A 54,731-nucleotide genomic window follows, 5' to 3' on the forward strand; every position below is an offset into this window, starting at 1 on the left:
GTTGCGTCTTGCGGCGTAGGGGCACCAGAACCGGCGTTATGCGGATGCCCGAGTGGCGGGCCGTAGACTTCGGCATGGCCGATTCCTCCAGGTAGTAGCTGGGGGTTTTGTGTCGGGGGGTCGGGCGGCGCGCGCGCCCCGTGGATGCCAGTCCGCGGGAGCTGCTGCCCGGCCCTCGCTTCGTCTGCAAATGCAGGATGCGTGCGGATTGCATAAAAGGGGCTCTGAGCTGCGTGGAGGGCACGTCCAGGCGCTTTTCGCCGTCGGAGTCAGCCTTTGCCGTCTGCGAGGCTGACGGGCATGAGTATTGGCACTGCGCCGGAGACCATGATCGAGGCGGAGGCTCAGCGGTTGTTGAGTGACCCGCGTGTCCAGCAGCTCTTGGACGGTCTTATGGACGTCACAGTGGGTGTTCTGGAGGAACTGGTGGGGGCAACTGACGTCAAGAGCAGCCCCGAGGCTCGCTGGGTCAGCTACACGGCAATTTCGCGTGTTTTGACGCAGCGTACGTGGGAAGCGTGGGAGGCTTTTTACGAGATTCAGAGCCAGAGCTGAGTGGTGTCACCGACCTGGTGAGTCTGCGGCTCGAATTCTTCGTCCTTGTACCAGACCCATGCGCCATGGCATTTTGGGTCGGCGTCGAGCGCGGACAGAACGGCGCACATGTCGACGTAGTTGAGGCCGATCCAGAAGAGGTGTCCGCTGGGAACCTTGCCGCTGGCCACTTCATCGGAGATGGGGAAGTAGCCGTCGTCAGAGGCATTCTCACGGTCCGGGTAGCGACTCTTCTCGCTGGCGCGGTACAGGACGCGTCCGAAATATTCAGCGTCGTCTGTGCTCCAACCCGAAGGGCAGACGATGACGGTACTGGTAACAACGCTCATTTTCCGTCCGTTTCTTCAAAACTCACGCGTTCTACCACGGCGTAGAGAGTTTCGGCTCCGACGATGCGGTACACGGCCGTTGCGTTGGTGCAGCGGAGTGTGATGTCGCCGTCCGCGATTGTCAGGTTGGGCGACGGCATGGCCGTGACGTTGTCGAAGAACTTCCATGTGATGCGGGCTTGTTCCGGCGCCTCGACCAATTCGACGCCGTCCGGTGTCTTTCTGAAGGTGATGTCCTGCTGCGGGACCTGCACTCAATCGTCCTCGTCGTCCTCGTCGTCTTCAGGGTTCCACAGGGCTAGGGGGTCGCGGTCTGTGGTTGCCCAGATGTATGTGGGACACGGGTCGGTGTATCCGCATTCGGCGCAGATTCCGTCGGTCAGCCCTGCGATGCCGACGTACCGGGTATGTGCCTCGGCAATACGTGCCAGGCGGAGTTCTGCACTCATTCGTATGAGAGTACGGAGCCGTGGTTCCTGCGGTACCGCCAGCTGTGCGAACCTGTTGAAATGGCAGACATGAGCGAATATCTCACCGACGTGCTGGCCAATCGGCTTGGGACCTTCGAGGTCGAACGGGACGGGGAGACAGGTCTCCTGGTGTATGTCGGGGACCGGGAGTATCGCGTCACGGTCGCGAGGACGCCGCCGACTGCGGCCGGGGTGACTCGGCATCCGTGGGTGCGGGTGGGTGACCGGCTGCACGGCTTCTGCGAGGGGGCTTTCGGCCGGGATGCTTCCGCGTGCAAGGTCGTCCTGGGCGTCGGCCTGGACGGGACGTGGGTGGTCGCGCGGGGTGTCGACGGCTGGCAGGCGCGGGGGCGGTTCATGGCCACCGGTCCTGCTGTCGCCGAGGAGCTACGGCAGTACCTGGGGCGCGAGGACGGTGGCGTGGGTGTGTGCTGCGACCCGAGTGACGTCCTTTGAGGTTCCTTTGGGGGAGGTCTTGCAGTGCAGGGCGGTCTCAAAGGCTCTTTGCCCATTCGGTGAGCGTCGCGAAGTCCGCGTCGGTGAGGCCGGTGTGCGGCGGTACCCAGTGCAAGAGCGCTGGTGTCTGGCGGTGCTCTCGTACCCAGCGGTTGTCCAGCGGAGTGATCTCGTCATCGACCCATGCGAAGGGACGGCCCGCCGCGTAGGCGGTGAGAGTGGCGGTCTTGTAGCTGATCCACAGGCGGTCGGCGCGGACGGTCCTTCCGAGCGACGGCGGGAACGAGACAACGGGCAGTTCCGGGAGGTCGAGGTGCGGTCCGATCCAGGTATTGGCGTCGGCGCCCCAACTGGTGGCCCACACGAGGTCGTACGGGAGGGCCTGGAGCAGCGCGCCGTGGGCGCGATTGAGTCTGACGTGGAGCGGCTTGTCGTGCTTGCCGTCGTACCCGGCTGGGCGCATGTGGTGGATCGTGTAGCCGTCGGGCGGGCCGGGCGGATCGGGGTTGAGTACGCCGTCCACGTCGAGAAACAGCAGGGGTCTCATAGGGGGCTGAGCGTAGCCTTCGGGTGTGTCGTTTGTTCGGCAGTTTTCCGGCGGGATGTCAACTGCCGTTGGTAGATTGGGCGGTTGCCGTCGAGGAGCTAGGGGTGCTGTGTGAGTGCGAAATTGCCAGATTATCTGGTGACTGCGGTTCGTGAGCAGCTGCCGAATGCGGATCAGGTGCTGGCTGCGCTGGAGGGGCTTGCTGATTCCACCGCCGAGGTGGTGGGGCGGGTGATGGATTCCCTGGAGGAGGCGGGTGCTTTCGCTGTTTCGCTGGCGGCTCCGGCGATTGTGCTCGCCGCTGTGGAGTCATTTTGCCAGGAGGCGGTGCAGCGGCGCGCCGCTGCCGGTGGTGGTGGTGTGTCCGCATGAGGGCGCGCGTCTGGTCCGTTCTGGCCGCCGTCTTGGTGCTGGCCGGGTGTTCGGGGTCGTCTGGGGGTGCCGGGGCGCCGCGTGCGGCTGTCAGTGGGGATACGCAGGCGGCCGTGGCTTACAGCGGGGGTTACAGCAGTGCGACGAACGCGCTGTCGCTCGGGCTCACGAGCTACGTGCTGACGGGCGACAGCGGGGCTGCCGCGCGGTCCTGTGAGGGCATCGTCGGGACCTTCTACAAGGGCGGCACGCTGCCGCCCGGTTTCACAAAGGGCCAGAAGGAGAACTGGTACACCGGCTGTTCGGACGCTTTGCAGCAACAGCCACGCGATACGGGCCGTGCGACGCATACGCCGTCGACCGGCTGACACGGGACATGCGGGCGCCCCCCACCGAATTCGGTGGGGGGCGTTTCTTTTGCGTCGGTGAGTTCTGCTGGGTCAGAGGACGTTGATCTCGATGGTCGCGTTGATGGCGCGGGCGTACTGCAAGATGAAGTCCAGGGTAATGCCGTCCCCGGCACCGGATTCTTCGAACTTTTCGATTACGCGCACGTTTACGCCGAGCTTCGCTGCGAGGTTCCATTTCGTGACGACAGTCCCGTCGCGGTGCTGTGCGAGTGCGTTACCTAGGCCGCGCCGGATGGCAGCGTCCTGTGCGGCCTCGGCGGCTTCCTGCGCGGCGGCCTGCGCGAGGGTCTCGGCCGGGGGCAGTCCGGTGTGGGTCAGGTAGCCCGCTCGCTTTTCCCCGTCGTCCCAGGAGGTCCAGGTCGTCGTGCTGACGATGCGGTGCCCCGGCCTGTGCAGCGCAGCCTGCCAGGCCCGCTGGTAGTCCAGGTAGTGGACCTCCTGGAACGTGTCAGGCGGGGCGTCCTTGGCGCCCAGGAATGTGCGCATGGGCCTGCCCTTGGCGTCTCGCCGGACGTCGAAATCTGAGTCTGTCACGGGGCCGCCCCTAACTGCTCGTCAGCCATGGATCGCATCATGCCCTACGACAGCGACTTGCGCGCGCAGTGCGCGCGCAATGTACCCTCCGTAGCGCTCCGGTCACCCGCCGTCGGCTCGGGCCGGAGCTGCTGACGCAGGACGATCGAGGAGGTTGGCATGACGGGCATCCCTGTCCCTGTACGAGTCGCTTACGACGTGTGCTTGCGCGTTCGCGACGGTGATATTGCGTGCGGAGGTCACGTCACGGCCGCTGAACTGGCTACTACGTATCTTATTTCGCGCCGCGAAATTCAGAAGGTCGGGCAAGTTCTAAAGGATTGGCAGTTCGCCGAGAGGGCCGGGGTCTGGGGATTTATCGTTCCTTCTGGGGACCCGGAAGGGGAACCGCCCCTTGCGCCGCTGGAAGTAAAGGAGGAATACTTTGAGGCATTCCTGAGCGCGCGTATTGCCGCTGAGCTTTTCAATGAGGGTGAGATGCTCCCTCCGGAAGCGGAAGTGGAAGAAGTTTTCGGATTACGGAAATACCCTAGGTCTGTGCTGCACCGTCTGGTGCGTGCAGGCGTCTTAGATCCCGTGTATGACGGCGCCACTAACGACGAGGTGCGCTGGCTGGTGCGCAGAGGCGCCAAGGCGGTTGCGGCATCGAAGTTGCAGTGGGCGCATCGTCCTGTGCCCGATACGGTGCCGGGCTGGAGTGCCCTGCCGTCGGGCTCCGCCGTCACCTCGCTGCTTGCGTTCGAAGAGATGCGGAATTTCCTGGTGGAGCACTGGGGTTGGGAGGCCGAGCAATCTGGGCCCCCGTTTACGAGGCAGCCTGGGCAGCAGATTTACACGGTGCACCAGAACTTGGTTGCCGAGTTCAACCGGAGGCGCGAGGAGCGCGCGGAGGTGGCCGTGCAAATTTTTCTGGAGGAGATTCCGTCTCCCACTCTTTTTGAGATCACGAAGCGCCTCGGCACATCTTCCATTTTTATCCGTGCAGCTCTGGCCAAACGCGGGATCGCCGACCCGGTCACATACGTGCGCAGGGGCGTGTTCCTGAGGTGGCCGGATATCCCGGCTGAGGCGCTTGACGACGAAGAGCAGCGCAAATCCCTCGGCGTCGCCCTGTGGAACGCGGTCATTCGTGACTCCCGGCTAAGGCTGCGGCACATTGTAGCCGCCGTGGGCTGGCCGGAACCCGTAGTCCGCCAGCTCTTCTACAGAGAGGCCATTTTCCGGTACTCCGGTGAGCCGGTTCCACGGACGTGGCGTGAGTTGCCGCGTCCGGTATACACAGCGATGTTCCGCGTGCGGTACGAGGAGACGTTTCTGTCCGCTAGGGCGCTGGCAGAGGAATCGGGCTCCGCCTCTATGAGTGCTGTGCTCGGCTACATCCATGAAGCAGGCGGTTTGGCTGACGGTGAGCGCCGCTATCGCTTCGGCAGCGATCCGGGGTAGAAATGGTGTATGGGTATTCCGGCTACGCGTGTATCGCGGCGGCTGCGTATTGTGCAGCGCCTTCCGGCTGCTGTGATCGCCGAGCCGTTTGAGATCGCGCTTCTTTTCATGTGTCTCCTGTCCGGATTCATCACGCTGCTGGTGTCTCCGGACAACGCGGTGAGGCGCGCTACGCCTGGGCCGTTTCTGTATGTGTGGGGCGCATTTTTGTGCGCGGCGTCCGCGACGGGTATCTCTGGTTGGGTGGTGATCAGCCGGTCATTGACCGTACAGCGGGTGAATTACGGGCGCCAGATGGAACGCCTTTCTATGATTATGTTTATGTGGGCGTCTTTTGTGTGGTGCGGGGCTCTGGTGAGTCTTGGGTGGAATGCCGTTCCGACGGCCACACTTACCGCCGCTTTCGGTCTTGCGTGCGGGGTTCGGGCTTATGTCATCCGTGCGCTGATCCAGGTTCATGAGTTGAGCCGGATGGAGGCGGTGCGCCTGATCCGGCGTGGTGCGCCGTGAATTTTGAGGTGCTGCTCACGGCGTTGGGGGGCGCCAGTGTGCCGAGCGTTTTGCTGGAGGTGGCGCGGACGCTGCGGGCGCGTAGCCGGGAGATGCGGGACGGCGAGGCCGACCAGCGGCGTGCCCCGCTGGTCGACGCCGCCTTCGTGGTGACGGCGGCCAGGGACGCCACGACGGTGCAGCAGGCGGTGCTGGCGCAGCTCCTGGCGCAGCTCTCTGCGGTGCAGGCGGAGAACGTGCGGCTGCACGCGGAGAACGACCGTCTGCGGATGGGGGGGCCGCCGCACGTCGAGGAGGCGCGTGCGGTTCATCCGGACGACACGCCGGTGTGAGTGCCCAGCGTGACGAGACGTCACGTATGGTGACTGGTGCGACGAGCGGCCCGATGAGGCGCGCGGTCAGCACCCCCAGACTGGAAGGACCGACGTGACTCTCACGGCTGCGCCTGATGCGACGGCGCTCTCAGAAATGATCCGGCGGGAAATGGACCTCGCGGCCGAGGCCGGTGACCCCTGGCAGACCCGTAGTGCCGATGTGCAGGCCGCCTACGGCGTGGGTGAACACGTCGCGGCCGACGCCCTCCACATTCTGCGGATGGACGGAACCATCTTTTTGCGCGGACAGGACTATTTCGCGGTCGGTGCGGACTAGCCCGATTCCATGAGCGAGAGCCGTTTCAAATGGCGATGCTCCGCGTGCACGGCGTGGCTGACACAGGGCGGTCTCGACTCCCCCGAACGGGCCGCCGGTTTCCCGACGGCGCACGCGGCTCGCCACCACGCGGAGCTGCTGGGCTGGTGGGTGAACGGCTCTCTCGCCTTCTGTAGGCCGTGCCAGCTCAGGGCGCGTCAATGTGCGTGGGTCGACCGGCACGTGATGAGCCTGACGCACCCGTCCGGCGGGCCGCAGGGCTGGGCCGAGGCCGTGGTGTGCCCGCTGTGCCACGCCTGGGTGATGTGGCAGGCGCTGGATCAGGGGGCCTGATGCCGCATCCGGCGGACCGGTGCCGCAACTGCGGTCGGGCGTGGCATGCGCACTGCCCGTGTCTGGACGGCGGCAGGTGCCTCGGGCCTGGCTACTGCCACACGTGGGCGTACTGGGCCGACCGGCCCGGCGGCCGGTGCGCGGTACCGGATCACGGGGACCGGTGGGTGGACGAGTGTGACGGATGCGTGCGCCACGGTCGGTGCAGGTGGATGTGCGGGCACGCATCCGGCGGCCCGTGCTACGGAATGGTGGAGGGCGGAAATGGCGCACGACCCCCGCTGGTGCCATGAGCACGGGGTGCAGGTATTCGAATTCCGCGACCCCTATAGCGGGAAACGGCAGACGATTCCGGTGACTGAGGTTCTCGTGCGGCTAGCCGATCCTCTTCGTCTCCTGCGGCACCTTACTGCGGAGGCGCGCAGAGAATACCCGCACGCGGAATTCAAGCGGCACCTGGAATCTCGCAGAACTGAAACGGGTGAGTACGTATGGCGCGAAGTCGCGCAGCCGGAATGAAGCGCTGCCCTGGTGAGAAACCGCGAGTGAGGTGCGCGCACGGGAAAATCACGACGCCTTTGCTTATCAGCTGGGGCGCGATCGAGGTCCCCTTGGGTAAAACTGCGGTGCTGAAGGCGTGGGAGGGCGGTGAGTACGAGGACTGGGCGCGGAGGGTGCTGCTGCTGCCGGGGGGCTACGAGTGGGCCTCGGACCAGATTCTGTGGCACGTCGGTGAGGAGGCCCGGAGCGACCCGGAGCGCGGGCGCCTGTACGTGGTGGTGATCTCACGGGCCGTCAGACCCGAGTGCCGCAGGGAGGGTTCGTGAGGGCGGCGGTTGCCGGGCGCTCGGGGGTACGTCCCTTGTGAAGCCGGTGGCAATGTCACCCACAAGTGTGAAATCCAGATGGTGGGTTGACGTTTGCGATCATACTTTTCGACTGAGGCCGGTCGGTGCGGAGCTGATTTTCAGGTCATTTACTTAGCTGTGGCTAAGGGGTACCTACCAGCAAGGTTCTGGCCAACAGCCTTACTGACAAGCAGCTTTGGCTGGGCCGCGCACCGGGGCACGGGGGGCGCTGAGGCGCACCGGTGGGGGGTTTGAACGGCGCACGGGGGGTTGTCTCCCCGCACCAAAGTATGGCTAAGGTAAACAAACGCGATCCGGAACACGGGCACCTCGTGTTTTCTTGTGCTGATCGCGTGCAGACCGCGTGTTGATCGTTTCGGGCAAGTGCCCGGAGGAGGGCGGTAGTTGTGCGCCAGGCGGACCTTCTAACACCACCTGCCGCTGTTCCGAGCGAAATTGGGCGGACAACGGCGCAGCCTCCGCACAACCGTGCGGTAGTTGCGGGTGCGACACGTGCTGTTTACCGTCACAGGCATGACGCAGCCAGAACCCGCCGCACGCACTCCCCTCGCCCGCATGCTCCAAACGGAGAAGTACCACAAGGAAGCCGCGATCAGCTGTGCCGTCGCGGCCAACGAGCAGTTCCAGAACGCCACATCCCTGGAGGGCGAGCGAGCCGCCTTCGCTCCTTCGGAAGCGCCCGAGAGCGAGCACCTCCCACCCGAGAACACGCGCGTCCAGACCGTCGCGGCCCATCTCATCAGGGACTGCGCGAACGCATGGGAAGAATTCTTCAATACAGTCGCCACGAAGGAGTGGGGAAATTGTGAGCCGCACGCCCGCGCGAACGTGGTGGCTCCGGACGGCACCGTCATTATCGAGGATGCCCCGCTACCATTCCTGATCCGGATCGAGAAGCTCCTCGATGATGTGCGCAGGCTCGTGGAGAAAATTCCTGTCCTTCCGGCATCGGAAGAATGGGTGGCGGAAAGTGGCGGCATCTGGTCCACCGCCGCAACGGAGACCACGTTCACGCAGAAAATTCCACGGGCCGTTGTCGGGCTCCCAGCCACACCTGAACACCCGGCCGAGGTCAGGTGGTACGACCGAGAGATCCTCCTCGGTATCTGGTCGACTGTACGTTTCCACGGCGGAATTCCCGCCGGTCGGAAGCAGGAGTTTCTTGACAGGATCGACGCGCTGCGGAACGCAGCAAGAGACGCTATCTACTACGCCAACAACGTCGACGTGGAGAAGCGGACCGTCGGAAAAGACATCATCGCCTACATTTTTCAATGAGGGCCCCACATCTCCCGCCCCCAGGGGCGGGAAGCGCGCACCAGCGCGCGCCGGTGACCGAACCGGTCGTGGCGCATGCACCGTCAGTGCAGGTTCGATTCCTGCTCCCGGCACGCACAGCGGTATGCCGTCTACGCGGCACCGAAGTGTCCTTGCACCCTGCCGGGATAGCCCAATAGGAAGAGGCAGGGCATTTACGCGGTCCACGTCCGGCTAGGCGCTGGAAGTCACCCACGCTGAAACGGCTGCCTGGGACAGAAAAACTCAGAATGATCCCAGTCCTCACGTATTCAGTGCTCTGAGGTGGCGGAGACGTGGGAGCGCACCTGTGCGCCCGCGTGGGGGCCGGACCTTCGTCGGGCCCGGCCCCCATTCTATTCCCGCGTCCTCACCTCACCCGGTAAGGATGCCGATGGCACACATCAAAAATCTGGCCGCAGCGGTCAACGCCCTGCGCGCAGCCGCAGACACGGTAGAACACGCCGCGCGGGCGTCCTCACCGCACGGGCTGATGGGTTTTCGTACGGAGGCGTGCGAGGACGCGAGCAGGGGCTACTGCCGCTGCGTCGTGGCATACGCACCCGGACCGCACCGAGCGGTCACCGCGACTCCCCCCGTGGCCACTACCCAGACGGCCGCCCTTGCGGCCTACCTCGCCCTGTGGGGCCCGATTACGGGACTCACCGTCGCGTTCATGCTGCGCCAAACGGCTACCGAGATCGAACTGACCCACACCTACGCCGCCGAGGGCCTCCCGCCCGAGCTGCTCCGGTCCCTGGAAAAACGCCGTGTATGGGCGGACGAGCTGGCGGAGCATTTCATGAGGAGCACGAAATGACCACCGCACACGGCGCGATGATCTTGGCGCCCTTCACAGCCGAGCAGGTCGTACACCTCAACGGCTACCAACTCAGCTCCGAGATGCACCCCTTCACCTGCCCGACCGAGCACCCCGACGGGCACCGAGTGCTCGTGGCGACCCTGCACGGCTGGGTGTGCCCGGACTGCGCATACGACCAGAGCTGGGCGCATATCTTCATGGCCGATTGGCCTCACGGCCCCAGCAATTGCGTCTCCGCGCTGCGGGAGGCCCGCCGTGGCTAGCGGCTCTCACGGCGGTGAACTGCGTTCCTGGAGCCGCCGACGCGTCCTGACCGGCTACCGGCCGGGCGAGTCCGACTCCTGGGAAGAGGCGTGGGAGGACATCCGCAACGGGTGGTCGGAGTCCGACTTTCAGGCACTGCTCGCCGAGCTGGACGCGGACGGCATCCACCAGCCGATTCTGCTCACCCACGACGGAGTGGTCCTGGACGGCCACGTCGCTCTGTGGTGGGCCGTGAGAAAGGATGTTGAGATCGTGCCGGTGGAAATCCTGCCGCCGCCCCCGGAACCCGCGTGAACCGGCCCGATGACCCCTACCGGGTCGACCTGGTCCGCGCGGACGCGTCCATCCGCACGCAGCGCTGGCGGATCTGCCAACCGACGTACAGAAAGGGCTCGGAGCCAGACAATGAGGTACATGACGACCTACATACCCGACGGCGCCGAGATCCTCGCGGACGATGCGTGGCTACAGCGCCGAACGCACGGCGGTCACACCGTCGTCACCATCGGCGGGGAAATCGACGTGTACAGCGCTCCCTCCTTTCGCGACCGGATGCGGGAAATCATCGACGCCGGTGACGCTGACATCGTCCTCGACGTGGGCGCTGTTGATTTTTTCGACTCAACGGCGCTCGGGGTGCTCGTCGGCTGCCTCAAGCACCTCCGCAAATCACCGGGCAGGTACATCCGCGTTGCGTCGCCCCCCGAGGGGACAGTCCGGCACACGTTCCATGTATGCGGCCTTGACAGGGTCATCGCCTGCTACCCGGACACGGCCTCCGCACTCGCCGGAGCAGACGACGAGCAGCGGATCTGAAGCCGACGTCCCCGGCTCCTTCCGCCTAAAGGGCCGGGGACGTCTCAACCGCGGTACAAGCGAGCACCGTGACACCGGGTGAGCACGTACGCGCCGAATCGGCATCAGACGGACGGTCCGATACCGGACAACTTAGACAACCCCACCGGCGGGCACGTACACAGAGAGTGAGATCTTGTGATCAGGTATTACGGTGCAGACGGCCAGCCGCTCGCACCGGACGACGTCGAGGCATTTCTGAACGACCTGGCCGCCCGCCGGATCGGGCTGGACAACGTCACCGCCCCGGACGGCGCCCGCTGGGAGATCAGCACCATTCATACCGTGGTGGACTACCAGGCCGTCCCCGGCGGACCGCCGGTCACACGGGAGACCATGGTCACCTACGCTCCGGCCGCAGGACCCGACTGGAGATGCATCCAGCGCCATTCGGGTCAGGAGACCGCAGTCGCGGTGCACGCCCTGGCCCTCGACGCCGCGAACGCCCACGTCCGGGAACGGCGCGAGTTCCAGCGGCGCATGTCGCTGGACCCCAGCGCCGGGCAGGAATGCGTACTCGATCTGAACGGTGTGCCCGTCCCGTACGTCTACGGGCTGGACGGAAAGCCGACCGACCTCATGACAGGCGCCAGCCTCTTCGAGGACATCGAGAAACGCACCCTGCGATCCGACACCGTGCAGACAGCCGAAGGCCCCTGCCAGGTCCGCACCGTCTTTTTCGTCTACGACGACGCCGCCGCCGTCTGCCAGCCGGACCCGCTCGGCCCGAAACTGTGGGGGACGGCGCTCGTCATCGCGAACAACGTTCTGCGGCCCATCGCGGAGTACCGGAGCCCGCAGGCCGCCGACAGCGGCCACGCCCAGGCGGTCGCGCGGCTGCGCGGCGGCGAACTCCCGTCCCACCTACGACTGCTGAAAGGCGCCCGCCGTGCCCTCTGTCCGTGAGTCCCTCATCGACGCCTACGCGCTGTATGTCACCGCCTACCCGCGCGAAATGCCGCGCCTGAGGACGCTGACCTCCACTCTCCTGTACAGCCAGGAGGACCCCACGGACCCCGCTGTGGAACCCGCGCACGTCACCGCCAGCGCGGTCCTCCTTGGCCCCGACAACCGGGTGCTCCTCGCGGCCGACCTCGGCCGGTGGGTACTCCCGGGCGGCCACGCCGACCCCGAGGACGGCACGCTCCTCGACACCGCGCGCCGACACCTCGCCGAGGTGACAGGACTGCCTGAACACAGCTTCGTCACCGCGCACCTCCACGGCTCCGTCCCCCTCCACTACCACGAGATGGACGTGAGAGCACCGGACGGAGACCACCTCCACCGCGCCTTCGTGTACCTTTTCCGGCTGAGTGCGATGTTCGGCCAGGCGAGCGGGCGCAGGATCGACGGGCGTCCGGAGGATTTCCGGTGGTCCGACCCTGTGATCTTCCGCGACGACGAAATCCTCTACACCAAGCTTGCCGAGGTGGCCGCCGCATGACCGCGTATTTCGGTGAGCCCTGGGATTCAGAACTCTGCGACAGCGGGCTGCACGTCGCCACTCCCCTAGGAACCCAGTGCGCCAACTGCGACCTCCCTGTCCAGATGGGCGATCAAGGCGTCCTCATTTCCGGCTACGACGGAACCGGTGTGATCACGACGGCATGGCATCTCGACTGCCACCTCCGGTCCATCATGGGGTGCCCGGCGCACATTCGCGGCGAGGGTACATGCGCGGACGGTCACGGAGGAGCCGTAAGTGCGCCCCGCACACCGGAAGAGAAACGGGCCGAGGCATTGCAGGTCTGGGATCTCCTGCACGCCCGTTAGTCGTCTGTCGGCCCGCCGTCCTCACGCGGCCGGGCCCAGCGCCATTCCTCCCCGTCGAACAGCAGGTCGTTCACGGGGCTCCTGTGGTGCGGGCAGGCGAGCCTAGTGCCCGCTGTTTTCTGGCCGGGGTGCAGTGCCTCCCAACTGACGATCGCGCCCGTGCAGCAGCGCATCAGATCTCCCTGGCGGATGCTCGGGACGTACTCGGGGTCGCCCAGGACGACAGCGGTGTAGGCGTAGCAAGTGTCGCAATAGCCGAATTCGGCGTAGTGCGGCGTGCTGAACGGGTTTTTGCAGTCCGGGCATACGGCACCGGACTCCTGCGTCTGATCCATTGCGGAATAGTAAGGCATCTTTCACCCGCGCCAAGCCGGTGCGATAAAACGATGAGAGATGGCTATGTACACCGTACGGCCTAACGACTCACCGTTTCGAGTGACATGAATCAGCCCGACTCAGCTACAGGGCCTACACTCCCCGCCATGCCTCAGAAGAACAAGCCGCGCACGACGCGCCCGTCACCCCCACTGCCGCCCCAGCCGCCCCTGATTGACCGGGTAGTCAATTGCCTTCACGAATCCGGAGTGGCGGCGCTCGCACTTCGCGATATCGCCCGCATCCTGAACGTTCGTATTACGGCGGTCGACAAAGCAGTTCTCGAACTCAGGAAAAGCCGCATCGTCAACGGAACGCTGGATGCCCTGTACCTCACCAAGCACGGCGAGGCGTACGCACAGCGCAACCGGGGCAGCATCACCGGACTCCGCACGTGAGCGACTGCGTCGCGACCGGCACTGAGCAGCTCCTGGCCGACGTCCTGGCCGCACTCATCACCCACCAGCACCAGCTCCCGCCCGACATCGTCGGACGCGTTTTCCTTGCCGCAGGGCCCGGCCTGCTCCACCGCGTGCCGCCCGGCCGCGTCGACACGCCCCTGCTGCACGGCGGCCCCACCGCCGCCACCGCGCAGACGCACGTGTGGTGGGACGGTCCCGCCCCCTACGCCGGAACCGGCGTCCGCCGCGACCTCGTGGAGGGCGTCCGCGCAGGATGGCGCAGGATATGGCCGGAGGCCAGCCCTCGCTACGCCAGCGTCGCGGCCTGGGTCGCCGCATGCGATGTCGCCAAAATCCTCGACGCCGAAAAATGACCGGCATTATCGGCGTGGCCGGATCATAGGGAAGGAGGAGGTTCTCATGCCCCTGGTACAGCCGCGCCGGACCGGCGGGTGGACGGACGCCCGCCATACGCCCACGCCCACGCCCACGCATGCGCACACCACACTCGACCGCGCGTGGCCGACCGAGCTGCCGTCCGCCGACCAGCTTCCACGCCGACAGCCGGACGCCCCCGGCACGCAGCCGGTACGCGGTTGGCCCACGCGCGGCGCTCTCGGTCTCAGCGCGGCCGTCACCGGCAATCCCGCCAACGCCGACGGCAGAGCCTCGGTCTACGGCATCCCCGGCTGACCGCAGTCAGGACGAAGGGCCCGGCCTCCGGGAGAGGTCGGGCTCTTCGCCGTTGCGCCTAGACGCTCTTCTGCCCCGCGAATTCGGCGAACGCCGTCCAGGCGTCCGCCGAGAACCGCAGCACCGGTCCCTGTGGGTCCTTGGAGTCACGCACTGCCATACCGGCGGTGTGCCCGTCGGCAACGAGCGGCGTCACCTCTACACATGCCTGCTGGGCGTCCTGGCTGGCGCTGGCCTTGAACCAAGCCGCGTCAGTCAGGTCAATGGTTTCGAGTCTCATGTCACAGTCCCTTACGAATTTCTTCTAGAAGTGCCAGCGAGTCGTCGCTGTCCAGAGCCGCTCCGGAAAGAGCCGAGAAACGGCGCTGTCCTAGCGCGACTTCCTCTCTCTTCTCCTCGAAGGAGATAGCGTCGCCAACGTCGGAGTGCAGAACCGTCGGCCGCGTGTCTCCAAATTCGAGGATTGAGAAATCACCGCACAGCGCGGTGGCTGCCCCCGCCGAGAAGGGCAGGATCTGAAATGTCACGTCCTTCCGGAGAGCTGCCCAGCGTAGATGCGCGAGCTGGCCCTGCATCGCCTGGGTACCGCCCACCACTGTACGCAGGACACCTTCCGTGATCAGGACGTGGACGCCGAGTAGCGCGGGCTGGCTGAACAGCTCTTCCCCTCTGCGCTGTCGAACCTCGATCAGCGCAGAGGTACGGTCGGTGCCCCGCTCCTCCACGCGGAACGCGAAGAGCGCCTCCGTGTAGGCACGCGTCTGCAACCAGCCGGGCACTGCGCTGCTAGACGCGGTGCAGATGTGTTCGACCATGCTTTCGTAGTCGATGAGCTGCTCCAGGCTCCTCGACATGTACGCCAGATACGAGTCCCACCAAGCGCCACCGGCCCGTTTCCCGTCAGCGATCAATTGACGAAACGCGTCGCGATTCTCCGCAGCCACCGTGTAGAGGTCGAGCATCGCTGTAAGTTCGTCGTCGGACGGCCATCCCCGGCCGCGTTCCAGGTACGACAGTCGGTGCCGCCCGGTAAATCCCAGCCGCTCGGCTGCGGTCGGTTGGTCGAGACCTGTCGCAGCACGCAGTTGCTTGAGCAGAACAGCGAAGGCGCTCATCGCCCGCACCTCAGCGGTCTTGACGGGCATGACTCTCCCTGGGCGGCTGGCAGATTGGCATATGTAGCAGGGTAGCTTGCCGCACTGGAGTCAACAGCGCGGCAGGTCTGATCAACGGCCCGGCGTAGCACAGGTCTTGAGACGCTGTCACTCGTGCGGGGCCTCTTGACCGGAACATTTCGCGTTGGGGTTGCGCGCGCAGTGCGCGCGCACTCACACTAGCCGGTACGCGACTCTGCGCGTCGGGCACGTGACGAATTGCTAGATGTGCCGTGGGGCGCGCTCTGCACAGGAGGTCAGATCCGTGATCAGCGCCACCACTGAGTCACCCCCACCCACAGAGGCCCCTCGCCCGTGCGGCCCGCTCTACGCCGCGTGCGGTTTCCCCCCGGAGCTGGCGTCGGTCCCCCACTGCCGCGTCTGGTTGGCCAAGCGTTTATCCGAGCTGCGGGTCGTGGGGGAGCCGGTCGATGTGCTCCTCCTCATCGCGGACGAGCTTGCGGCGAACGCCGTCCGCCACGGTTGTGGGGAGTTCGAGATCCTGTGCTATCAGCCGTACGGCGGGTGTGTGCGCATCGCGGTCCGTGACTGGGAGCCCAGGCAACCGAAGCTCCGTGAGGCGACGGAGGACGCGGAGACCGGCCGGGGCCTGCACCTGGTAGCCGCATTGTCGGAGTGGTGGGGTTTTCAGCCGCTTCCGACCGGCAAGGTCGTGATGGCCGACGCGCGGGCGACCGACGTGCGAGTGGCCTGATGTCCCCGCACCCCGTAAGCGAGCGCGTGGCGTTCCGGATTCTCGAAATCCGCGACGGCGACGACGAGTACGACGTGCAGGTGCGCGGCACCCACCTGGCCGAGCTGGCTCTCCAGGTACTCCCCCATCTGACGACTCGTGAGCTGGCGGTCCTTGGCATCGCGGTCCTGCGAAGGACACGTGGTGCCGATCCGGGGGCCGCCGACCTGCTGACGTACCTCTCGGGCATATCGGCTATGCCCGACGTGCCCGCCGCGCACCCGAGCGTCTCCCCCTTTGACGCTCGGGCCGCGCTGGCGGCAACGACTCCCGCGCTGGCGGCTGCGGCTCAGCCCGCCGGTGCGGAAGGTCTGGCGGCGGCTGCGTCATCTGCCCCAGACGCTCCGGTGCCAACGCCGGAGTAACCGGACCTCCCCGGCCGTCCCTTCAGGAGACGGGCGTGGCCGGGGAGGTCCCGGTCCCCGAATACGGCTTTCCCTAACGCCCTAGCGAGGAATGCTGGCCTGAAGCGCCTGTGACTGCACACTGAGCACGGTTACCGGATTGGCTTTTACCATTTCAGCCAGTCCGGAAATTCTCATGCCTCCAAGAATAACGGCACGCATTGAATTGAGCCAATAACTGCGGCAGCCTTCCAATTTGTCTTCCAGCGGGTCTAGCCTCGTTTTCAGCGGCCCGCACGGTCGCTGAACGAGTCTCCCAGAAGGGCGTTTCTATGAGCACGAACAACAACCACACCGCGAGGGTCCTGTCCGAATTCACCGTCGAGGGGTTCGACGGCGTGACGTGGGTCAAGTCATCCGCGTCGACCCCCGGCACCCTGGACGACTCCGTGGCACTGGCCAAGCTGCCCGACGGTGACATCGCGCTGGCCGACACCAAGACCGGCGCCGCGCTGACGTTCAACCCCGGCGAGCTGGCTGCGTGGATCGAGGGCGCCAAGAACGGCGAGTTCGACCACCTGATCTGACCGAGCAGCACCACCCCGCAGACCGGCGGCCTCCCCGGAAACCCCGTGGGGAGGCCGCCGCCGCATTCCCCCGTACGAACGGAGACATTCGTGTCAGCCATTTCCGAACTCACCGGCCACGGCGGCACCTTCGCCGACGGCTGGCCCGCTACGCCGCAGGTCTACACCGCCTCCATGGACCTGTCGAGCCTGTTCTCCCCTGAGGCGGCCCGAACCGTCCTCACCGACCCGCAGTACCGGCCCAAGTCGATGGGCATGGTCCGCGACGGCGCCCTGACCGGCGAGCCGAGCGACGCCGAGCACGACAAGAGCACCCTCGGGCTCAACGGCATGCACGTGGCGTGGCCGCCGATCGCCGAGTTCGCCAGCCGCTTGTCGGTGGAGCTGGGGCACCCGATGACCGGCAACGTCTACCGGACGCCCCCGAACAGCCGGGGGTACGGCCCTCACTGGGACACCCATCATGTCTTCCTCGCCCAGGTGACCGGGCTGAAGCACTGGCACCTGTTCGAGCCCGTGTTCCCGACCCCCGGCGAGGAGCACAACTGGGTGTCGGTCGGCATCACCGACGAGCAGCGTAAGCACTTCCTCAACGACAGCCCGGACATCTCGGTCGGCCTCCGCGCCGGGCAGGTGCTGTACATACCGCGCGGCTGGATTCACTTCGGGGACACCAGCGACGAGCAGAGCCTGCACGTCACCCTGGGCGCGCACCTCACCGACCGCTCTTGGCTGCTCGGGCAATTGCTGGACGCGGCCCGCGTCGACCCTTCGATCCGCGTCGAGCTGCCGCCGCTGCTCGGCGAGAGCGACTTCGAAGATCACGTGGGCGACGCGGCCTCCGCGTTCCTGGAGTGGCTCGGCACTCCGGCCGGGGCCGAGGCCGTCCGCTCGCTGGCACAGCGCAGCAGTGACCGGGCTCGGACGACGCAGTGACGGAGAAGCCCGGCTAGGCTGGACCCCATCGGAGGCAGGACGGCGTGCCTATGGATCGAGACGGCAGCGAGGCCATGGCGGGACGACATCGGCGTGACACCCGGCAGCGGTGCAACTTCTGCGGCGCGATTGAGGGTGATCCGCTGCCTCGTCATCAGACGGAATTCCCCATTCCTAACGCTAGATCTTGGTTTCCGGACATGGTCACGCTGATCCAGGATCTGGAGGAATACGCTGATCGCGATCGTATTTTCCAGGGTGAACGGGGCCCGAACAACCCGCTGAATAATTTCCTTGTCTGGTGTCTTTCCTGCGCGATAGCAATGGACGAGGCCGGGGACGGGATCGTTAGTTTCAGGGAATTCGGCTGGGAGCAGAGTCCCGACGAGGGCCCCTACTCTCGTTACCTCGCGGGAAAGCAGACGGTGAAGAAGCCGCCGCCGTGATATTGAGTCAGATCTTCCGCGCGGACGACGACCGGTTGCTGCGCTGGTCTAGTTCTTCGAGGATGGCCACGAGGCTGACAATATCGGTACGGGCCTCGGAAAGCGCCAGGATGTCCTGGGTCCTCTCGTACGCCTCCCGCATCCGCTGGGAGGCGTAGAGCGTGGTTTCCCACCAGGCGAGCAGGTCGGCCTCAGGGAGGCGCTGTACGCGCTTCTGGGCCTTCGTCCAGGCCATGTGTTCGGCCAGCCGTTGACGGACGTTAGGGAGCATCCGGGCCCCTCCGGAAGTGCGGCAGTAGCGCCCCGTCGTCGCCGAGGGCGCTACTGCCGCCGTTGCGCGTCAGCCCGAGCGCAAAGCGAATCGCGGTCGTCTCGTCGGAAACTGTGCCCGTCCACCGGCCGATGACGATGCCGTGCCGGTGGAGTCGGATCACGAGCGCGCGGTCGCATTGGCGGTAGGGGGGTTCCACTTCCTGGTGGTAGGTCGTGTAGAGGCGGGGCCAGCCGCGCAGGCAGCGGGTCGTGGTCAGCAGGGGCATTGTCACCAGCTCGCCGGGGTGTAGTTCTTGCTGTTGAGGACAGCGTTGATGTATTTGCCGGGTGACGGGCCGTCGCGGACCGTGCGCCATTCGGAGCGGGTCACGCCGTAATACTCGTAGCCGATGCCGTCTTCGTATTGTCCGGGTGCGATTTTCTGTCCCCGGAATCGAATGAAGAGCGTTTTCGACTGCGAATCCCAGCCCGCTGCCAGGGTTCGGGGCCTCGGCGGGTTGGAGGTGTTCGTCGGCCGGGTGGTCAGCAGGAGTGAGTCGTCTCCGGCGAATGCGCGGCGCAGGGCCTCTGCCTTGCCCTGGGACATCCGCTGTGTGGCCCGGTCGATCGCGCTGTCCAGCTCCTGCCGGTCGGCAGGGTTGGAGTGCACGGTCGGCGGGGCGGGCTCCGGAATCAGGTGCCCGAACATCGCGCGCTCGTAGCGGCTCAGTCCGCCTGCGCCGGTGTTCTCCTGGCGGCCGGAGTGGGGCTGCTCGGGCGGCTGTGCGCCGCCGCCGGGGCCGAGCGGGCGCCTGTGGTGGGGTGGCATGGAAAGGCCCTCCGTTTCTCTCGCCGATGTCTCACGGTAGGAGCGGAGGGTCTGTTCCTGATATTGACTCAGCCCTTGATGGTTTCCCCTTGGGTTGACCAGTCGATTCCGAGCGGGTTTGTGGCGCCACGTGGCAGGCGCTTGGCGCGGTTGGCGTATCCCAGGGTCGTGTTTGTGTTGCGGTGCCCGTAGTAGTCGCTGACCTGGTGGTCCTTGGCGTCGGGGTGCCGGAGGGAGTAGATAATGGACGTGTATCGCAGAAGGTGCGGGTGCAGTTTTTCGCCCCGTACACCGGATACGACTCCGAGTTCCTTCACAATGGTGCGGAGTGTGACGGAGCTGACCCCGCCGCGCTCCAGTTCGCCGGTCTCCGGGTTTCTCCGCTGGCGCCCGTCGCTGACGATGAGCGGACCAGTTTTCCGGTCGCCGATGTATGCGAGGAGTACCGGTGCTACCGCGTAGGGGACGTCGATGGTGGTCCAACGCCAATTCTTTCGCTGGAAGCGCAGCCGCATCTGATTTTTGTCGTGCCAGCGGAGATTTTCGACGCGTGCTTTCTCCAGCTCTTCGCAACGCAGTCCCATTCCCACAAATATGGCGAAGACCGCCAAGCTTCGCTGAGTGGGAACGGTGAGGCGTACTTCTCCTGTGGCTCCGCCTTTGGCGATTCTGCGGATGGCTTCGATCTCGTGCGGCAGCAGGGTCTCCTTGATGACCTCTTCGCCCTCGTCTCCTGAGGGCTGCCGTCCGCGCCTCCTAGTGACAGGGTTGTGCCGTACAGGGCAGCCGGGGCGTTCGACGCAGTAGGAGTAAAAGGACGATATCGCAGCCCTTTTGACTGCGATCGTTTTTGCCTTGTAAGGAAGCGTCCCGGACTTGCACTCCAATACGCAGCTTCCGGGGTGTCCGTCCCAGTGTTTCGAGGACAGGTACACCTCGTACTCGCGGAAATCCTCCGGCGCCACGTCGAGAAGATCGACCTCCGGATAATATCTGCGCATCCACACCATGAACTGTCCGATGTTCACGCGGTAGTCGTGCTGGGTGTCGCCTTTGTATTCGGCGAGGAAATCAGCGAGCCAGTCGGCGGCGTCTTTATCCGAGTTGCGAGGGCGGCTCCGCCGGGCCCAGGAGGGGGCGGTGCTTGTGGAGGTCTCATCCATAGCCGGACCCTAGCACCTTACTTGCGAAAAAACCGAGATTGCCGAAAGTCAAGCGGCCCATACGTCATTATCTGTCCCATTTTGTTCCGCTTTAGCCTGCGCAGATGCAGACACCAGCAGCAGCGGACATCAGCATCGGCACGGCTCCGGCCGCCGACGCCACCCCCCTGCGCCGTGTCGCCCAGGTCGCCGACATCATCGAAAAGATTCTGCTCGTCATCGATGAGCTGTCGGGGCACCCTCTGCGGCCCTACCAGAAGCCGCTGGCATACAGGATTCTGGAAAGCCTCATCATCGAGGACAACAGCAAAATCACGGCGCTGTGGTCCCGGCAGAGCGGAAAATCCGAGACGGTTGCAGACACCGTCGCCGGTGCCGCCATCATGCTCCCCATCCTCGCGAAAATGTTTCCCGACTTGCTGGGGAAATTCAAAGAGGGGCTCTGGGTCGGCGTATTCGCTCCTACGGATGACATGAGTGACACGCTTTTCTCCCGCATCGTCTACCGGATGACATCGGAGCGCGCGCAGGAGATCCTCAACGACCCGGAGATCGATGAGCGCCTGGACGGGCGCGGAAAGCTGATCCGCCTCAAAAAATCCGGCAGTCTGATCCGCAAGCAGACCGCCCACCCCAAGGCGAAAATTGAGGGCCAGACGTACCACCTGGTCGTCATTGACGAGTCACAGGACGCGGACGACCGCGTGGTGAACAAGTCCATCGCGCCCATGCTCGCCGCGACGGCCGGAACGCTGGTGATGACGGGCACCCCCTCGTACACCAAAAGTGGCTTCTACTCCCAGATCCAGATCAACAAGCGCGCAGGCACCAAGCGCGGCGCGGCGCGGAATCACTTCGAGGTGGACTGGAAGACGGTCGCCAAGTATTTCCCGCAATACGGTAAGTCCGTGCGCGGCGAAATGGAGCGCCTAGGCGAGGACTCGGACGAATTCAAATTGTCCTACCGCCTGATCTGGCTCCTCGACAGGGGCATGCTCATCACCGCCGACCGTTTCGATTCCCTCGGCGACACCACCATGCAGACGATCCCCGACTGGTACCGCACGCCCGTCGTGGTCGGCATCGACCCGGCACGCAAAAAGGACTCCACCATCGTCACGGCTTGCTGGGTCAACTGGGATTATCCGAATCGCCATGGGCAGTACGAACACCGCGTACTCAACTGGCTCGATCTCCAGGGCCAGGAATGGGAGTCCCAGTATTACCGCATCGTGGACTTCCTCTCCCACTACAACGTCCTCGCCGTCGGCATCGACGTCGGCGGCCTCGGCGATGTTGTCGCATCCCGACTGAAGGTACTCATGCCGGAAACGAACATCGTGGAACTCAAGAGCGACCGCACGAATCAGACGAAGCGCTGGAGCCACATGATGGACCTGCTCAACAAACAACTCGTCGTGTGGCCCGCCCACGCCCGCACCCGCAGTCGGAAAACGTGGCAGCGCTTCCGCGCACAGATGGAGGACGCGGAACTGACGTACCAGGGCCCGCATATTCTCGTCGCCGCGCCCGACACGGAGGCGGCACACGACGATTACGTGGACTCACTGGCCAACGCCCTGTACCTCACGGCGGACCTGCAACTGCCGGAGGCCGAAATGGTCAACACGCCATGGTGATCCCCTACCCGATGTGCGACTGGTGCGGGGAATGCATTTGCTGCCCCGCTCACACCTGCGCCGACTGTCAGGCGGAAACCGGACCCCTGGAGCGGGCAATTATCACCCCTGAAAATGAGCGGCTTAGCGTCGTGGCTGAGACGTCTCACCTTTCAGGAGGCCGCCATGGCGACCAGCCCGCTCGCGCCCGATCCGGAATTCTCGGAGACCGCTGACCGCGCCTACGAACAGCGCACCGCTCCGAACACAGCCCGAAAAGGCCCGCTGCGCTTTCAGGAAGGTATCGTCACCGACACCGACGTGCCCAACGAATTCTCTCGCGGCGTGACGCAGGGATACGTGACACCTCCGGGACGCCCGAACCAAAATTCGAATGTCTTCGAAAAGCCCGCCGAAGAGACCACCCGCGAGCGCGCCCACATGGGAAGCGCCTCGTGGGTCGAGGCCCCCACCTACCTCGGAGCATTCGCCGGGGGCGCCGGTCCCGAGGCCGAGCAGAGGTTCATCCGTGACACACGCAACGGCGGCCGGTACGAACGCCGCAACTACGCGCGGATCGACTGACGTGGGCAGCACGAGCTACGCGGGAATCCCGTACCCGGAACTGCCGAACACCCCCAACGTGCCCGCAGACATGCAGGCCCTGGCCGCGAGGCTCGACACGGTCCTGTCCAGCCTCATCGGCGGCGGCACGCTGCCCGGCACCCCGCTGAACCTGGGCCAGGTGCCGGGGCAGATCAGCACTCTCAATGCCCGGCCGGTCGTCCAGCAGGCATTCGTGGCCCGTCGCAGCGACGCCTACACAATCACCAGCAACCAGAACCAGACCGAGCGAACCCTTCAGACGCTCACGATTGCGTCGCAGCCGTACCTGCGAATGATGCTCGTCTACGCGGCAAGCAGTTTCGACTATCTCACCGCCACCACGGACTATCTGAGCAGCCGCATCCTGATCGGGGGCCAGGAAGGCGCATCGGCCGCGATGTCCGGGCGTACCGCCGCTTTCAGCAGTTTCTGCATGCAGACACTCGCGTCCGGTACAGGCGTGACTCTCTCGCAGACGGTCCAGGCGGATGCGACCACCGCCACCAATCACACGGCAACGCTGGAAAAGCCCGCAGTTCTGTACGCGCTCCTTTTGCCGTGGTTCGGCACGGCATTCGCTGGCTAATCCCTCTCGTGCCTTCGAGAGGAGGTGACGCCCCATGTCCGTCAATTTCGTGTCACCGTCGATGCGTGCCGCTGCCAGCGATCTGACGATCTCCGTCAGCCCGCTCGGCCTGGTAGAGCTTGCCGACGAGGAATTCGAGGTCCACGGACCACGCCTGACCCGGTATGCCAACGCGTTCGCTTTCTATTTGGGGCATCACTGGGCGTACAAGCGGGAGGCCGGAGAGCCCGCCGTCACGATCAATTACGTTGGCGCGCTCTCCCGGTACCTGAACAATTTCTGTTTCGGACGTGGGGTCCAGTTCGCCGTCGAGGAGAAGTACGAGCACATCACGCCCTCGCTGCTCGACCGCATCTGGAACACCGACAATGACAAACAGACCGTTCTCTGGCAGATGGCGGAGAACGGCGGCGTCACCGGTGACAGCTTCGTGAAGGTTGCGTACGAAGGGCCGTGGGTGGATTCCATCAACGTCTACCACCCAGGACGTGTACGCATCCTGCCGCTGAACTCGGCCCAGGTGTTTCCCGAGTATCACCCCCATGACCGCGACCGGTTGCTTCGCGTGAAGATCCGCTACAAGTTCTGGGGAACCAGTCTTGAGGGCACGCGGCAGGTTTACACCTACACGGAGATCATCACGGATTCCTGGATCGAGGAATACGTCAACGATGAACTCCTCGACGCCCGCGAGAATCCGGCCGGTGAGATCCCGGTCGTTCACATCCCGAATGTCAGCGTCTCGGGGTCGCCGTGGGGCCTGTCCGACATCACCGACCTGATCCCGCTCAACCGCGAGTTCAACGAGCAGGCCACGAACATCTCCGACATCATCTCGTACCACGCTGCCCCGGTCACCATCATCACGGGCGCCAAGGCATCGAACCTGGAGAAGGGGCCCCGGAAGATCTGGGGAGGACTGCCCAAGGACAGTCAGGTATTCAATTTGGAGAATGGCGTTGATCTCCAGTGGCCGATCGAGTACCTGAACTTTCTCAAGCGGTCCATGCACGAGATCTCCGGCGTCCCGGAGAGTGCCCTCGGCCAGATGCAGCCGATCTCCAACACTTCGGGGGTTGCCCTGGCCATCATGTATCTGCCGGTGGTCCAAAAGAGCAAGGTCAAACACCAGCAGTACGGCAAGGGCCTACGCAAGATCAACGAGCTGGCTCTCAAAACGCTTTTCATCTACGAGCCGCTGGCCATGCTGTACAACCCCGACTCCGAGGGAATCGTCACCGACCCGGAGACGCAGCCCCTGGTCCTGGATTTCGCCGACCCCGCCGTCTACCAGGTGTCCTGCGAATGGCCCCAGCCACTGCCGGTCGACGTCCTGGTCAAGTTGAATGAACTGCAAGCCAAAATGGCACTCGGCCTTGAGTCCCGTCGCGGGGCTCTGCGAGAGCTGGGTGTGGAGTTCGTGGACGAGAAGATGCAGGAGATCTTTGACGAGCGTCTGCTCGAAGCACGCGAGGACGCGGCCCTGCAATTTATTAAGGCCAAATTCAACTCTGTTATCTTGCAGTCGACGGGAATCCTGCCTGAGGGCAGCGAAGCGGCCCCGCCTTCACCGAATGCCGGTTCTGATCCGGATGGCGCGAGCACAGCCGGTCCTCTCCCTGGTCTTCCTGGGATGGGAACGGCGGACAGCAACTCGGTCCTGAGTGAACTCGTGACTCTCTCCGCAGGCACCAAATTGGCGCAGCGGAGAAATCCGGACAAAGACTCGAACGACTAGCACGAGGTAAAGGCGCATGACAATTCCGGTAGTGACTCCCGCCGGTCCGGCAGACCCGACAACGACGACGCCGGGCCAGGCCCCGGTCGGAGAAAGCGTCCGCGTCCAGGAACCGGCCGCTGAGCCCGCCAAGCCCGGCCCGGCCACCGGCGAGCCCCAGTTCACCGCCGAGCAGATCGAGGCCGCCCGCCGCCAGGAGAAGGACAAGCTCAACCGCCTGGAACAGGGGGACACGGAGCGCAAGGCCCTCCTGGAGGAGCTGTCCACACTGCGTGCGGAGCGCGAGGAGCGCGCCGCCGCAGAAGCCAAGCGGGAGGCCGAGGCCGAGGATGCGGCCAAGGCGAAGCGCGAGGCGGACATGTCCGCCAAGAGCCTGCTGGAGCAGCGCACCCAGGAGTGGGAGGAACGTTTCGCCACCATGGAGCGCGAGCGCGCGACGGAGCGGGAAACCCTTGCGAAAGAGGCGGAATACAACCGGCTCCGCGCCTATGCCCAGGAGCGCGTCTCCGCTGAGCGGGACAGCATCGCGCCGGAGCTGCACGACCTCATCAACGGCAATACGCAGGAGGAGATCGACGCCAGCGTAGAGCTGATGAAGTCCAAAACTCAGGCGATTCTGGATTCGGTCCAGCAGGCACAGACGGCCGCGCGCTCCCAGATGCGCGGAGTGTCGGCGACCGGGTTCACCTCTCAGGGCCCCCTGGACAGCGACGGGGGTTATCGGAATCTCTCGGCCGAGGACATCAAGAACATGCCCATGGCGGAGTACCAGAAATATCGTTCACAGCTACTCGGAGCTGCGTCAGAGCAACACCGCCAGCGCGGGATCTTCGGCTGACGCCGACCGCCGCGATAAGACTCCGAGAGGCTCACCATGGCATCCGGTATCACCGGCACTCCCGTACTGAGTGCCACCCCCACGGCGTATGACAACGCCTCCTCGTCCCGGCTGACTCCGGCAATCCAGACCATCTGGTCGAAGGAGGTGCTATTCCAGGCCATGCCTGTTCTCCGGTCGTGGGCCGCCTGACAGAGCAATCTGTCAGTGAAAAACCCGAGAATTGCTGGGATCTCCCGCTAGACCGCAGCACCACAACGTGGGGCGAAAGCCCGAGCGTGATGGTTCGAAAAGCTGAGGGTAGGGACAATCAGCAGCCGAGCCCGCCTGGCGCAAGTCGACGGGAAGGTTCACAGACTATGTACGGGTTGCCCCACGCGGGCAAAGATATAGTCGGGTCTCACGTGAGAGCGTGAGAGCCAGGCAGAAATGACCTGGCCCCGCAGCCAGCGGGTAACATAAACGTCGAGCAGTTCATGGTGAAGAAAACCGAATTGGGTACCGCGCCCGGTCTCGCCGTGAATTTCATGAGGTATCGCAGCCTCGAAGGCGCGCGCCAGCTCGTTGAGGGCGTCCGCATGGAAACCCACGCCCTCAGTGCCGAGATGATCACCATCACCGTAGCTGAGCACGGATTCGCCATTTCCGTCACCGAATTGCTCCTGAACGCGAGCTTCGATGACGTCATGGCGTCTGGTGCGCGGCTTCTCGGCCGCAATATGGCGCTGTACCTGGACGGGCAGTGCCGCGACGTTCTCATGCAGGCCCCGAGCGTTATCTACGGCTACGACAAGCTGTCGAACTGGGCCGCCGGAAACGCCCGCACTCCGATCTCTCCGTACGACCGTGGAATGCATGCGGACAACGAGACGACGATGTCCACCAACGGCGGTTTCTTCTACACGTCCGCGCTGGTCAAGGACGCTGTGGAGACCCTCGCGACCAAGAACGTCCCGCGTCTCGGGGAAACGTACGTGTCTTTCGTACACCCGCATCAGAGCCGTCGGCTGCGCGATGATAGTGAATTCATCGAAGTCACAAAGTATGCGGCTCCCGGCAACTTCATGCTGGGTGAAATCGGTCGTCTGAACGACGTCGTCTTCATCGAGACGACGCAGGTGTATCAGGGCGCTGCGGGCACCGTGCAGCAGTCCTCGACCATTCCCACGGGGACGAACCAGGGATGGGACGGGCAGGCTGCCCGTGCTTCCTCGGGCACGACTCCGGCAATCGGCGCGGTGACTCCGAGCCCGGTAGTTCCCGCGACTCCCGGCCCGTACCAGCTCTACCGTGGTTTGGTAATCGGTGACAACGCGGCGGGTCACGCCATTTCCCTTCCCGTCGAACTGAGGGATGGCGGCGTGCTCGATTTCGGCCGCGAACACGCCCTTTGTTGGTATGGGGTGTGGGGCTTGGGCTTGATTACGGATTATGCCGTGGTCCAGACCATCACCAACTGAGTGGTACCTGAAACTGCCGAGGCGGTTCCCTTCTCTGCCGCCTCGGCCACCCCCTTCCAATTTCCACTGGAGACACGCATGCCTGCACCTCGGACGAAGACCAATCCGCGTGACTACACCGGCCGTCAGAAGCAGCTACTGGCCGAGAAGGCGGCGGCCGAGCGGGAAAAGCGCCAGGACGAGATCACCATGATCGACTCCCAGGTGCGGGCGGCGAAGAACGTCCCGATCGAACTCGACTCCAGCGGCCGGGAAATGCCTCGCGCGGCGGAGATCACCGAGCAGGAGCCGGTGCCCGTCCAGGTCGCCCCAGAATTCGCCACCATCAGGGTCAATTGCGACCTGGAGAAGGTGACGATCGGGCAGGACAACCATTTCGATTTCGCCGAGGGCCAGGTGTACCGGGTGCCGTATCACGTCGCCCTGCATCTGGAATCCCTGGGCTACATCTGGCAGTGGCTCTAGGCGGGCAGTGGCCGTGACCGAGGACGGGAATTCGAATGGAAACGCTGAGGGCGTGGATTTTGCGGCTGTGGAACCGGTGGCTGAGCCGGTACCGGAATCAGCCGCCCAGTGGCCCGCCCACTGGTACCGCCTGACCGTCGATTTCGGCGAGGGCGTCGGAATGATCCCCGAGGGCACGTGCGTCCGCGTCCTGGACGTGTACGCGCCGGGCACACCGGGCATCGGCGCCGACGTCGAGGACAGCCCGGTCGTGCAGTGGCTGGCGCGGGCGCCTTCGGGCCGGTGGGTGCCGCGCAATGTGCATTTCGCGGCGGAGGCGTTCCGGCGACTTTTCGTGGTGGCCGAGGAGCCGCCGCAGTGGCAGGAGTGGTTGGACCAGCAGGGCGGGGGCTGAGGCAGTGGCCGGGTATGTGGCGTCGAGCGCCGCTGTGAGCATGCTGGATTTCGTCGTCGGCCATTCCACGGCCATGGCGACGGAGTGGGCGCGGAAATCGGCGGCGGGTGACGCCAATCCTCTGGCCACGTATCTGATGCTGCTGAATCAGACGATCACCGATGCGCAGACCTCCATGGGCACCGTCGCCGCGATGGAGGTTTCCGGTACCGGATATGCGCGGCAGCAGGTGCTGTGGTCGGCCGCCTCAACCCGTGCCATCGCGAATTCTGATGCCCTGTCGTTCGGTCCATTCGCGGACGCGAGTGGCCTTTCCGCTCCGGTGGTGAGTGCCTGTCTGGTGACGACGCTGACGGGGAATCTCGGTCTGGTCCTGATGAACTGGACGCTGACGTCTCCGATTACGACGGTGCAGAATCAGGCTCTGCAAATCGCGGCGGGCTCGCTGTCGATGTCGCTGGGGGTTTCCTGATGGCGGAGCTGGCGGGGATCATCGCGCGTGTTCGGTCGGAGATCGGCGATTTCGGTTCGCCATTCCGGGACGATTTCACGGGCGGCTCTGAGCTGTCGGTTTTCGATCTGTCCGAGACGAATGTGGATGCGTCCTCGCTGTCGGTGCTGCTGGTGGTGGTCGACGGGGACGTCACGGAGCTGGTGGCGGGCGTCGACTACCGGGTGGACACCCGTGAGGGGCGTCTGGTGCTGCTTGGCGTGCGCGGGCCGCTGGCGCACGGCCAGGCCCTCGTCGTGTCCGGCACCGGTCAGGGAATGTTCAGTGACGAGGAGCTGGCCCAGTACGTGGGTGACGCGCTGAGCCAGCACGGGTACGGCCGCACGGTGCAGATGAGGTACCGGGACAGTCTGGGTTTCATCCGGTACACGGACGACGCAATCACGTTGTCGAACCTGCCACCGGTCGAGGACCCGTTGCTGGCGTACCTGGCGGTCACGAACGTGTTGTGGACGCTGGCGACGGACGCCGCGAGCGACGCGAGTATCTCCACGGCCGAGGGCACGAATGTGGATCGGGCGGGACGCTACCGGCAGTTGATGGAGCACATCGACACCGTTCAGAGCCGGTATAACGCGCTGGCGCAGCAGCTCAATGTGGGCCTGGGGCGTATTGAGCAGCTCACGCTGCGGCGGGTCAGCCGGACCACGAACCGCCTGGTGCCGATTTATAAGGAACGCGAATTCGATGACGCCGCGTACCCGCAGCGGCTGATTCCGCGTATTGATGAGCCGGACCCTGACGAGTCGGGTATTCCGTCGCCGTTCTATCCCGGTGTCTGGGGCTGACATGTGGTCGCGCCTGGACTGGAAACGGGGTCGTTTCAATGTGAACGCCGAGACGACGCTGATTCACCGTGCTCTGCGCGGATATCAGCGTCAGGTCGGCGACAGCATGACGTACTGGCGTTTCGCCTACAACGAGTCCGAAATGGACGATGTGTACGACGAGGCGGCCGGTACGGGCCGGGCGTACTACGGGCCGTGGCAGATTCCGGTGATTCACGTCAATCACGGGGAGGCCGGTGACACCAACCCTCGGGACAGTGGCCTGTACGTACGGGACACGCTCTTCATAATCGCGGAGTTCAATCAGATCTCCCGCGCCGGTCTCACCGACGCGGATATCAAGCACGCCACTTATCAGCGGGACCGGGTGGCGTACAACAATTCGCTCTTCGCCGTGACGCACATGGATATTCAGGGGCAGATCCGTCGGCGCGACATCATCGTTTCGTTGACCTGCGAACAGCTCCGTGACGACGAACTGGTGGACGACCCTCAGTTCGAGGCGTATGTGACGACGGATTACACGCGGCTTCAGCAGGGGTTCTCGCCCCGCAGAGACGGCGAGTGACATGCCTGATATTCCTGAGGGTATTCCTACGACGGTTTTGAGGGGCCGGTTGCTGCACCCGGACGGTACTCCGGGAATCGGGTCGATCACATTTGTCGGTCCGCGCACCGTGGTGCTGTCCGATGCCCACACCATCGTCGTCGGCGCGGCTTCGGCGGCCCTCGACGCGGACGGCGTCTTCTCAGTGCTGCTGGTGGCCACCGACACCGCGCACATGAGTCCGACCGGGTGGACATACACCGTGGTGGAGCGGCTGCGTGCTGTCGCGGCACGGACCTATTCCATATTTCTGCCGTACTCCCCGTCTCCGGTCGACCTGGCTGACCTGGCGCCCGCGACGGAGACCAGCGGGACCTACCTGCCGGTTGTAGGGCCTGCGGGGCCGCCGGGGGCGCCCGGAGAGCAGGGGCCTGCCGGAGTCGACGGCGCACCTGGCGCGGACGGCGCTCCCGGCCCTGCGGGAGCTGACGGCGCGGACGGTGGGCAAGGGCCAGCCGGAGTCGACGGCGCACCCGGAGCTGCGGGCACGGACGGTGCGCCTGGCGTCGCGGGTGAGCGGGGCCCGCAGGGCGACCCGACGACAGTCAACGGGAAAATGGGCGCGTCCATCACCCTGACGGCCGCCGACGTGCACGCGGACCCGGAGGGCTCGGCCGCCGACGTGCAGACATACGCGGAGGCCGGGCTGGCCGACGAGGCCGCCCGCGCGGAGGCCGCGTACCTGCCGAAAACCGACCCGGCGGTCACCGACAGCAGGCCGCCTCGCGGGACCGCAGGGGGTGCCCTGTCCGGCACCTACCCCAGCCCCACGCTGTCGGCAGGGACGGTCGCCGCGTTCGATCCGGCAGGAGCGGCCACCAGCGCCCAGAACGGGGCGCAGGCATACACGGACAGCGCTGTGGCCGCTGAGGCCGTTCGGGCGGACGGCGCCTATCTGCCGGTGGATGACCCGGCGGTGACCGACTCCCGTGTGCCGCGTGGCGCGGCCGGTGGCGTGCTGGCGGGCAGCTACCCGGACCCCACGCTGTCGGCCGGGACGGTGGCGTCTTTCGATCCGGCGGGAGCGGCGGACGCGGCGCAGGTGGCCGCCGCCGGGGATGCCACGGTGAAGGTGACCGCGCACACCGGCGCCGTCGACCCGCATGGTGACCGGGCCAGCGCCGCAGACCTGTACGCCCGCCGGGATGCCAATCTGTCCGACCTGGTCGACGCGGAGGCCGCACGGGCCGCGCTGGGGCTCGGTGACTCCGCTACACGCGCGGTGGGCATCAGCGCCGGGACAGTGGCCGCAGGCGATGATGTGCGGCTGTCGGATCTCAGAATTCCTACCGCGCACGCGGCCACGCACGCGGCTGGGCAGAGCGATCAGCTCACCCCCTTTGCCATCGGCGCTTACACGCAGAGCGCGGGTGACGCGGTGACCGCGCGGGTGCTGAGCGTCGAGGGTGTCACGTCCGACCTGAATGTCCTGGTGACGGACGCGGAGACGCGGGTGGCGGGTGTCGAGACCCGTACGGCGGCGCTGGAGACGGCCAGCGCGACGTACGCCCGGAGGGCCGACGTGCAGGTTTTCACCGCGAGCGGGACGTGGACCCAGCCGACCGGCGCCGTCCTGGTCCACGTGCATCTCCTCGGCGGCGGCGGTGGTGGCGGCTCGGGCCGCCGGGGCGCTGCGGGCACCGTGCGCTGCGGAGGCGGGGCCGGGGCGGGCGGCAGCGTCTACCAGGCGACGCTCCAGGCATCGGCGCTCCCCGGCACGGTGGCGGTCTCGGTCGGGGCGGGCGGTCAGGGCGGGGCGTCCAGGACCACGGACGACACCGACGGCGCGGCGGGCGCGGCGGGCGGTGCCACCTCGTTCGACGCGGTGGGCCGGGTCGGCACGGCCGGAGCGGGCGCGGGAGGCAGCGCGACGGCGGGCGCCGGGGGCAGCGCGGGAACCGGAACGGTCGCCGGAGGCGGGGGCGGCGCGGCGAGCGGGATCGGCGGCCCCGGAAACGCGGGCGGTGCGGGCGTGCTGGCAGGTCCGGGTGGTGGCAGCGGTGGCGGCATCACCTCGGGGAATGTCAGCGCTGCGGGCACCGGCGGGGGCAGTAACGGCGGCCTGGTCTCCGGCTCGGGCGGGCCGGTGGGCGGGGCCGCACCGGTGCCCGCAGCGGACTCCCCTACCGGGTCGGGGCTGTCCGGCGGAGGCGGAGGCGGGGGCGCGGCCAGCACGATGACGGCCGCGCAAGCGGGAGCGGCGGGTGCCCTGTACGGGGCGGGAGGCGGCGGGGGCGGGGCCAGCGTCAACGGCAACTCTTCCGGCGCGGGCGGTAACGGCTCACCGGGCATTGCCGTGATCATCACCTATTTCTAGGCGGTTCCTTCAGCGGAGGCAGTTATGGGCAGCCCGGTATTTCCGGACGGGGTAAAGACCGTCACACTCACCGGCCGGTACATCCACGCGGACGGATCGGCTTTTACGGGCTGGCTGGACATTGTTACGCCCACGCTGCTCACGATGCCGTCGGCCTACACGATCGTGGGCGGAAAGATCAAGGTTCCACTCACGCCGCAGGGCCGTTTCTCCGTGGTGCTCGTTGCGACCGACAACACGAATACGAATCCGGTCACCTGGACGTACCAGGTGGCGGAGAGGTTCCAGGACGTCCCGATCCGCAGCTACTCCGTCGCGCTGCCGTACACGCCTGACCCTGTCGACATCGCCGCTATCCCGCATTTGCTCCCCTGACGCGGAGAATTATCGGACGGAAAATGTGCCGTGCGATTGTGGGTGTGCGCTGGACATTCGCCCATATCGGAGGACACCGTGCCGTTCCTCAGGAACGAAGATGCGGCCCTGAAGCAAAAGCTGACGGGCCTCGTTGTGCACGACGCCACTTCCGGTACGGGCGGACGCAGGGTCGCAGCGCGTTTCCGGTCCCCCGAGTACGAGTTGGCCGATGCAACGTATCCGCTGGCCATTATCGAGCACACGCGGGTCGCCCGCGATCCCGAGCGGGAAATGCGCGGCCACATCAAGGTCGGGTACTCGCCGGAAGGCTACCCGGCGTGGGTGGACTACGCGGACCGGGCCGCTTCACCGTACTACTCCGAGTCGCCGATTCCGCTGAACATCGACTACGAGGTGAATTTCTACACCCGTAAGTCCCAGCACCTGATCGAGCTGACTGCCGCTCTGATGGGATTCGACCGGCTCTCCGAGCGATTCGGCTATCTGGAGATCCCGCAGGATTCCACCGTGCGCCGCCTGGACGTGCTCGGCGGCCCTGATTTCTCCGAATCGCAGGACGAACTCGGCAAGCGCCTGTTCGCGGCCACGTACGTGCTGCGGATCTCTTCCGAATATTTCTGGGACGACATCCTCACCGCGCCTTACACCGTGCGGGAGGTTTTCGTTGATGTGCTCCCGCCCTTTTACGACCAGCGCCCCATGCAGGCCCAGGAGACATTGTGACGACTCCCGCCACCGCCCCGTATAAGCGCCCCGGCGTCTACGTGCGCGAAACTTTGAATCCGCTGCCGACGCCTACGGTGACGCCGGGTGTGTCGCTCGCGGCGTTCGTCGGGCCGCACAGCGCCGGTCCGACGCGCCCGCAGATCATCAGTTCCTGGACCGAATTTCAGACGCTCTACCGTGGATTCGGCAACGGCACGAGCTATCTGCCTTTCGCTGCGTATCAGTATTTCGCCAATGGCGGGCGCCAGGCGGCGATTGTCCGGGCCGTTCCCTCGGATTCGGTCGCGGCCACCCTCACCGTGAAAAACCGGCCGATCCTGCCCGCGCAGCTCCTGGTGCCGACCGTCTCCACGGCGCTGGGCACCGGCGGTGTGGCGCCAACGGTCGCCGTGGCCAATATCCGGGCCGGGACCGGTGCGGGCGTAGAGGAGACAGGCATCACCGTGCTCTGGGACGCGCCCACCAGCGTCCCGGACTTCTACCAGCTCACGTGGGTCGTCCAGGGCCAGACCACCCCGGTGGGCGGCCCCGTCAATGTCGCCGCGCCCGCCACCCAGGCCGTCATCACCGGCCTGACCCCCGGCACCGCCTACGCGGTGACCGTGGCCCAGGTCAAGGGCGCCGCCGTCCAGACCGCCAATCTGGGCACCGGAACCGTGACCACGAAGTCCGGCCCGGCGGCGGTCGACGCGCTCAAGGTCACGGCACTCGGCGCGGGCGCGTACGGGAATTCGATCTACGTCGACATCACGCCGTCGTGGGATTCCGCCACGAACCGATTCCACCTTTTCGTCAAGGACGGCACTGCGGCGGCCGGTTCCATTGTCGAGCGCTGGCAGGACGTCTCGCTCGACCCGGCGGATTCCCGTTACGCGATCGGCCTCGTCAATTCGCCGAACGCCGGGTCGAAGTACATTTCGCTGACGAATCTGCTTCCGCCGGGGAGTCCTGTCAGCGGTACCGGACAGACCCCGGACGCCTCGTGGTACCCGGTGCCCACCACGGCCGCCCCGCTGATCAACGGCGCCGACGGTGTGGCGACGATCAGCATCCCGGACGCGGTCGCCACCCTCGACAGCCTCGACGCGATGCTCGTCCTCAACGCGCCCGCCGTCAGTGACGCGACCGTCGTCAACGCCCTGCTGGCGTGGGCCGAGGCCAGGGGCAACGCGTTCGTGATGGTCGATCCCCCGGCCACCACCGCCTCGGACCCGGCCACGGCCGTCGCCTCGTACCTGGCGCTCATGCCCGCCTCCACCGTCACCGGCCCCACCCCGTACGCGGCCAGCAGCTACGGCGCGGTCTACGGCCCGTGGCTCCAGGCCAGTGACCCGGCCGGTACATCCGTCTCCGCCACGCGGCTGCTGCCCCCCGGCGGAGCGATGGCCGGACGGTACGCCGCCGCCGACCTGGCTGAGGGCCCGCACGTACCGGCCGCCGGGGTGGACTACCCGCTCATCGGCGTCCTGGGTGTGGAGCACCTGCTAACCGCGACCCAGCTCGATGATCTCAACGAGGCCGGATTCAATGTCGTCCGGCCGCTCCCGCAGGCCGGAATCTGCGCCATGGGAGTCCGCACACCGCGTCCCGGTATGCCGGACCGCTACATTCCCGTTCGCCGGACGCTCATCCACGTCAAGAGCCTCTTGGTCGACGCCACGCGTTTCTCGGTTTTCAAGCCCAATGGCCCGGATCTGTGGTCCACGCTGACGGCGATCGTCCAGCAGCAGTGTGACGCCTTCCTGGCCGCAGGGCTCCTCAAGGGCGCGACCGCAGGCGACGCGTATTTCGTCCTGTGCGACGAGACCAACAATCCGCCCAACACGGTCGCGAATGGCGAGGTGCACATCCAGGTCGGTGTGGCTGTGGCGTCCCCGGCCGAATTCGTCATCCTCGATATCGGCCAGTACCAGGGCGGTGCCACCACGTCCGAGACCGGCCTGTAGCCCCTTCGGTAACCGAATCCGCGCATTGCCGCATCGTCACTCACTCGTATCCACGCGGCGCACACCCCAGATACGAGGTGACCCATGGCCCTGACACCCGTCACACAGCAGTCCACACTGGCCAAGATCTCCACGGACCCGATCAGGAATTTCAAATTCCATGTGAAGATCTATCACCCCGGACTTCAGGACAAGTACCCGCAGCTCGGTTTCATGTCCGTGTCCGGCTTGTCCGTTACCACCGATGTCGTGGTGTACCGGCAAGGCGGACATAACACCACAACACAGAAGATGCCCGGACAAAGCGACTTCGCCCCGATCACGCTGTCCCGTGGACTCATTCCGGGTGACAGCAACATCTATGCGTGGCTCCAGCAGATTTTTCAGGTGATCCAGGGAACGGGTGGAACTGACGGCTCCAAGGAATTCCGTTCAACCATGGACATCATGCTCGTGGACCACCCGGTCACCACCACCAAGGCGGCCGTAAAAGCGGCGTGGCGTGTCTACAATTGCTGGCCCACTTCCATCGCTTTCGGTGACCTCGACGCGGGGGCCAATGGTGTCGAGCTTCAGCAGATCACCCTGGCCCACGAGGGATTCGATTTCAAGATCGCCAGTAAGGGCGGCAATGGCCCCGGCGGCGGCGTTTCCTTCGCCTGACACATCTCACAAGGGAATTCACTGGCATGACGACTCGTACGGAATACGACGCCGATTTCGACACCCTCGGCGGCGACACCATAAGCGCCCTGGAGCGTCCGGAGGAGGCCACCCAGGCGAGCGCCGCCGTGCTAGCGGCCGACCAGGTCTCGGGCAGGCCCGTCATCGACGCGCCCCCGGACACCCGCGTCCGCCTCGCGCGTGGCATCCGGCGTGACGGTGTCGCGCACCGCGACGCCGAGGTCCGGGAGCTGACCGGTACCGATGAGGAGATGCTGGCACGGGCCGGGGCCGACTGGCCGCGATTCCTGGCGACGCTGGTGGAGCGCGGCACCGTCCACGTCGGCGGCGAGCCCATGACCGCAGACCTCGCCAAGGAGCTGCTCATCGGGGACCGGGAGGCACTCATCCTCGCCATCCGGCGTGCCACTTTCGGCACCGACGTCGAATTCACCGAGTACGAATGCCCCTACTGCGGCGAGTCCACCGACCTCACGCTGCATCTGGATTCAGTGCCGTACCGGGGGCTGGCCCAGGAGCACGACGAGCACACCGTGCTGCTGCGCGAAGGCCGTACCGCAATCGTCCGTCTCCCTACGGCGGGCGACCAGGACGCAGTGCTCGGGCAGGCGTCAAAGCTGACGGCGGCAGAGCAGAATTCAGAAATGCTCTCCCGCTGCGTTCTGCGGCTTCCCAACGCCGTCGGAAACTCCTACCAGGAGGGAAACCGGGAGCAGGTCCGGGATCTCGGCATGGCGGACCGACGCGCCATTCTGCGGTACCTGGACGAAGCTCAGCCGGGCCCCCGCTACAACGAGGTCTCCTTCAAGCACGACGCGTGCGGGCGGGAGGTTCCGCTTCCGATCTCGGTGGCGGGTCTTTTTCTCTGAATTCGATTACGCGGGCGGTTTCACCGAAATCGAACTGCTCGCGACGCAATATCCGGGATGGACACTGACAGAAATCAAGCAGCTTGGCGTCCGTGAGCGGCGGCACTGGCTGCGCCGCGCGGCGTGGGAGATTGAGCGGAGGTAGCCGTGGCTACGCCACCACCACCGGCCGGGCCTTCAGGTCCCGGCTCTGGCCGGGTGACCGGCGCGAACTCTCTCCAGTCGTCCATTGACGCCCTGACGCGGGCCATGACGGCGTCCAGCAGCTCGTGGGTGCGGCTGCTGGGCGGGGTGTCCCGCTCCGCCGGAGGCAGCAGCAGCGGCAGCGCGGGGCACGGGGGCGCCCCGACGATGGGCATGTCCGCCAGCGCCCAGGCCCAGTGGCAGTACCGGCGCGATCAGCAGCAGCGCATGTATACCTCGGGCCTGGCCGACGCCCAGAACGCGCACACCTCCGCCCGTGCCGCCGCGCAGCGTGCGCACGGCCTGGCGGAGGCTCGCTGGCAGAACCAGCAGGCCACCTATTCCCGGCAGCTCTCGGCACGCGGAATGACCCAGGCCCGCGCCGACGCGATCAACGCGCGCGCGAATATCTCCAACCTGCAATACCGGGCATCAACCGATTTGCGTGACCAGCGCGTCTCGGCGGCCGACGCCACATTCACGCGCAGCCGGGACGCGCTCAACGCCCAGCGCGACCGGCTGGATTTCCAGTACCGGAATTCCCTGGACCGTATCGCCGAACGGCAGGCCACCAGCGGCACTCCGAGCGCCGCCGCTCTGCGAGCGCAGACGAAACCGATCAGGGCAGCCGCTGCGGCGGCGGCAACGACCGTCACCGGAGCCATGGGCCGGTACGGCACGTCGATCCGTGATTTCAATTCCGGTGTCGACCAGTACGGGCGCCTGGTCAGCCTGTACGGCGGATTCGGCACCGGCTCTTTCACCGGACGTTACGGAGACCGCGCGGAGCGCGCCACGGGGCAGGGCTTCAGATCCGGGTTCCAGAATGTCGCCACCTCGGACTCCGACCTCTTCACGGGAATGGCGGCACTGTACCGGCAGAACAGTTTCTCGAATATGCCGACGATGCAGCGTGCGGCAGCCGCGTCGGCGCTGGTGAGTCCCGAGATGGGTATCGCCGGTGCCGCGCAGCTCCAGGCTCAGATGGGCACGGCACGGGCCTATTACGCGGGGCAGATGTTCGGCCTGGCCCCGTCGATCTCTCCCGGCGGAGGGAAAGCAACTCCGCAGCAGACGTTCGCGTCGCTCTTCTCCCAAGTGTCGCCGAGGAATCTGGGGCAGCTCACGACGGAGCAGATGAAAGCGATGCTGGCCCAGGGCGGCAGCCTTCAGACCACGCTGGAGAATTACGGGAACGCGGCCGGTATCGGCAGCGAGGGAATTCAGAGCGCCGCCGACTATCTGACGCTGTCCAACCGGCTGCGCACGAAGAACAAGAACATGTCGCAGTCTGATGTGGATACGCTCCTGGCCAACGCGGCGAAATCCGGGAAGACCGGTGACAAGGCGCGGGACACCCTCAAGGACGCGGCGCCGGGCGTCGCGGAATCCTATCTGGACGCGCAGCGCCGGGCCGAGGGTGCCAAACGTGAAGGGAAGCTGGACTCCTCGGCGTCGTACATCACGGCTGCGATTTCCTCCGCGAATACGCTCATTGACATCCGTGAACTGCTCAAGCCGGTCATGGAGCCTCTCAGGAAGTTCTTGGCCCAGTTCTCCGGCGCCTTGGAGGGCGGCGGCCCGCTGGGGCTCGCCAACCAGGTCGGGCATTACGTTCCCGGATACGACGGCACGAAATCCGCGCTGAAATGGACGGGTAGTGCGATCAGCGGAATCTTCGGCGGTGACTCCGGCGCCCCGAAATCCCGTCAGGGCGGTTCAGGTCCGCAGGTGTCGGCGTCCGGCTCGGGATCACCGCAGGCGGCTCAGGCCATTGGGTTCGCGGAAAAGCAGCTCGGGAAGCCGTACGTTTTCGGCGCCGAGGGCCCCGACAGTTGGGATTGCTCCAGTCTGACGCAGGCGGCGTACCGCTCCATCGGCGTGAACATTCCGCGCACCACCTATCGGCAGATCAATTCCGGAAAGGAAGTGCCGGTCAAGGACGCCCTGCCCGGCGACCTGCTTTTCTACCCCGACCTGTCCCATGTCGTGATGGCCATCGGCGGCGGCCAGGTCATTCAGGCGCCGCACAGCGGCGACGTCGTCAAGATCAGCGCTCTCGACCCGAATCTCTACGGCCGTGCCCGGCGGATCGTCGGCAGCGTCGGCACCCTCGCCGACACCCTCTCGGACTCCTCCGGTGACCGGGCCGGTACGCAGACCTCGACCGGTACGCAGACCTCGGCCACCGGGGCTGGCGGGGCCTACGGCAGCACAGAGGAGATCGACGCCCTGGCCGCCGCGCTCGCCGGAGGCGGCGGCAGCGTCCAGCAGACGACGTCGACTGGCGCGTCACCGTCCACCCAGAACACCGTGAGCAAGGGCGCCAGCATCCCGGCAGGGCCGTCCAACCCCAAGGGGAATCAGGCCCTCGGGAAAAGCCTGGCGGCGAGCGTGTACGGCTGGACCGGCAGGGAGTGGGACGCGCTCTACCAGCTCTGGGAGCACGAGAGCGGCTGGAATGAGAAGGCGGTCAATCCCAGTTCCCAGGCATGGGGGATTCCGCAGGCACTGCCGGGATCAAAAATGGCGTCCGCCGGGCCCGACTGGAAAACCAGCGCCGCCACACAGATCCGGTGGGGACTCGGATACATCCACGACCGGTACGGGGACCCCGAGAAGGCGTGGGCTTTCTGGCAGAACCCGAAGGGATCTCCGGCCGGTTCGTCCGTGCACTGGTACCGCTCGGGTGCTTTTGAGATCCCGGACGACCAGGACGCCCGGCTGCACAAGGGCGAAATGGTTCTGGAGAAGAACACGGCGCACACTGTGCGGCAGGCGCTTTTGAAGGATTCGCTGCGCACCTCTGATCCGGCTGCCCGTAATTCCGGCGGCGGTACGGGGAGCAGTGCGGTTCACTTGAATTTCGATGCCGGATCTATCGTGATCACGATGCAGCCTGGTGCAACCGCGAGCGGGGCCCGGCAGGCTGCCACGCAGTTCGTTGATTTCGTCACCGCCGATGACCGTGTGCGGAAAATGATGGGAGGGTACTGATGGCGTCATCGGTAATCACCAACCCGGCGTTCGACAAGCGTATCCTGCGTCTCAGCCAGGTTCACGGCTCCCAGACCACGGCATTCCAGCGCGGTTTCCTTCAGACTGCCACACGTCGTAATCCCAGTACGGGCAGCCGGGGCGCCAAGCGCTACAGGGTCAATTTCCTGTACAACCCGTCGGATCTGTCCGAGTCGCGGTCGGTGAACATCAATGACAATGCGACGGCGCTGCCGACCGAGTTGAAATCCGATGCCGATACCGGCCAGGTTCTCGGGATCACCGGTGCGAGCATCAGTTTCTCACTGCTTTTCGACCGCACGTACGAGGTGGCGAACCCGCAGATCTGGAACAGGCCCGAAGCCGCCATGGGCTGCTATTCCGACATCACCGCGATTTTCGGTCTCGTGGGTATCTCGCAGGCGACGCTGCGGCCGTCCGCGACGCAGGTTCCCTACGCACCGGGGCAAGGGCCGAACAACTCCGGGGTCACTACGACGCTGGGGCCGGGGCCGACGACCAGTTCCACCACCACGGCCAACGCGAATCCGGAGCAGACGTACGGCGTCATGAAACTGAACCCGGTTTTCGCTGTTTTCTGCCCGGTGCGCACCCTGGACCCTTCCGGTTTCAATACCGGGGTGAGCATGATGCGCTACTACGGGTACATCAACACGCTGGGAATCCAGTACACGCACTGGACGCAGCGCATGATTCCCGTGCGGTGTGTGGTCAACGTTTCCATGGCGCTGCTGATGACCGACCGGAATCTGGTGGAGCCCTGATGCTCATTTCGCGGACTTCGCGCTACCAGCGGAATGTGACGGCGCTCGTCCAGGACCGCAACGGCGCCACGCAGCAGTACATCGTGCACCGGGTACCGACGGCGATGACGCTGCAAGTCAACGACTATTTGTGGCAGCAGGGTGACCGGGTCGACTCTCTCGCGGCCGACTATTACGGCTCCGAGTCGAGCTGGTGGATGATCGCGGAAGCGAATCCGCACGTCCTCGACTGGGCGGACGTCGCCCCCGGCACGCATATCAGGATTCCCCGTGTGGCGTAGCACCGTAGCGCCGACGGCCGATATGGCGACCCCGGTCATCGATCCGGGGTCGTGGATCAGCGACGTCACGCTGTATCTCGCGCAGAGCAGTCACCCCGTGGCGGTGATCACCGTCATGACCAATCTTCAGCGGGCTTTCCCCTCGCAGTCCTGGCGGACCCCGGCCGGTGCCCTGTGGGAGGAGAATACGCCGGTGCATTTCCGGTACCGCTGGTACACCGACGACCCCGGTGACTTTTACGGCTATGTGGCGTCGTCCAGGGTGCTCGCCACGGAATCCGACCCCCGGTATGCCGGGCTCACACTGGTGCCGGTGCAGTACACCTGCGTCGGTGCGTCCATGCCGATGCAGAGCCACGCCAACCGGCTGTGGCAGGACAATTCGTGCTCCTACATGGCGCGCACCGTTTCTCAGGAGAACTGTCTGCTGCCCTGGGTCGAAATCTCCGACGAGCATTTCAGTCAGCGTATGCAGTCCGGCAGCGACTGGCAGTTCCTGGTCGACCTGGCGGATCGATGCTCCTACCGTCTGAATCTGGACGGCACGACCATGCATTTCGTGCGGGAGTCGACATACCTGCCGACGAGCGACGGAAGTCTGCCGCAATTCTGGATGCGGAAAATTCCGGGTCTCATCGACGGCCTGCGCGCGTTCTCGGGCGTGACGGGTGAAACCGACCCGGCCGGAGGTGTCCGTTCCCGGCTGACCACCACCGCGCTCAACACGCAGTCACAGAAGCTGAGCACCGCGACATTCACCTCCGCGCGCACCGACCGGCTCGGGCGCCCGGTGCGCGCGGCACTGGACCAGCAGTATTCGCAGCTCCCCGTGGCGGACTACTCCGAGGGTGAGCGGCTGCTGTCCAGCGCCAGCACTTTCCTGTGGGTCCAGGCGCAGGCGGTGACCAACGGCGACACACGGCTGAAGCCCGGCGCGCTGGTGGATCTGCGCGGCGACGGAATCTCCGAGTCGCACCAGGGCACGTGGATGGTCCGGGAGGCAACACATACGCTCACCATCGACCATTTCTCCGCCTCACGCACCGACTACACCACCACGCTCCTGCTCGGCAGAAACGGTGCCGACGCTCTGGACCTTCCCGCCCAGTCCATCGCTCCCCCCGGCAGCTACGGCAGCAATTTGGTGAACGGCCGCTGGCGGGCGGTCTCGGTGGGGGCGATATGAGCCAGGGGCTCTTCTACGACGCGATCGTGGCCGACACGGCCGACCCTTCCGGGCAGGGCCGCGCGCGGTTGAGGATTCCGCAGGTATCGGGGAGCGCGGTCACCGGCTGGGCCCGTCCCATGCAGGCCGGTTTCGTGCGGTCCGGGGATCTCGTATTCGCCGCTTTCCGGGGTGGCGACCCGAACTTCCCGATCTTCCTGCCGAATCTGAACCCGAATCCCTGGGCGCCGGTCACGCTCGCGGCCGGGTGGAGCGGCGGGACCGCTCCTGACGGTCCGCCGGTGTGCCGCCTGCGGATGGACGGCATCCTCGAATTCGACGGCCTCGCCGTGGCTGCGTCGCCCCCGGCGACCGGCGTCGCCGTGCCGTTCGCGTCCCTGCCCGGCGGCGTGCCGACGCCGCTGTACACCGGCTACCAGATCGGTGCGTCGAATCTGGTGACGGCGTACGGCGCCCAGGCGGTGACCGCGATGCAGACCGACCCCGGCACGACGACCTCGACCGCCTTCACCGCGTCGCTCACCGGCTCGACCGCAGGCCCGGTCATGAACTTCGTGGCGCCCGGAACCGGCCAGGTCATCGTCACACTGGGAGCGCAGACGTCGTCGTCGGGATCGGCGAATTCCGCGACCATGTCCGCCCGGATCACACAGGGCGCGACCACGGTCCTGGCCGAGTCCGCCGACCGGGCGCTTCTGAGCACGGGCACCGCTCGCGTCTCGCCTTTCACCGCTTTCGCCGTCACGGGCCTGAATCCCGGAACCACATACACGGCGACGGCGATGTTCCGGTCGGACAGTGCCGCAAGTACGGCGAATTTCCGGTCCGTGCTTATCGCCGTGGAGCCGGTGCGGCCTTTTTCCAGCCCGCTGGCGCGGGTCAGCGTTGCCGTGGACCGTACCCTGAACGCTGTTTTCCCGCACGGGTCTGCGGGTACTACCGTGCATTTGGCGGGACTCACCGCCCGGATCGCATAGGAGGAATCCGTGCCGGACACCTACCCCAATTTCGCTGCACTTGCGGCGGCCAATACACCGGGAGTGGATTACGAGATCGCGTCCCGGCCGACATCGGGCCCCGGCCAGCTCATCCACCTGGCCATTCACGGGGGCGCCATCGAACCGCCCACTACGCAGCTCGCGCAGTATTGCGCGGGTACCGGGGGCGCTTTCTACACGTTCAGTGCGGTGAGGACGTCCGGGAATTCCGAACTTCACATCACGGCCGCGAATTTCGATGCGCCGACCGCGCTGGCGCTGACGGCGGCCAGCAGTTTCACGGTGAGCTGGCACGGCCGGGCGGGCGCTTCTCCCCTCACGTACGTGGGCGGCCTGGACACCTACAGCGCGGCGCTGGTCCGCCAGGAGCTGGAGGCCGCCGGTTTCCGCTGCGAGGCGCCTCCCGCGAGCAGTGCCGGGACCGAGCCGTCGAACATCGCCAACCACAATGCGCGCGGTGCCGGAGTGGAGCTTTCCCTGTCCACCGCGCTGCGGCAGGCGATGTACCTCGACGCGGATCTCAGCCTGACCAGTGTGGCCCAGCCCGCCAGGCGGACCCAGACGTTCTACGCGTACGCCCAGGCCGTGGTCACGGCACTCGTGGTGGCGATGGCACCGGCCGGGCCGACAGTGGGCCCCGGTGCCCCGCGCCCCACGGCGAGGCGAACGGGGCAGCCGGTGCAGATGGCCATCCCTTTCGCGCTGGCCGCCGACGGGTCACTGGCGGTCGTCCAGGACCCGGCGAAGGCCACCAGCGACCGAGTACGGGCGCTGGTGGGCACGCTCCCAGGACAGCGGCCCATGCGGGCGACCTACGGTGTGCCGACCAGCGAGGTGCTCTTCGCACCCGACCCGGAGGTGGCCAGCGCCGAGCTGCAACTCATGGTGCGCGACGCCGTCACCGAATTCGAGCCGTCCGCCGTCATTACCACCGTGACACCGACGATCGATTTCGGGCTCGGCCTGGTCACGGTGGATGTCGGCGTGGGGCGTGCGGACGTGCCCAGCGCTGAGCTGGACCGCTATCAGACGGTGTCGGTGGCCGTGGGAGGGGAGGTCGCCGTGACGGTCAGCTAATTACCGGGCGGCACTATGCGCAGCCATAGAATCGGTACATCGACGTCCAGCAATTGACTATTACTCGGCCCCGCTGGCACACCGGAAGGAATGCCCTGTGGCCGACAGCACTCTCACTGCCCAGATCGATTACACCGCCCGTGATTTCACCGGCTACCGGGACGCCCTCTTCCAGCACGCTTCGAGGGTCTTTCCAGAATGGACGTCACGGTCGGCCGCCGATTTCGGTGTCGTCCTCGTAGAGATGCTCTCCTACCTCGGGGACATTTCCAGTTTCTACCAGGACCGTGTGGCGGACGAGGCGTTTCTCAGCACGGCGACTCAGCGCTCCTCCGTTCTCGCCATCGCCAGCACTCTCGGGTACACCCCCTACGCCGCTCTGGCAGCGATCGGCTCTGTGACGTTCCAGACCCTGGTGACGCAGACCGTGCCGGTGACCGTTCCCGCCGGAATTAAGATCATCACCGATTTCAATTACGATCTGGACCGGCCGGTCATCTATGAGACGGATTCCAGTATCACGGTGCCCGCGTCCGGCGGAACGGCCTCCGTGACCTGCACCGAGGGCCTCACACAGGGCACCCGAGAGATCCAACTCGTGGAGAGCAGCGGTCAGCTCGGCACGCTCACCGTGGAGGATCTGGGAATTTCCACCGGAGAGGCGGGGCAGCTGTTCGTCCTTTCCGCCAGCCCGCTGCTCGCGGACACCCTGCGGGTCGTGGTCGAAGCCGCCGACGGCGCCACGGAATGGCAGTACGTCACGAGTCTGGCGAACGCGTCCGGCGCCGACCAGGTGTACGCCACCGACGTGGATGACGCCGGTGTCGTCACCGTGCAATTCGGTGACACGGTCCATGGGGCGATCCCCGCGACGGGGCTAAGCATCGCCGCCGCGTATCGGGTCGGGGGCGGCGCGTACGGCAATATCCCGGCCAATTCGATCCGCGATCTCGCGACGACTGTCGTCGGCGTCACGGTGGCGGCGTCCAGCGCCATGACCGGGGGCGCCGATCAGGAGCCGATCGGGCTCATCCGGGCAAACGCGCCGCGAATGTACCGCACCCGCGACCGTGCGGTGGCACGGCGGGATTACGCGGACCTGGCTTTGGCAATTCCGGGAATCGCCAAAGCCTCGGCCGTGTCCCAGTCCGCGACGTCGGTCGCCTTGTACGTCATGGGTCCATCCAATAACGCGCCGTCCCAGATTCAACGCGACCAGGTGACCGCGTACGTCCGCGACCGCGCGGTGGCAGGAACGCAAGTTCTCGTCTATACCGGGACGCTCGTGCCGGTGAATTTCGGGACCGCCTCCGCACCGCTGCTGATCGGAGTCAATTCCCGGCACCGGCGCGCGGAGACCCTGCTTGCCTGCCGTCAGGCCGTGCAGAATCTCCTGGCACCGGATTCCACTGACTTCGGGAAACGCCTCCCGTTGTCCGCCGTATACGGCGCCTTGGTGGCGGTGCCCGGAGTCGACTACGCACAAATCACCATGATGGCGCGCGCCGATCTCGCTCAGACCGGCACCGCCGACATCGTCTGCCGCCCCTGGGAGATTCCCGTGGTCGGCACCCTCAGCGCCAACGCCGTCGGCGGAATCTAGGAGCAGCCGTGACAGCCCTGTACCCGGTGTCCGTGCACACCTATACCGCGCACCGTGACGCCGTCGAATACGTTCTCGCCGACCACGTCAACTCCCTCCAGGACGAGGTCACCGCGATCGAGCAGGCCGTCGGTGCGAATCCGAATACGTGGACGTACACCGGTGACGCGAATTTCAGCAACCTCGGGGACCTGGCGGCACACACCACGTGGAATTCGGTCAAGGACCGTCTGGATTCGCTCCAGGCCCACGTTGTACGCCTGGAGCGCCGCCAGCCACCGGCCGTCACCACGTTGCCCGGTCAGGTCCCCGGTGGTGTGCGTTTGCCGCCCGTTTTGCAGGTCCGTAATTCCGGCCAGTTGATCCCACAGAGTGCTGTGCGCTGGTCCACCTACGATCTGTCCACGGCGGATTTCGACAGTGACAGTATTTTCACCGGCGGAAGTTCCGTGGTATGCCCGCGCACCGGGTGGTGGAATATCACGGCCAGCACCTGGACCGATGTGCCGACCGGTAATTCCACCGTGCTCCACTCGGCGACCAACCGTATCCTCGTGGCCGGTACGGAGGTGGCTGCCCACACCAGCAGCCTCCCCCTCGGATCGGCCAACCCCCACCGTGTGAATCTCCTTTACAGCGGGAGCTGGTCCCAGGGAGATCCGCTCCTGGTGCAGAGCCAGCAGGGCCCGACCCCGGATTCCGGCAGCGTGTGGAGCCAGATGCGGCTGTCCGTCACATTCGTACGGGAGACCGTGTAAATGGCCGTCTACGGAATCGACCTCTACGGAAAAGCTGTTTACGGTGCGACTGTGCCGGTGGAATTCTCCGCCGGGACGATGGCGGCCGAGCAATGGGATTACGGCGTTCTGCACGTCACCTGGTCCACACCGCAGCAGGCCGCGACGGCCCCGGCTCCCGGCGCAAAGGGCTGGACGCAGCTCCGGCTCATCCGCAGTTCCTACGGCATCCCCGCCGACGAAAGTGACGGCCTGGTCCTGGTGGACGAGGCCGCCACCGGCGGCACCACCGCCCACATCGACACCCGCTGCACACCGGGCCGCTACTACTACTACGCGCTCTACGTCGCCACGCCCAATGACCCCTACCAGGCGGCGTACACCTACACCCAGGGCGACCTGGCCAGCTACGCCGGGCTCGACTACCAGGCGATCCAGCCCTCGACCGGGCAGGCCCCGGATGTCAGCCCGCTGTACTGGACACGGAGCTACGCCACCACACCGTGGGTCCGCGTCGGCGGCGCGGTCGGGCTCGCCCCGCAGGAATGGGGCAACTCCGGGCGCATGTACGACCTTGTGCCCCGCCCCTACCGCGTCCAGGACACCGAGACGACGGCCACCGACGTCCCGGTGAATTCCGCACTGGAGAAATTCATGGCGGTGCTGGGGTTCTATCTCGACGTCATGCGCACGGAGAACCGGAGGCTGCTGTGGCTGAACGACACCGAGCACATGAGCGACGCGCAATTGCAGCGCCGCGCGGCGGACATCGGCATCGCGCGTGACCTCCCGGCGCTGCCGCATCTGCGCCGCAGGTACGTCGCACGTGCCGCAGAACTGGCGGACAGTCGCGGTTCGGCCTCCGGTGTGGCCGAGCTGGTGAATTCACTCACCGGCTGGACGGCCGATGTATCCATTGGCTACAACCGCATGCTCGACGTCGATCAGGCGCAATTCCAGAGCCCCGTCTATCCCGTGTGGGACAAGGACACCCCGTACCTGGTCGGCGACTACGTCACCTCCAACGGATTCCTGTATCAGGCCGCGAGCGGCCCGAGCACCCGGTACTACGCCACGAATCTCACGATTCCGTCCGGCTCGGCCGTTTCGCCGGGCGGCAGTGTCATCAAACAGAGCTTCGCGGTTCTGTCCGGCGGCTCCCACTACCTGATGACCAGCAGTGCCCAGGGCCAGTGGATGGAGCTAACCTTCTCCGTCGCCACCTCTGGCGTCTACGACATTTCCTTCGCGTCGCTCATGGCGACCGACTACGCGACCGTCACGGTGACCCTGAACGGGTCGGGGATTCCGGGCGTGAGCTGGCCCCTGGATTTCTACAGCAAAACTCTCCAGGAGTCACCCGCCGTCTATCTGGGCCAGCTCCCCCTGTTCTCGGGCAATAACGTTCTCCGTTTCACCGCAACCGGCAAAAACCCGGTGTCCGGCGGCTACAAAATGAGCGCCGACTACTGGGTCATCAGCCAGGTGGGAGTGCTGACGGCCGGACACGCTCCGACCGGCTCCGCCACCAGCAACAGCTTCTGGACCTACATCGCGCCCGGCGCCGTCACCCTGGGCGCCACCAGCCCGGAGTGGAATCCGCTCACCGGCGGCCAGAGCACTTGGTACACCGCCGCCGTCTCCCCGGTGACCGCCCCTCAGAGCAGCCAGAGCATCGCCCTGGCGGGCGCCGCAGTCGGCCGCCAGGGCGAGGGGCTGCGCAACGCCCTGCGGGTCACCACCGGGGGCACCGGAACGGGCGACCTCACACTCCAGTCCCTGGGGCCGCCGGTGGCCACGGCCTGGAACGCCACCACGGCCTACCCCCAGGGCACACTGGTCACCTACGCCGGGCAGAGCTACCGGGCCTTGGTGCCGACCACCGCAGACCAGCCGGACACGGCACCCACCCGATGGGCACGCACACAGCTCACCACCTCCACCAGCCCGGACCCGCAGATGGTCCAGCACTACGGCATCCCGCTGCCGTCCACTCCCCCCTGGAGCGGCTCGGCGCCCTACGCGGTCGGCGCGGTCACCGCCTGGCGCGGCCACCAGTACGAGGCCACGCTGACCGTCCCCGCCGGGCAGGCTCCCACCGGGTACGCGACGGACAATCTGTGGTGGGCCTGGACAGGCCGGGACGTCACCAATCTCACGTTCAGCATGTGGCAATACCGGAGCGCCACGGCCACCGGACAATATGTGCGGGCGTTCATCGAATGGTTCAACGAATTCGGAGTTCTCCTGGCCTCGTCGGTCACCACGGACACCCCGGCATTCCTGGACCGGTTCGAGGTCGACCAGACCTATCCGAGGTCCACCGGATCGGCACCGCCGGGAACCGCCGTCGCAGCATTCCAGCAAACGGGTGTACCCATTCCGTGGAATACCAGCATCGGTGACTGGACGGCGGTCGACGCCATCGCCCGCCCCACATCGTGGTACGACGACAGCGCCGCCTCGCGGAAAGTCGGGCGGATGCTGTGGTTCAACCGCTCGTGGGTGGCGACGCTCACCACGGGCGACGAGATCTACGCGACGTTCATTTCCGGCCCTGCGGACGCCACGTATGAACAGGGCGTCGTCTTCCGGTTCGGCGGCGGCACATACCTACTGGCATCCCGTACCCGGCTCACCAAATGCGTCTACACCACCAGCGGCGGCGCGGTCACGGGGTCCACGATCACCGCTCTCGGCACCTATACCGGCGGATTCACCTTCACCAATGGAATGCGCATCCGTGTCGTGGTGACCCCGACGAGTATCAGCGTGTACAACGTCACCGGAAAGGGCCCCGCACTTGACACCCTGCTCCTGACCGTGGCGAATACCGACAACGCCACGCAATACGGCGTAGGCGTGCTGGAACGGAGTCCGTGATGTCCACCCCCATTTCACTCAGTGGGACGAGCGGGACCGGCGGCTCACTCACGCCAGTCGTCATCACCAACACCGCGCTCCCGCTTTCCGGAACATCCACATCCTCAGGTGCCGCGAGCATGGCCTCGGTCGGACTCCCAGGGGCATTCGCAGATTTCGGAGTCGTGCCCTACAAGGCCGCCGCCTATTACGACCCCGCGATGGCCTACGTGAACTCCCAGAGCATCCGCCCGGCGACCCCGGACGGCACGACGCCGGGATGGTTCCGGGCCAGTATCACCGGCGCAGCGCCCACGGAATACGCGCCGGGCCCCGCCGGGAAACTCTGGGGCCGCGCCGCTTTCGCGCGGGTCGGAATCCTCTCCAACTCCGCCAGCGCCGCCACCGGCTACGGATTCGACCGCGCCCAGATGGAAAGGACCCGCACCGGAAATCTCCTCACCGTCGAGCAGTCCAGCTACGAAGGCCGCATGTGCTACACCACGGCCGTCGCCGGGGCGAGCTACAGCCGGTCGACTGACACGGTGGTGACGGGGCGGTACTCAGGGAAATACCTCTACCAGCTCCCGCCGGTCAGTAATTCTTATGACCTGGTGCGCAGTTTCGGCACCTATCAGAACGTCAGGGATCTGCGGCAGAACTATGCGCAGCTCCTGACCAACCCGCCTCTGCCCGGCGAACAGGCATTCCCGACCCCGCCCCCGGTCGGCACCGGGCCCACCATTTTCACGGTGTCGCCCAACCTTCTCGGCCTGGTGGCCGTAGTGGGCGGCACGCCGGTCAGCGCGTCAATCGGCATCGCGGCCCAGTCCGCCGGACTCACACTGCGCTGCGACGTGCTGCGGTACGACGCGGCCTTCAACCTGCTGTCGGCGTCCGCTGTCACGTACGTAGATGTGACCTCGACGGCGGGATTTCACTGGCAGACGCCCGCCGCGCGTCTGACCCTGGAAGCGACCGCCGCGTGGGCGGCCGTCGTTCCCGTAGTGATCGCTGGCAGTGCGCAGAGCAGCATGGCGTTCTACGCAGACCAGCACCGCATCTCCACCCCTACGACGGTCAATCCAGCCGTCCATCCGGCGTCACCGGCCCGCACTTGGCAGGAACCCCGCAAAATCGTCGTGAAGGTGCGCGCTGACCGGGTCAACCTCGCGACGAACCCCGGTTTCATGGCGGGTATCGGCGGCTGGTCGCCCGTCGTCACATCCGGCCTGCCCAACACCCTCACGACGAAATCCGTCACAGGATACAGTGGAAACACCGTGACGGTTCTTTCGCACACGATTCCCGCGGTCACCACTTCCAGTCTCATCGCAGACGGATGGTACGGCGCCACGACCGCAGGAATGCTCTCCGGGCCCACCGGGAACACCGTCGCCGTCACGGGCCTCAAGCCGGGCACCACGTACACCGCGTCGGTATGGGTAAAGGCGTTTCTCGGGCAAGCTCCTGTGACGTGCTGGTTCTACGACGGTACGCAGTACGTACGCGGAACGCGCACGGGATACGTGGGTCTCGGCGTGCCCAGAACCTGGGAGCGTCTTTCGGTCACTTTCACGACCAGCCGTACATTCAGCGGCGACGGAATTCTCCGGGTCGGCTGGTCCGCCGATGACATGAGTTTCGTCTACAGCAATGTTTCGCCGTCCGATCTGGCACCGGAGCACTGGCGCCGGACGGACGCCGTGGCCACCCGCGACCCGTGGGTGTCCGGCATGCCGTACTCCACCGGGGACGTCGTTCCGGATGCGTCCGGTCAGAATTGGTACGCGATTCTGCCGTCCGGCGTCCGCGTCACCCTGACCAGCTCTTGGGAAATGTACGTGTATGGCGTCCTGGTCGAGGAGGGCGCTGCTCTCCTGCCGTATTTCGACGGTAACTCGCCGGGGTCAGAGTATCTCTGGGAGAACAGCACGGTGAATGCCCGCAGCCATTACTACCGGGGGCTCAACCTGCTCCGGTACCGTCTGGACCAGGCTGTTCGGCACTACCTCCCGCAAGGGTCCTCGTACCAGATCCTCTATGCGTCCGCGCTCTAGGAAAATGATGCCGCACGACAGGATCACCAAAGAATTGGCGCTGTTCTCCGCGACGGAGGAAATAGTCGCCGTGCTGAAGCAGCGTGGGGCGTCGCGGGAAGAAGCCTGGGCGCATCTGCGCGCCTTGTCGGCCGGGGCGGGTACTGAATCCCTGCTGCCTGTGGCCAAAGCACAGTTCGATCTCGTATGGCCGGAGGGTACCCCATGACCATCACCGCGTTCCTCATCTACGCGTTCGCCGTTTTCCTTCTCTGGGCGGGAATTATCTATCCCCTGCTCTCCCCGTGGGTGGGGGGCGTCGCACGTCCGGTTCTCTTCGCGCTCATCGTCAGCGCTCTGGCGTATCTCTTCGTCACCTACCACCACCCCAAGGTGTATGCCGTACTGGCCGTCGCCGGTGCTGTCGCCCTGCTCCAGCGTTGGAGTGCCGGTACCGCCGAAGACTCCCCGGCGGTCACCGTCGTACGCAACCGGCGCGACCGCACTCCGCCGAACGGGGTCTGATTTTCTGCGATTCGTTGTATCGGATGGCTTACGAATTAGTGCGTCTGAGTGAACTCGGGTCAACACGCTGAGATCCATTTTCACCCTCCTGGGACAGCGGCGCAGGATCGACCCCCCGACCCCTCAAGGAGGTAGGCCATGAGTCTGCGACAGGTGACGGTGGGAGTCGTCGGCGACGGAACCGTGCGCGACACCCTCGTCTGCGACGCCCTGAATGAGCATTTCGGCTACGGCCCCGAGGACGCGGAGGGCTATTTCGCGAAGTCGCGAGAGTTCGACGTCCATCTCGTATTCCCGGTCGGGGAGCGCCTTTTCACCGCCGGAGTCGAGGCCGTTTGGCAGTGGGCGGTCCGCACCGAGAACGCTTTCCTCGCTCTCGCCGATGACAGCCCGTTCGAGGCGGAGGAGGCGATCCGGGCCACGCTGCTGGACCCGGACGACTGGCAGGTCAGCCCGAACCCCTCGGAGGATCTGCTGACGGTTTTGACCGGCGGGCCCAATCCGATGCTGCTGGTCATCACCTCCGACGGTCAGTACGGCGACGAGCTGCGCGTGCTGGCCAGCGAGGCGCTCGCCGCCGGAATCCCGGTGTACGACCTCGCCCGCGCTCTGCTGGAGCAGACGTGGTCGGACCTCGGCCTCGAAAAGCCCGAACCGGCCGAGCCTGCACCCGTCGAGGCCGTGCCTGCCGCGACGGGACGCACGAGCGACGTCGTCGCGCTCACCGAGGCCGACTACGACGACGTCGTGGACTTCTTCGGCCGCGCCTTCAACCTCCTGACGGAGCTTCAGCAGGTGGCCGCCGGTATCGAGAACCTGCGGGCCGCGCTCGTCCGCACGGAGCGGACGCTGGTCTCTGCCCGTGCCGCCGCCGCGACCGCGCTCGCGTCGCTACCCCGCGCGGAGACGGCCGTCGCGGTGCCGTCCGACAGCGAGGAGCAGGAGCCCGTCGAGCAGCAGAGGTCCGCATCTGGACGTATGCGGACCGAGGTCTACGACGAGACCAGCGGCCAGTGGCGTCCGGCAGGCCGGGGGCGCCCCAGGGCGGGGGCCCGCACGCGCCGGGTACCCCGGTAGCGGAGGCACCCCCGTGGACCAACCGGTCGTCCCCGTGTCCGCGATTCTCCGGCGGCTGCCCCAGCGGGCCCGCGACGTCTATGCGGGCTACCTGCGGCATCCCGACACCCAGCACGACCCGGTCACGGGATGGAGCTACGCCTACGTCCCCCAGGACGCCGTGGCGCACCACCTGGGATGCGCGCTGCGCACCGTCAGCCGCGCCGTGGCCGATCTGCGAGGTGTCGGGGTGCTGCGCGTGCTCTCGTGGCCCGGTGCCGACACCGAGACGTCCCTGCGCCGAGGCGACGTCAATGTCACCACCTCGGTCTTCGGTCCGGTGCAAATGGTGCAGCTCGCTGAAATGCACCCGGAATCGGCGGTGGATCTGGCCGTCGCGAAGCTGCTCCAGGAATACGACCAGATCCTCTGGGATATCGAGCTGGCCTATGTCGGTAACCCGGACGGCCCACCGTGATCGGACGCCGCAACTGACGCCGCAACTTTGGCGTATCGAGTACACGCAGTACGAACCGCACACGCCTGCGCTAGCGACTAACTCGTACAGATACTTCGTATCTGTACTCGGCGGCGCCCCTGACGGGGCGCGGCCCGAGAAATAGGGGTGAATGTGAAAAAGCGATCTCTCCCCGTGGATGAGGACGCCAGCCGCGATCCGGCCAATGCCGAGATCTTCGCAGCCCTCCACACGGCAGCCGAACCGCTTGCGGACGAGTCGACACCCGCCGTCCGCCGACGCAGGGCACCCCGAAGGGCCCCCGGCCCCGACTCGAACATGGGCCTGGCCCAGTATTTCAACCACCTCTGCCCCGCGCCCAGTTGGACGCACGGCATGCAGATGAATTCACAAACCGGCCTCGCCGCGATGTGCCGTGAAATGCGCGAGCACGGCATGGATGCCGACCAGATCCGCGCCTTGATGGACTTGTATTTCGACCGGCTCGGCGACCGGGAACCGCGCGGCCCTTACTGGCTCGATTTCAAAGGGCGCCGGTGGGCGCTCCTGCGCCAGCTCGACCAGTCCGGCGCGGTCCTCACAAGCCACGACTACCAGCCCTGGGCAGGTCCGGCCGCCGAGACAGCCGACACCGCGTTCGCCGACGGCTGGCGGACACCGTGACCGATGACACGGCTCAGACCGGGTTCCTGTGGATCGGCACCGGGCTGCCCCGCCGCACCCACGGACTGGTCCTGGACGTACTGCGCGAGGACGACCGCGCCCCCGACGCCCTGGACGCCGTCGCGTCCTGGCTCCACGGACTGGCCGCGCAGCAGCGCGTCGACCAGGCGCACATCCCCGTCTTTCCCGGGGAGTTCGGACGCGGGCTGCTTCTGACCGGTATGCCCGGCACGGGAAAGACGACGGCCGCCGCCGCAGCCGCGTGCGAGGTCCGGCGCAGCGGGAAGAGCGTGTATTTCACCCGG

General features: G+C 65.9%; 69 protein-coding genes (1 of these 69 running past the window's edge). 58 read left to right on the forward strand and 11 right to left on the reverse strand.

The features are described 5' to 3' along the window. Positions 1–300 precede the first annotated feature (300 nt). On the forward strand, positions 301–555 hold the full coding sequence (locus BGM09_RS00360) for a hypothetical protein (RefSeq protein ID WP_188279279.1): 255 nt from the start codon (positions 301–303) through the stop codon (positions 553–555). Here the strand turns inward: BGM09_RS00360 and BGM09_RS00365 are convergent. From BGM09_RS00365 to BGM09_RS00375, 3 genes are read right to left on the reverse strand one after another with little or no spacing between them, the layout of a single operon-like run. Further along, positions 540–884 carry a hypothetical protein gene (locus tag BGM09_RS00365; protein ID WP_188279280.1) on the reverse strand — a complete coding sequence of 115 codons (345 nt, stop codon included), beginning with the start codon at positions 882–884 and terminating at the stop codon, positions 540–542. The two genes, BGM09_RS00360 and BGM09_RS00365, sit on opposite strands and share 16 nt — an antisense overlap. Then, entirely contained in the window at positions 881–1,138 is a 258-nt protein-coding gene (locus BGM09_RS00370) for a hypothetical protein (RefSeq protein WP_188279281.1), read from the reverse strand. The genes BGM09_RS00365 and BGM09_RS00370 overlap by 4 nt, the downstream gene beginning before the upstream one ends. Then, positions 1,139–1,333 carry a hypothetical protein gene (locus BGM09_RS00375; RefSeq protein WP_188279282.1) on the reverse strand — a complete coding sequence of 65 codons (195 nt, stop codon included), beginning with the start codon at positions 1,331–1,333 and terminating at the stop codon, positions 1,139–1,141. Positions 1,334–1,402: 69 nt separating this feature from the next. On the opposite strand from BGM09_RS00375, the gene BGM09_RS00380 reads away from it, so the two are divergent. Then, the gene (locus BGM09_RS00380) at positions 1,403–1,810 is read left to right on the forward strand and encodes a hypothetical protein (protein WP_188279283.1); all 408 of its coding nucleotides are present in this window, start codon (positions 1,403–1,405) and stop codon (positions 1,808–1,810) included. 37 nt (positions 1,811–1,847) lie between these two features. Here BGM09_RS00380 and BGM09_RS00385 read toward each other — a convergent pair whose 3' ends face one another. Further along, positions 1,848–2,357: an HAD domain-containing protein gene (locus BGM09_RS00385; protein WP_188279284.1), complete on the reverse strand. Its 510-nt coding sequence runs from the start codon at positions 2,355–2,357 to the stop codon at positions 1,848–1,850. 111 nt (positions 2,358–2,468) lie between these two features. Between BGM09_RS00385 and BGM09_RS00390 the strand changes: the two genes are divergently transcribed. Next, complete coding sequence (locus BGM09_RS00390) at positions 2,469–2,729, forward strand: hypothetical protein (protein WP_188279285.1); 261 nt, start codon at positions 2,469–2,471, stop codon at positions 2,727–2,729. Positions 2,730–2,842: 113 nt separating this feature from the next. Then, positions 2,843–3,097, forward strand: a complete 255-nt coding sequence (locus tag BGM09_RS00395; protein WP_188279286.1) for a hypothetical protein — start codon at positions 2,843–2,845, stop codon at positions 3,095–3,097. Between the two features lie 72 nt (positions 3,098–3,169). Here BGM09_RS00395 and BGM09_RS00400 read toward each other — a convergent pair whose 3' ends face one another. Next, positions 3,170–3,625, reverse strand: a complete 456-nt coding sequence (locus BGM09_RS00400; protein ID WP_188279287.1) for a hypothetical protein — start codon at positions 3,623–3,625, stop codon at positions 3,170–3,172. A gap of 207 nt (positions 3,626–3,832) precedes the next feature. Between BGM09_RS00400 and BGM09_RS00405 the strand changes: the two genes are divergently transcribed. The 13 genes from BGM09_RS00405 to BGM09_RS00465 all read left to right on the forward strand — a co-directional run bounded on the left by BGM09_RS00405 (position 3,833) and on the right by BGM09_RS00465 (position 12,161). After that, entirely contained in the window at positions 3,833–5,116 is a 1,284-nt protein-coding gene (locus tag BGM09_RS00405; protein ID WP_188279288.1) for a hypothetical protein, read from the forward strand. A 9-nt stretch (positions 5,117–5,125) separates the two neighbouring features. After that, positions 5,126–5,626, forward strand: coding sequence for a hypothetical protein (locus BGM09_RS00410; protein ID WP_188279289.1), 501 nt, complete (start codon positions 5,126–5,128; stop codon positions 5,624–5,626). After that, positions 5,623–5,958 carry a hypothetical protein gene (locus tag BGM09_RS00415; protein WP_188279290.1) on the forward strand — a complete coding sequence of 112 codons (336 nt, stop codon included), beginning with the start codon at positions 5,623–5,625 and terminating at the stop codon, positions 5,956–5,958. Before BGM09_RS00410 ends, BGM09_RS00415 begins: the two co-directional genes overlap by 4 nt. 94 nt (positions 5,959–6,052) lie before the next feature. After that, a complete protein-coding gene (locus BGM09_RS00420; protein ID WP_188279291.1) occupies positions 6,053–6,277 on the forward strand; it encodes a hypothetical protein in 225 nt (74 codons plus the stop codon). A gap of 9 nt (positions 6,278–6,286) precedes the next feature. After that, positions 6,287–6,610 carry a hypothetical protein gene (locus tag BGM09_RS00425; RefSeq protein ID WP_188279292.1) on the forward strand — a complete coding sequence of 108 codons (324 nt, stop codon included), beginning with the start codon at positions 6,287–6,289 and terminating at the stop codon, positions 6,608–6,610. A gap of 611 nt (positions 6,611–7,221) precedes the next feature. Next, positions 7,222–7,437: a hypothetical protein gene (locus tag BGM09_RS00430; protein ID WP_188279293.1), complete on the forward strand. Its 216-nt coding sequence runs from the start codon at positions 7,222–7,224 to the stop codon at positions 7,435–7,437. A 555-nt stretch (positions 7,438–7,992) separates the two neighbouring features. Then, positions 7,993–8,757, forward strand: coding sequence for a hypothetical protein (locus BGM09_RS00435; protein ID WP_188279294.1), 765 nt, complete (start codon positions 7,993–7,995; stop codon positions 8,755–8,757). A 412-nt stretch (positions 8,758–9,169) separates the two neighbouring features. Further along, complete coding sequence (locus tag BGM09_RS00440; RefSeq protein WP_188279295.1) at positions 9,170–9,595, forward strand: hypothetical protein; 426 nt, start codon at positions 9,170–9,172, stop codon at positions 9,593–9,595. Continuing rightward, positions 9,592–9,861 carry a hypothetical protein gene (locus BGM09_RS00445; protein ID WP_188279296.1) on the forward strand — a complete coding sequence of 90 codons (270 nt, stop codon included), beginning with the start codon at positions 9,592–9,594 and terminating at the stop codon, positions 9,859–9,861. The genes BGM09_RS00440 and BGM09_RS00445 overlap by 4 nt, the downstream gene beginning before the upstream one ends. Beyond that, the gene (locus tag BGM09_RS00450; protein WP_188279297.1) at positions 9,854–10,156 is read left to right on the forward strand and encodes a hypothetical protein; all 303 of its coding nucleotides are present in this window, start codon (positions 9,854–9,856) and stop codon (positions 10,154–10,156) included. The genes BGM09_RS00445 and BGM09_RS00450 overlap by 8 nt, the downstream gene beginning before the upstream one ends. Positions 10,157–10,276: 120 nt before the next feature. Beyond that, entirely contained in the window at positions 10,277–10,678 is a 402-nt protein-coding gene (locus BGM09_RS00455) for an STAS domain-containing protein (RefSeq protein WP_188279298.1), read from the forward strand. A gap of 177 nt (positions 10,679–10,855) precedes the next feature. Beyond that, the gene (locus BGM09_RS00460) at positions 10,856–11,623 is read left to right on the forward strand and encodes a hypothetical protein (protein WP_188279299.1); all 768 of its coding nucleotides are present in this window, start codon (positions 10,856–10,858) and stop codon (positions 11,621–11,623) included. Next, entirely contained in the window at positions 11,607–12,161 is a 555-nt protein-coding gene (locus BGM09_RS00465) for an NUDIX domain-containing protein (RefSeq protein WP_317452466.1), read from the forward strand. Before BGM09_RS00460 ends, BGM09_RS00465 begins: the two co-directional genes overlap by 17 nt. Before the next feature lie 325 nt (positions 12,162–12,486). Here the strand turns inward: BGM09_RS00465 and BGM09_RS00470 are convergent, their stop codons facing one another. Continuing rightward, complete coding sequence (locus BGM09_RS00470) at positions 12,487–12,825, reverse strand: hypothetical protein (RefSeq protein ID WP_188279300.1); 339 nt, start codon at positions 12,823–12,825, stop codon at positions 12,487–12,489. A gap of 147 nt (positions 12,826–12,972) precedes the next feature. Between BGM09_RS00470 and BGM09_RS00475 the strand changes: the two genes are divergently transcribed. The 3 genes from BGM09_RS00475 to BGM09_RS00485 are packed head-to-tail and all read left to right on the forward strand — an operon-like array spanning position 12,973 to position 13,959. Further along, on the forward strand, positions 12,973–13,263 hold the full coding sequence (locus BGM09_RS00475; RefSeq protein WP_188279301.1) for a hypothetical protein: 291 nt from the start codon (positions 12,973–12,975) through the stop codon (positions 13,261–13,263). Further along, positions 13,260–13,640 carry a hypothetical protein gene (locus tag BGM09_RS00480; RefSeq protein ID WP_188279302.1) on the forward strand — a complete coding sequence of 127 codons (381 nt, stop codon included), beginning with the start codon at positions 13,260–13,262 and terminating at the stop codon, positions 13,638–13,640. The genes BGM09_RS00475 and BGM09_RS00480 overlap by 4 nt, the downstream gene beginning before the upstream one ends. A gap of 46 nt (positions 13,641–13,686) precedes the next feature. Beyond that, complete coding sequence (locus tag BGM09_RS00485) at positions 13,687–13,959, forward strand: hypothetical protein (protein WP_188279303.1); 273 nt, start codon at positions 13,687–13,689, stop codon at positions 13,957–13,959. Between the two features lie 58 nt (positions 13,960–14,017). On the opposite strand, the gene BGM09_RS00490 is transcribed toward BGM09_RS00485, so the two are convergent. Continuing rightward, the gene (locus tag BGM09_RS00490) at positions 14,018–14,239 is read right to left on the reverse strand and encodes a DUF397 domain-containing protein (RefSeq protein WP_188279304.1); all 222 of its coding nucleotides are present in this window, start codon (positions 14,237–14,239) and stop codon (positions 14,018–14,020) included. A 1-nt stretch (position 14,240) separates the two neighbouring features. Further along, positions 14,241–15,104, reverse strand: a complete 864-nt coding sequence (locus tag BGM09_RS00495) for a helix-turn-helix domain-containing protein (RefSeq protein ID WP_188279305.1) — start codon at positions 15,102–15,104, stop codon at positions 14,241–14,243. 235 nt (positions 15,105–15,339) lie between these two features. Here BGM09_RS00495 and BGM09_RS00500 point away from each other — a divergent pair, with 235 nt between their 5' ends. From BGM09_RS00500 to BGM09_RS00520, 5 genes are all read left to right on the forward strand, one after another. Then, the gene (locus tag BGM09_RS00500) at positions 15,340–15,828 is read left to right on the forward strand and encodes an ATP-binding protein (protein WP_223186107.1); all 489 of its coding nucleotides are present in this window, start codon (positions 15,340–15,342) and stop codon (positions 15,826–15,828) included. Between the two features lie 26 nt (positions 15,829–15,854). After that, positions 15,855–16,232: a hypothetical protein gene (locus BGM09_RS00505; RefSeq protein WP_188279307.1), complete on the forward strand. Its 378-nt coding sequence runs from the start codon at positions 15,855–15,857 to the stop codon at positions 16,230–16,232. 311 nt (positions 16,233–16,543) lie between these two features. Further along, complete coding sequence (locus tag BGM09_RS00510) at positions 16,544–16,798, forward strand: DUF397 domain-containing protein (RefSeq protein ID WP_188279308.1); 255 nt, start codon at positions 16,544–16,546, stop codon at positions 16,796–16,798. Between the two features lie 90 nt (positions 16,799–16,888). Further along, positions 16,889–17,734 (forward strand): JmjC domain-containing protein, encoded by an 846-nt coding sequence (locus BGM09_RS38700; protein WP_188279309.1) that lies wholly within the window; start codon positions 16,889–16,891, stop codon positions 17,732–17,734. Between the two features lie 50 nt (positions 17,735–17,784). Further along, a complete protein-coding gene (locus BGM09_RS00520; protein WP_223186108.1) occupies positions 17,785–18,180 on the forward strand; it encodes a hypothetical protein in 396 nt (131 codons plus the stop codon). 7 nt (positions 18,181–18,187) lie between these two features. Here BGM09_RS00520 and BGM09_RS00525 read toward each other — a convergent pair whose 3' ends face one another. The 3 genes from BGM09_RS00525 to BGM09_RS00535 form a co-directional block, all read right to left on the reverse strand. After that, entirely contained in the window at positions 18,188–18,451 is a 264-nt protein-coding gene (locus BGM09_RS00525; protein WP_188279310.1) for a hypothetical protein, read from the reverse strand. A 270-nt stretch (positions 18,452–18,721) separates the two neighbouring features. Further along, complete coding sequence (locus BGM09_RS37300) at positions 18,722–19,261, reverse strand: KTSC domain-containing protein (protein WP_223186109.1); 540 nt, start codon at positions 19,259–19,261, stop codon at positions 18,722–18,724. A 68-nt stretch (positions 19,262–19,329) separates the two neighbouring features. Further along, on the reverse strand, positions 19,330–20,424 hold the full coding sequence (locus BGM09_RS00535; RefSeq protein WP_188279311.1) for a tyrosine-type recombinase/integrase: 1,095 nt from the start codon (positions 20,422–20,424) through the stop codon (positions 19,330–19,332). Between the two features lie 104 nt (positions 20,425–20,528). Between BGM09_RS00535 and BGM09_RS00540 the strand changes: the two genes are divergently transcribed. The 33 genes from BGM09_RS00540 to BGM09_RS00705 form a co-directional block, all read left to right on the forward strand. Continuing rightward, positions 20,529–22,064, forward strand: coding sequence for a terminase large subunit domain-containing protein (locus BGM09_RS00540; protein ID WP_188279312.1), 1,536 nt, complete (start codon positions 20,529–20,531; stop codon positions 22,062–22,064). A gap of 165 nt (positions 22,065–22,229) precedes the next feature. After that, positions 22,230–22,628 carry a hypothetical protein gene (locus tag BGM09_RS00545; protein ID WP_188279313.1) on the forward strand — a complete coding sequence of 133 codons (399 nt, stop codon included), beginning with the start codon at positions 22,230–22,232 and terminating at the stop codon, positions 22,626–22,628. A gap of 1 nt (position 22,629) precedes the next feature. Further along, positions 22,630–23,235, forward strand: coding sequence for a hypothetical protein (locus tag BGM09_RS00550; protein WP_188279314.1), 606 nt, complete (start codon positions 22,630–22,632; stop codon positions 23,233–23,235). A gap of 34 nt (positions 23,236–23,269) precedes the next feature. Beyond that, a complete protein-coding gene (locus BGM09_RS00555; protein WP_223186110.1) occupies positions 23,270–24,973 on the forward strand; it encodes a phage portal protein in 1,704 nt (567 codons plus the stop codon). A gap of 16 nt (positions 24,974–24,989) precedes the next feature. Then, positions 24,990–25,811, forward strand: a complete 822-nt coding sequence (locus tag BGM09_RS00560) for a hypothetical protein (RefSeq protein ID WP_188279315.1) — start codon at positions 24,990–24,992, stop codon at positions 25,809–25,811. Between the two features lie 458 nt (positions 25,812–26,269). Then, positions 26,270–27,271: a N4-gp56 family major capsid protein gene (locus BGM09_RS37305; protein ID WP_317452476.1), complete on the forward strand. Its 1,002-nt coding sequence runs from the start codon at positions 26,270–26,272 to the stop codon at positions 27,269–27,271. 78 nt (positions 27,272–27,349) lie between these two features. Further along, a complete protein-coding gene (locus tag BGM09_RS00575; protein ID WP_188279316.1) occupies positions 27,350–27,736 on the forward strand; it encodes a hypothetical protein in 387 nt (128 codons plus the stop codon). A 52-nt stretch (positions 27,737–27,788) separates the two neighbouring features. Beyond that, entirely contained in the window at positions 27,789–28,130 is a 342-nt protein-coding gene (locus BGM09_RS00580; RefSeq protein WP_223186111.1) for a hypothetical protein, read from the forward strand. Positions 28,131–28,170: 40 nt separating this feature from the next. Beyond that, entirely contained in the window at positions 28,171–28,602 is a 432-nt protein-coding gene (locus BGM09_RS00585; protein WP_188279318.1) for a hypothetical protein, read from the forward strand. Continuing rightward, positions 28,602–29,429, forward strand: coding sequence for a hypothetical protein (locus tag BGM09_RS00590; protein ID WP_188279319.1), 828 nt, complete (start codon positions 28,602–28,604; stop codon positions 29,427–29,429). The genes BGM09_RS00585 and BGM09_RS00590 overlap by 1 nt, the downstream gene beginning before the upstream one ends. A 40-nt stretch (positions 29,430–29,469) precedes the next feature. Beyond that, the gene (locus BGM09_RS00595) at positions 29,470–29,997 is read left to right on the forward strand and encodes a hypothetical protein (protein ID WP_188279320.1); all 528 of its coding nucleotides are present in this window, start codon (positions 29,470–29,472) and stop codon (positions 29,995–29,997) included. A 109-nt stretch (positions 29,998–30,106) separates the two neighbouring features. Further along, positions 30,107–32,353 (forward strand): hypothetical protein, encoded by a 2,247-nt coding sequence (locus BGM09_RS00600; RefSeq protein ID WP_188279321.1) that lies wholly within the window; start codon positions 30,107–30,109, stop codon positions 32,351–32,353. Positions 32,354–32,377: 24 nt separating this feature from the next. Further along, positions 32,378–32,728 carry a hypothetical protein gene (locus BGM09_RS00605; protein WP_188279322.1) on the forward strand — a complete coding sequence of 117 codons (351 nt, stop codon included), beginning with the start codon at positions 32,378–32,380 and terminating at the stop codon, positions 32,726–32,728. A 78-nt stretch (positions 32,729–32,806) separates the two neighbouring features. Then, on the forward strand, positions 32,807–33,454 hold the full coding sequence (locus BGM09_RS00610; protein ID WP_188279323.1) for a hypothetical protein: 648 nt from the start codon (positions 32,807–32,809) through the stop codon (positions 33,452–33,454). After that, entirely contained in the window at positions 33,451–35,403 is a 1,953-nt protein-coding gene (locus BGM09_RS00615; protein ID WP_188279324.1) for a fibronectin type III domain-containing protein, read from the forward strand. Before BGM09_RS00610 ends, BGM09_RS00615 begins: the two co-directional genes overlap by 4 nt. 84 nt (positions 35,404–35,487) lie before the next feature. Continuing rightward, positions 35,488–36,066 (forward strand): phage tail protein, encoded by a 579-nt coding sequence (locus tag BGM09_RS00620; protein WP_188279325.1) that lies wholly within the window; start codon positions 35,488–35,490, stop codon positions 36,064–36,066. Positions 36,067–36,092: 26 nt separating this feature from the next. Next, positions 36,093–36,956: a hypothetical protein gene (locus BGM09_RS00625; RefSeq protein WP_188279326.1), complete on the forward strand. Its 864-nt coding sequence runs from the start codon at positions 36,093–36,095 to the stop codon at positions 36,954–36,956. Positions 36,957–37,313: 357 nt separating this feature from the next. Continuing rightward, positions 37,314–40,136: a C40 family peptidase gene (locus BGM09_RS00630; protein ID WP_188279327.1), complete on the forward strand. Its 2,823-nt coding sequence runs from the start codon at positions 37,314–37,316 to the stop codon at positions 40,134–40,136. After that, on the forward strand, positions 40,136–40,921 hold the full coding sequence (locus BGM09_RS00635) for a hypothetical protein (RefSeq protein WP_188279328.1): 786 nt from the start codon (positions 40,136–40,138) through the stop codon (positions 40,919–40,921). Before BGM09_RS00630 ends, BGM09_RS00635 begins: the two co-directional genes overlap by 1 nt. Further along, positions 40,921–41,202 (forward strand): tail protein X, encoded by a 282-nt coding sequence (locus BGM09_RS00640; protein WP_188279329.1) that lies wholly within the window; start codon positions 40,921–40,923, stop codon positions 41,200–41,202. Before BGM09_RS00635 ends, BGM09_RS00640 begins: the two co-directional genes overlap by 1 nt. Next, entirely contained in the window at positions 41,192–42,388 is a 1,197-nt protein-coding gene (locus tag BGM09_RS00645) for a hypothetical protein (protein WP_188279330.1), read from the forward strand. Before BGM09_RS00640 ends, BGM09_RS00645 begins: the two co-directional genes overlap by 11 nt. After that, complete coding sequence (locus BGM09_RS00650; RefSeq protein ID WP_188279331.1) at positions 42,385–43,365, forward strand: phage baseplate assembly protein V; 981 nt, start codon at positions 42,385–42,387, stop codon at positions 43,363–43,365. The genes BGM09_RS00645 and BGM09_RS00650 overlap by 4 nt, the downstream gene beginning before the upstream one ends. A 9-nt stretch (positions 43,366–43,374) precedes the next feature. Continuing rightward, on the forward strand, positions 43,375–44,463 hold the full coding sequence (locus tag BGM09_RS38705; RefSeq protein WP_188279332.1) for a poly-gamma-glutamate hydrolase family protein: 1,089 nt from the start codon (positions 43,375–43,377) through the stop codon (positions 44,461–44,463). Between the two features lie 97 nt (positions 44,464–44,560). Then, positions 44,561–46,066 carry a baseplate J/gp47 family protein gene (locus BGM09_RS00660; protein WP_188279333.1) on the forward strand — a complete coding sequence of 502 codons (1,506 nt, stop codon included), beginning with the start codon at positions 44,561–44,563 and terminating at the stop codon, positions 46,064–46,066. An 8-nt stretch (positions 46,067–46,074) separates the two neighbouring features. Continuing rightward, positions 46,075–46,824: a hypothetical protein gene (locus BGM09_RS00665; protein WP_188279334.1), complete on the forward strand. Its 750-nt coding sequence runs from the start codon at positions 46,075–46,077 to the stop codon at positions 46,822–46,824. Between the two features lie 51 nt (positions 46,825–46,875). Next, complete coding sequence (locus BGM09_RS00670; protein ID WP_188279335.1) at positions 46,876–49,686, forward strand: carbohydrate-binding protein; 2,811 nt, start codon at positions 46,876–46,878, stop codon at positions 49,684–49,686. Between the two features lie 164 nt (positions 49,687–49,850). After that, positions 49,851–51,725 (forward strand): hypothetical protein, encoded by a 1,875-nt coding sequence (locus BGM09_RS00675; RefSeq protein WP_188279336.1) that lies wholly within the window; start codon positions 49,851–49,853, stop codon positions 51,723–51,725. Between the two features lie 7 nt (positions 51,726–51,732). After that, complete coding sequence (locus tag BGM09_RS00680; RefSeq protein ID WP_188279337.1) at positions 51,733–51,933, forward strand: hypothetical protein; 201 nt, start codon at positions 51,733–51,735, stop codon at positions 51,931–51,933. Next, complete coding sequence (locus BGM09_RS00685) at positions 51,930–52,229, forward strand: hypothetical protein (RefSeq protein WP_188279338.1); 300 nt, start codon at positions 51,930–51,932, stop codon at positions 52,227–52,229. The genes BGM09_RS00680 and BGM09_RS00685 overlap by 4 nt, the downstream gene beginning before the upstream one ends. Before the next feature lie 138 nt (positions 52,230–52,367). Further along, the gene (locus BGM09_RS00690) at positions 52,368–53,306 is read left to right on the forward strand and encodes a hypothetical protein (RefSeq protein WP_188279339.1); all 939 of its coding nucleotides are present in this window, start codon (positions 52,368–52,370) and stop codon (positions 53,304–53,306) included. Between the two features lie 13 nt (positions 53,307–53,319). Continuing rightward, complete coding sequence (locus BGM09_RS00695; protein ID WP_188279340.1) at positions 53,320–53,763, forward strand: hypothetical protein; 444 nt, start codon at positions 53,320–53,322, stop codon at positions 53,761–53,763. Positions 53,764–53,937: 174 nt separating this feature from the next. Beyond that, a complete protein-coding gene (locus tag BGM09_RS00700) occupies positions 53,938–54,426 on the forward strand; it encodes a hypothetical protein (RefSeq protein ID WP_188279341.1) in 489 nt (162 codons plus the stop codon). Beyond that, a protein-coding gene (locus BGM09_RS00705; protein WP_188279342.1) for an ATP-binding protein crosses the window boundary here: on the forward strand, positions 54,423–54,731 show its beginning. 345 nt of this gene lie beyond the right edge of the window; the window shows 309 of its 654 coding nt (coding positions 1–309); the start codon lies at positions 54,423–54,425; its stop codon lies beyond the right edge, outside the window. The genes BGM09_RS00700 and BGM09_RS00705 overlap by 4 nt, the downstream gene beginning before the upstream one ends.

The sequence above is a fragment of the Streptomyces sp. CBMA29 genome, from assembly GCF_014596445.1.
Taxonomy (GTDB): Bacteria; Actinomycetota; Actinomycetes; order Streptomycetales; family Streptomycetaceae; genus Actinacidiphila.

Excerpts from the sequence above, each read along its gene's own strand:
- BGM09_RS00360 (WP_188279279.1), top strand. The coding sequence starts at position 301 with ATGAGTATTGGCACTGCGCCGGAGACCATGATCGAGGCGGAGGCTCAG.
- BGM09_RS00365 (WP_188279280.1), bottom strand. The coding sequence starts at position 884 with ATGAGCGTTGTTACCAGTACCGTCATCGTCTGCCCTTCGGGTTGGAGC.
- BGM09_RS00375 (WP_188279282.1), bottom strand. The coding sequence starts at position 1,333 with ATGAGTGCAGAACTCCGCCTGGCACGTATTGCCGAGGCACATACCCGG.
- BGM09_RS00380 (WP_188279283.1), top strand. The coding sequence starts at position 1,403 with ATGAGCGAATATCTCACCGACGTGCTGGCCAATCGGCTTGGGACCTTC.
- BGM09_RS00385 (WP_188279284.1), bottom strand. The coding sequence starts at position 2,357 with ATGAGACCCCTGCTGTTTCTCGACGTGGACGGCGTACTCAACCCCGAT.
- BGM09_RS00400 (WP_188279287.1), bottom strand. The coding sequence starts at position 3,625 with ATGCGCACATTCCTGGGCGCCAAGGACGCCCCGCCTGACACGTTCCAG.
- BGM09_RS00405 (WP_188279288.1), top strand. The coding sequence starts at position 3,833 with ATGACGGGCATCCCTGTCCCTGTACGAGTCGCTTACGACGTGTGCTTG.
- BGM09_RS00410 (WP_188279289.1), top strand. The coding sequence starts at position 5,126 with ATGGGTATTCCGGCTACGCGTGTATCGCGGCGGCTGCGTATTGTGCAG.
- BGM09_RS00425 (WP_188279292.1), top strand. The coding sequence starts at position 6,287 with ATGAGCGAGAGCCGTTTCAAATGGCGATGCTCCGCGTGCACGGCGTGG.
- BGM09_RS00435 (WP_188279294.1), top strand. The coding sequence starts at position 7,993 with ATGACGCAGCCAGAACCCGCCGCACGCACTCCCCTCGCCCGCATGCTC.
- BGM09_RS00440 (WP_188279295.1), top strand. The coding sequence starts at position 9,170 with ATGGCACACATCAAAAATCTGGCCGCAGCGGTCAACGCCCTGCGCGCA.
- BGM09_RS00445 (WP_188279296.1), top strand. The coding sequence starts at position 9,592 with ATGACCACCGCACACGGCGCGATGATCTTGGCGCCCTTCACAGCCGAG.
- BGM09_RS00455 (WP_188279298.1), top strand. The coding sequence starts at position 10,277 with ATGACGACCTACATACCCGACGGCGCCGAGATCCTCGCGGACGATGCG.
- BGM09_RS00470 (WP_188279300.1), bottom strand. The coding sequence starts at position 12,825 with ATGGATCAGACGCAGGAGTCCGGTGCCGTATGCCCGGACTGCAAAAAC.
- BGM09_RS00475 (WP_188279301.1), top strand. The coding sequence starts at position 12,973 with ATGCCTCAGAAGAACAAGCCGCGCACGACGCGCCCGTCACCCCCACTG.
- BGM09_RS00485 (WP_188279303.1), top strand. The coding sequence starts at position 13,687 with ATGCCCCTGGTACAGCCGCGCCGGACCGGCGGGTGGACGGACGCCCGC.
- BGM09_RS00490 (WP_188279304.1), bottom strand. The coding sequence starts at position 14,239 with ATGAGACTCGAAACCATTGACCTGACTGACGCGGCTTGGTTCAAGGCC.
- BGM09_RS00495 (WP_188279305.1), bottom strand. The coding sequence starts at position 15,104 with ATGCCCGTCAAGACCGCTGAGGTGCGGGCGATGAGCGCCTTCGCTGTT.
- BGM09_RS00500 (WP_223186107.1), top strand. The coding sequence starts at position 15,340 with ATGTGCCGTGGGGCGCGCTCTGCACAGGAGGTCAGATCCGTGATCAGC.
- BGM09_RS00510 (WP_188279308.1), top strand. The coding sequence starts at position 16,544 with ATGAGCACGAACAACAACCACACCGCGAGGGTCCTGTCCGAATTCACC.
- BGM09_RS00520 (WP_223186108.1), top strand. The coding sequence starts at position 17,785 with ATGGATCGAGACGGCAGCGAGGCCATGGCGGGACGACATCGGCGTGAC.
- BGM09_RS00525 (WP_188279310.1), bottom strand. The coding sequence starts at position 18,451 with ATGCTCCCTAACGTCCGTCAACGGCTGGCCGAACACATGGCCTGGACG.
- BGM09_RS37300 (WP_223186109.1), bottom strand. The coding sequence starts at position 19,261 with ATGCCACCCCACCACAGGCGCCCGCTCGGCCCCGGCGGCGGCGCACAG.
- BGM09_RS00535 (WP_188279311.1), bottom strand. The coding sequence starts at position 20,424 with ATGGATGAGACCTCCACAAGCACCGCCCCCTCCTGGGCCCGGCGGAGC.
- BGM09_RS00540 (WP_188279312.1), top strand. The coding sequence starts at position 20,529 with ATGCAGACACCAGCAGCAGCGGACATCAGCATCGGCACGGCTCCGGCC.
- BGM09_RS00545 (WP_188279313.1), top strand. The coding sequence starts at position 22,230 with ATGGCGACCAGCCCGCTCGCGCCCGATCCGGAATTCTCGGAGACCGCT.
- BGM09_RS00555 (WP_223186110.1), top strand. The coding sequence starts at position 23,270 with ATGTCCGTCAATTTCGTGTCACCGTCGATGCGTGCCGCTGCCAGCGAT.
- BGM09_RS00560 (WP_188279315.1), top strand. The coding sequence starts at position 24,990 with ATGACAATTCCGGTAGTGACTCCCGCCGGTCCGGCAGACCCGACAACG.
- BGM09_RS00575 (WP_188279316.1), top strand. The coding sequence starts at position 27,350 with ATGCCTGCACCTCGGACGAAGACCAATCCGCGTGACTACACCGGCCGT.
- BGM09_RS00585 (WP_188279318.1), top strand. The coding sequence starts at position 28,171 with ATGCTGGATTTCGTCGTCGGCCATTCCACGGCCATGGCGACGGAGTGG.
- BGM09_RS00590 (WP_188279319.1), top strand. The coding sequence starts at position 28,602 with ATGGCGGAGCTGGCGGGGATCATCGCGCGTGTTCGGTCGGAGATCGGC.
- BGM09_RS00605 (WP_188279322.1), top strand. The coding sequence starts at position 32,378 with ATGGGCAGCCCGGTATTTCCGGACGGGGTAAAGACCGTCACACTCACC.
- BGM09_RS00620 (WP_188279325.1), top strand. The coding sequence starts at position 35,488 with ATGGCCCTGACACCCGTCACACAGCAGTCCACACTGGCCAAGATCTCC.
- BGM09_RS00625 (WP_188279326.1), top strand. The coding sequence starts at position 36,093 with ATGACGACTCGTACGGAATACGACGCCGATTTCGACACCCTCGGCGGC.
- BGM09_RS00630 (WP_188279327.1), top strand. The coding sequence starts at position 37,314 with ATGTCCGCCAGCGCCCAGGCCCAGTGGCAGTACCGGCGCGATCAGCAG.
- BGM09_RS00635 (WP_188279328.1), top strand. The coding sequence starts at position 40,136 with ATGGCGTCATCGGTAATCACCAACCCGGCGTTCGACAAGCGTATCCTG.
- BGM09_RS00640 (WP_188279329.1), top strand. The coding sequence starts at position 40,921 with ATGCTCATTTCGCGGACTTCGCGCTACCAGCGGAATGTGACGGCGCTC.
- BGM09_RS00650 (WP_188279331.1), top strand. The coding sequence starts at position 42,385 with ATGAGCCAGGGGCTCTTCTACGACGCGATCGTGGCCGACACGGCCGAC.
- BGM09_RS00680 (WP_188279337.1), top strand. The coding sequence starts at position 51,733 with ATGCCGCACGACAGGATCACCAAAGAATTGGCGCTGTTCTCCGCGACG.
- BGM09_RS00685 (WP_188279338.1), top strand. The coding sequence starts at position 51,930 with ATGACCATCACCGCGTTCCTCATCTACGCGTTCGCCGTTTTCCTTCTC.
- BGM09_RS00690 (WP_188279339.1), top strand. The coding sequence starts at position 52,368 with ATGAGTCTGCGACAGGTGACGGTGGGAGTCGTCGGCGACGGAACCGTG.